General features: G+C 71.0%; 41 protein-coding genes and 2 pseudogenes (1 of these 43 only partly in view). 15 read left to right on the forward strand and 28 right to left on the reverse strand.

The window, feature by feature from the left end:
- A pseudogene (locus CED_RS25235) lies at positions 1-274 on the reverse strand (hypothetical protein); the annotation flags it as partial.
- A 515-nt stretch (positions 275-789) separates the two neighbouring features.
- Here CED_RS25235 and CED_RS09850 point away from each other — a divergent pair.
- Positions 790-1,341 carry a DUF3291 domain-containing protein gene (locus CED_RS09850; protein WP_011435632.1) on the forward strand — a complete coding sequence of 184 codons (552 nt, stop codon included), beginning with the start codon at positions 790-792 and terminating at the stop codon, positions 1,339-1,341.
- Between the two features lie 81 nt (positions 1,342-1,422).
- Here the strand turns inward: CED_RS09850 and CED_RS09855 are convergent, their stop codons facing one another.
- The 5 genes and pseudogenes from CED_RS09855 to CED_RS09875 form a co-directional block, all read right to left on the reverse strand.
- A complete protein-coding gene (locus tag CED_RS09855; protein ID WP_035910030.1) occupies positions 1,423-2,364 on the reverse strand; it encodes a dihydroorotate oxidase in 942 nt (313 codons plus the stop codon).
- Positions 2,365-2,432: 68 nt separating this feature from the next.
- On the reverse strand, positions 2,433-3,671 hold the full coding sequence (locus tag CED_RS09860; protein ID WP_011435630.1) for a glycosyltransferase family 4 protein: 1,239 nt from the start codon (positions 3,669-3,671) through the stop codon (positions 2,433-2,435).
- Positions 3,672-3,876: 205 nt separating this feature from the next.
- Positions 3,877-6,552 (reverse strand): annotated as a pseudogene (locus CED_RS09865) (ATP-binding cassette domain-containing protein).
- Between the two features lie 191 nt (positions 6,553-6,743).
- Positions 6,744-6,959: a hypothetical protein gene (locus tag CED_RS24265; protein ID WP_011435628.1), complete on the reverse strand. Its 216-nt coding sequence runs from the start codon at positions 6,957-6,959 to the stop codon at positions 6,744-6,746.
- A gap of 60 nt (positions 6,960-7,019) precedes the next feature.
- A complete protein-coding gene (locus CED_RS09875; RefSeq protein ID WP_235187007.1) occupies positions 7,020-7,757 on the reverse strand; it encodes a dihydrofolate reductase family protein in 738 nt (245 codons plus the stop codon).
- A gap of 182 nt (positions 7,758-7,939) precedes the next feature.
- On the opposite strand from CED_RS09875, the gene CED_RS09880 reads away from it, so the two are divergent.
- Positions 7,940-8,833 carry an exodeoxyribonuclease III gene (locus CED_RS09880; RefSeq protein ID WP_035910035.1) on the forward strand — a complete coding sequence of 298 codons (894 nt, stop codon included), beginning with the start codon at positions 7,940-7,942 and terminating at the stop codon, positions 8,831-8,833.
- A gap of 108 nt (positions 8,834-8,941) precedes the next feature.
- Here the strand turns inward: CED_RS09880 and CED_RS09885 are convergent, their stop codons facing one another.
- Positions 8,942-9,529 (reverse strand): Hsp20/alpha crystallin family protein, encoded by a 588-nt coding sequence (locus CED_RS09885; RefSeq protein ID WP_051868745.1) that lies wholly within the window; start codon positions 9,527-9,529, stop codon positions 8,942-8,944.
- Positions 9,530-10,374: 845 nt separating this feature from the next.
- Here CED_RS09885 and CED_RS09890 point away from each other — a divergent pair.
- Positions 10,375-13,245, forward strand: coding sequence for a non-ribosomal peptide synthetase (locus tag CED_RS09890; protein ID WP_235187000.1), 2,871 nt, complete (start codon positions 10,375-10,377; stop codon positions 13,243-13,245).
- 13 nt (positions 13,246-13,258) lie between these two features.
- Here CED_RS09890 and CED_RS09895 read toward each other — a convergent pair whose 3' ends face one another.
- Both CED_RS09895 and CED_RS09900 read right to left on the reverse strand, forming a co-directional pair.
- The gene (locus tag CED_RS09895; RefSeq protein WP_035910039.1) at positions 13,259-13,975 is read right to left on the reverse strand and encodes a DUF4230 domain-containing protein; all 717 of its coding nucleotides are present in this window, start codon (positions 13,973-13,975) and stop codon (positions 13,259-13,261) included.
- Positions 13,976-14,021: 46 nt separating this feature from the next.
- On the reverse strand, positions 14,022-15,950 hold the full coding sequence (locus tag CED_RS09900) for a PP2C family protein-serine/threonine phosphatase (protein WP_035910041.1): 1,929 nt from the start codon (positions 15,948-15,950) through the stop codon (positions 14,022-14,024).
- 607 nt (positions 15,951-16,557) lie between these two features.
- On the opposite strand from CED_RS09900, the gene CED_RS09905 reads away from it, so the two are divergent.
- Positions 16,558-17,727 (forward strand): ABC transporter ATP-binding protein, encoded by a 1,170-nt coding sequence (locus CED_RS09905; protein ID WP_051868747.1) that lies wholly within the window; start codon positions 16,558-16,560, stop codon positions 17,725-17,727.
- Complete coding sequence (locus CED_RS09910; protein WP_035910044.1) at positions 17,724-18,509, forward strand: ABC transporter permease subunit; 786 nt, start codon at positions 17,724-17,726, stop codon at positions 18,507-18,509. The genes CED_RS09905 and CED_RS09910 overlap by 4 nt, the downstream gene beginning before the upstream one ends.
- 38 nt (positions 18,510-18,547) lie before the next feature.
- On the opposite strand, the gene mdoC is transcribed toward CED_RS09910, so the two are convergent.
- On the reverse strand, positions 18,548-19,813 hold the full coding sequence (gene mdoC, locus CED_RS09915; protein WP_035910047.1) for a glucans biosynthesis protein MdoC: 1,266 nt from the start codon (positions 19,811-19,813) through the stop codon (positions 18,548-18,550).
- 149 nt (positions 19,814-19,962) lie between these two features.
- The gene (locus tag CED_RS09920; protein WP_051868750.1) at positions 19,963-20,760 is read right to left on the reverse strand and encodes an aldo/keto reductase; all 798 of its coding nucleotides are present in this window, start codon (positions 20,758-20,760) and stop codon (positions 19,963-19,965) included.
- A gap of 228 nt (positions 20,761-20,988) precedes the next feature.
- Here CED_RS09920 and CED_RS09925 point away from each other — a divergent pair, with 228 nt between their 5' ends.
- Both CED_RS09925 and CED_RS09930 read left to right on the forward strand, forming a co-directional pair.
- A complete protein-coding gene (locus CED_RS09925) occupies positions 20,989-21,267 on the forward strand; it encodes a DUF1778 domain-containing protein (protein ID WP_011435617.1) in 279 nt (92 codons plus the stop codon).
- A gap of 100 nt (positions 21,268-21,367) precedes the next feature.
- A complete protein-coding gene (locus CED_RS09930) occupies positions 21,368-21,859 on the forward strand; it encodes a GNAT family N-acetyltransferase (RefSeq protein ID WP_035910052.1) in 492 nt (163 codons plus the stop codon).
- Between the two features lie 70 nt (positions 21,860-21,929).
- Here the strand turns inward: CED_RS09930 and CED_RS09935 are convergent, their stop codons facing one another.
- Positions 21,930-23,717 (reverse strand): hypothetical protein, encoded by a 1,788-nt coding sequence (locus CED_RS09935; RefSeq protein WP_235187001.1) that lies wholly within the window; start codon positions 23,715-23,717, stop codon positions 21,930-21,932.
- A gap of 55 nt (positions 23,718-23,772) precedes the next feature.
- The gene (locus CED_RS09940; protein ID WP_035910059.1) at positions 23,773-25,221 is read right to left on the reverse strand and encodes a polysaccharide biosynthesis protein; all 1,449 of its coding nucleotides are present in this window, start codon (positions 25,219-25,221) and stop codon (positions 23,773-23,775) included.
- 180 nt (positions 25,222-25,401) lie between these two features.
- On the opposite strand from CED_RS09940, the gene CED_RS09945 reads away from it, so the two are divergent.
- Positions 25,402-27,219, forward strand: a complete 1,818-nt coding sequence (locus CED_RS09945) for a glycosyltransferase family 4 protein (protein ID WP_035910118.1) — start codon at positions 25,402-25,404, stop codon at positions 27,217-27,219.
- Between the two features lie 123 nt (positions 27,220-27,342).
- On the opposite strand, the gene CED_RS09950 is transcribed toward CED_RS09945, so the two are convergent.
- The 3 genes from CED_RS09950 to CED_RS09960 form a co-directional block, all read right to left on the reverse strand.
- Positions 27,343-27,942, reverse strand: coding sequence for a RyR domain-containing protein (locus tag CED_RS09950; protein WP_235187002.1), 600 nt, complete (start codon positions 27,940-27,942; stop codon positions 27,343-27,345).
- Between the two features lie 100 nt (positions 27,943-28,042).
- Entirely contained in the window at positions 28,043-32,011 is a 3,969-nt protein-coding gene (locus CED_RS09955; protein WP_035910065.1) for a DUF3367 domain-containing protein, read from the reverse strand.
- A 185-nt stretch (positions 32,012-32,196) separates the two neighbouring features.
- Positions 32,197-33,150: a dolichyl-phosphate beta-glucosyltransferase gene (locus CED_RS09960; protein WP_235187008.1), complete on the reverse strand. Its 954-nt coding sequence runs from the start codon at positions 33,148-33,150 to the stop codon at positions 32,197-32,199.
- Positions 33,151-33,876: 726 nt separating this feature from the next.
- Here CED_RS09960 and CED_RS09965 point away from each other — a divergent pair.
- Positions 33,877-34,362 carry a hypothetical protein gene (locus CED_RS09965; protein WP_023840457.1) on the forward strand — a complete coding sequence of 162 codons (486 nt, stop codon included), beginning with the start codon at positions 33,877-33,879 and terminating at the stop codon, positions 34,360-34,362.
- Here the strand turns inward: CED_RS09965 and CED_RS09970 are convergent.
- Genes CED_RS09970 through CED_RS09980 form a run of 3 tightly spaced genes read right to left on the reverse strand, consistent with a single transcriptional unit; the run spans position 34,305 to position 36,311 of the window.
- A complete protein-coding gene (locus CED_RS09970; protein ID WP_011435608.1) occupies positions 34,305-34,793 on the reverse strand; it encodes a ribose-5-phosphate isomerase in 489 nt (162 codons plus the stop codon). The two genes, CED_RS09965 and CED_RS09970, sit on opposite strands and share 58 nt — an antisense overlap.
- Positions 34,794-34,812: 19 nt before the next feature.
- On the reverse strand, positions 34,813-35,007 hold the full coding sequence (locus CED_RS25240; RefSeq protein ID WP_035910073.1) for a hypothetical protein: 195 nt from the start codon (positions 35,005-35,007) through the stop codon (positions 34,813-34,815).
- Positions 35,008-35,063: 56 nt separating this feature from the next.
- Positions 35,064-36,311, reverse strand: coding sequence for an AI-2E family transporter (locus tag CED_RS09980; protein WP_035910121.1), 1,248 nt, complete (start codon positions 36,309-36,311; stop codon positions 35,064-35,066).
- Positions 36,312-36,624: 313 nt separating this feature from the next.
- Here CED_RS09980 and pepN point away from each other — a divergent pair, with 313 nt between their 5' ends.
- Complete coding sequence (pepN, locus tag CED_RS09985) at positions 36,625-39,174, forward strand: aminopeptidase N (RefSeq protein ID WP_035910124.1); 2,550 nt, start codon at positions 36,625-36,627, stop codon at positions 39,172-39,174.
- Between the two features lie 77 nt (positions 39,175-39,251).
- On the opposite strand, the gene CED_RS09990 is transcribed toward pepN, so the two are convergent.
- The 6 genes from CED_RS09990 to CED_RS10015 all read right to left on the reverse strand — a co-directional run bounded on the left by CED_RS09990 (position 39,252) and on the right by CED_RS10015 (position 46,365).
- On the reverse strand, positions 39,252-39,689 hold the full coding sequence (locus CED_RS09990) for a DUF5130 family protein (protein WP_011435605.1): 438 nt from the start codon (positions 39,687-39,689) through the stop codon (positions 39,252-39,254).
- Positions 39,676-40,116: a hypothetical protein gene (locus tag CED_RS09995; RefSeq protein WP_232234886.1), complete on the reverse strand. Its 441-nt coding sequence runs from the start codon at positions 40,114-40,116 to the stop codon at positions 39,676-39,678. Before CED_RS09995 ends, CED_RS09990 begins: the two co-directional genes overlap by 14 nt.
- Positions 40,117-40,126: 10 nt before the next feature.
- Positions 40,127-42,400, reverse strand: coding sequence for a 4-alpha-glucanotransferase (gene malQ, locus CED_RS10000; protein ID WP_011435603.1), 2,274 nt, complete (start codon positions 42,398-42,400; stop codon positions 40,127-40,129).
- Positions 42,401-42,501: 101 nt separating this feature from the next.
- Complete coding sequence (locus tag CED_RS10005) at positions 42,502-44,184, reverse strand: HAMP domain-containing sensor histidine kinase (protein ID WP_023840452.1); 1,683 nt, start codon at positions 44,182-44,184, stop codon at positions 42,502-42,504.
- Positions 44,181-44,900 carry a response regulator transcription factor gene (locus tag CED_RS10010; RefSeq protein ID WP_035730008.1) on the reverse strand — a complete coding sequence of 240 codons (720 nt, stop codon included), beginning with the start codon at positions 44,898-44,900 and terminating at the stop codon, positions 44,181-44,183. Before CED_RS10010 ends, CED_RS10005 begins: the two co-directional genes overlap by 4 nt.
- Positions 44,901-45,036: 136 nt before the next feature.
- Positions 45,037-46,365 (reverse strand): mechanosensitive ion channel family protein, encoded by a 1,329-nt coding sequence (locus CED_RS10015; RefSeq protein WP_011435600.1) that lies wholly within the window; start codon positions 46,363-46,365, stop codon positions 45,037-45,039.
- 418 nt (positions 46,366-46,783) lie between these two features.
- Between CED_RS10015 and CED_RS10020 the strand changes: the two genes are divergently transcribed.
- Entirely contained in the window at positions 46,784-47,299 is a 516-nt protein-coding gene (locus CED_RS10020) for an HNH endonuclease (RefSeq protein ID WP_035910077.1), read from the forward strand.
- A 129-nt stretch (positions 47,300-47,428) separates the two neighbouring features.
- Positions 47,429-48,961, forward strand: a complete 1,533-nt coding sequence (locus tag CED_RS10025; RefSeq protein ID WP_011435598.1) for an SDR family oxidoreductase — start codon at positions 47,429-47,431, stop codon at positions 48,959-48,961.
- 62 nt (positions 48,962-49,023) lie between these two features.
- Here the strand turns inward: CED_RS10025 and CED_RS10030 are convergent, their stop codons facing one another.
- Positions 49,024-51,183, reverse strand: coding sequence for a SpoIIE family protein phosphatase (locus tag CED_RS10030; protein WP_035910081.1), 2,160 nt, complete (start codon positions 51,181-51,183; stop codon positions 49,024-49,026).
- Between the two features lie 397 nt (positions 51,184-51,580).
- Here CED_RS10030 and CED_RS10035 point away from each other — a divergent pair, with 397 nt between their 5' ends.
- Together CED_RS10035 and CED_RS10040 are read left to right on the forward strand one after the other, a co-directional pair.
- Positions 51,581-53,485, forward strand: a complete 1,905-nt coding sequence (locus tag CED_RS10035; RefSeq protein WP_011435596.1) for a glycoside hydrolase family 13 protein — start codon at positions 51,581-51,583, stop codon at positions 53,483-53,485.
- A gap of 33 nt (positions 53,486-53,518) precedes the next feature.
- Complete coding sequence (locus CED_RS10040) at positions 53,519-53,941, forward strand: globin (protein WP_011435595.1); 423 nt, start codon at positions 53,519-53,521, stop codon at positions 53,939-53,941.
- Positions 53,942-53,982: 41 nt separating this feature from the next.
- Here the strand turns inward: CED_RS10040 and ettA are convergent, their stop codons facing one another.
- Positions 53,983-55,665: an energy-dependent translational throttle protein EttA gene (ettA, locus tag CED_RS10045; protein ID WP_011435594.1), complete on the reverse strand. Its 1,683-nt coding sequence runs from the start codon at positions 55,663-55,665 to the stop codon at positions 53,983-53,985.
- Between the two features lie 258 nt (positions 55,666-55,923).
- On the opposite strand from ettA, the gene CED_RS10050 reads away from it, so the two are divergent.
- Positions 55,924-57,363 (forward strand): DUF1254 domain-containing protein, encoded by a 1,440-nt coding sequence (locus tag CED_RS10050; protein WP_011435593.1) that lies wholly within the window; start codon positions 55,924-55,926, stop codon positions 57,361-57,363.
- On the opposite strand, the gene CED_RS10055 is transcribed toward CED_RS10050, so the two are convergent.
- Positions 57,341-57,671, reverse strand: partial view of a glycosyltransferase family 39 protein gene (locus tag CED_RS10055; protein ID WP_035910128.1) — the 3' portion only. The gene runs 2,090 nt beyond the window's last position; only the last 331 of its 2,421 coding nucleotides appear in the window; its start codon lies off the right edge, out of view; the stop codon is at positions 57,341-57,343. The genes CED_RS10050 and CED_RS10055 overlap by 23 nt on opposite strands.

A 57,671-nucleotide genomic window follows, 5' to 3' on the forward strand; every position in this document is an offset into this window, starting at 1 on the left:
CCTTCTTGTCCTTACCGTCCCAGTCCTTCTTGTCCTTGTCGTCCCGGCCCTTCTTGTCCTTGGCCTCCCAGACCTTCTTGTCCCAGCTCTCCTTCTCCCAGCGAATCTTGGTCCAGTGCTCCTTGACGACGTGCTTGGTGACGTGCTTGTCCTTCGGGCCGTCGTGACCATCGAAGGCCAACGCGCTCGTGGCCGCGGGCCCCGCGGCGACGACCAGAGCCGCCGTCGTGGACAGAGCGACAACTGCGGCTTTTCTCCTTGCGGAACTTCCCATGATTCCCCCATGGCTAATAGAAAATGACCAAATACTGCCGGCGGTGGAGGCCATTTCGGCCAGCGAGAACCGAAATTGGATCACCGGCCGAGCTCGAGCGATCCGCACTCAGGCTGATTTCCGCGGAGAAACGCGCTTCCACGTAAGTGACACAGCCCGCCCCGGGATCCTGGGATCTTCCCCTCCCGGCACCTCCGACTACGGAGAGTAGCGTCGCCGTTGCCAATAGGTGGGAGGCGCGCATGATCGACTCGGGTGAGTCCATCCGGGTGGCTCCAGCGGAGTCCTCGACGGCGACACCACCTGACGGATCATCTGACAGCCCCACGATGGGGCGCCGATCGGGAGGCATCGGCATCAGCCGGCCCGTTCGTGGCGGGGNTACTGTTNGCTGGCTGTTNCGATCGGCATCGAAAAANTGGTAGAAATTGCACCCGCCGACTCGCCGATCATGATCGACCGGTAATTGACCGATATTCCTGGCGGCGGCGCGACAACCTCCCTAGGCTGCCTTCATGACGGGTTACCATCTGGCCCAGGTGAACATCGCCCGACTGCTCGCGCCGCCCGGCTCCTCCGCGCTGACCGACTTCGTCGCCGGTCTCACCCCCACCAACACGCTCGGCGACCGGCAGTCTGGTGTCGTCTGGCGCCCGCGGCCCGAGGATGGCGACACCGCCGTGCGCACGTTCGTGTGGGAGGGCGACGGCGACCATGCGATCATCGTGAACCTGACCGTGTGGGAGTCGGTGGAGGCACTGGCCAACTTCGTCTTCCATAGCGGCCACGGGGCGTTCCTACACCGTCGGCGCGAGTGGTTTCATCCCATCCAGCGGACGACCAACGCCCTGTGGTGGGTACCCGCCGGGCATCGGCCGGGGACGGACGAGGCCGAGGACCGGGTTCGTCACCTGCGGGCCCACGGCCCGACCGCCACCGCCTTCACGTTCCGGCTGACGTTTCCACCGCCGGACCGGCGGATCTCCCTGGTCCCGGGAAACGGCCCGGAGAACACCGCCGAGCAGCCGGGCCGAGCGGCACCGAGAAACGCGGCAGCCGGAGGCTGATCCGGCGCGACAGGCTCCCGTGCCGAGGACGTGAAAAAAATATGTCGGGAAGATATACGGAAAACACGCATGAAACCCTTTTCAGGGGACGGCCGGGTCGGTGTGGTCGATCCAGTCGGACAGAATGGCACCGAAGACGGCCGGATCCTCCGCACGGTTCCAGAACGCGGTGGCGGCCTGGACCGCGGTGGCCCCGGCCAGCAGGTAGTCGGCGACGTCACGACCGCCGGTCACACCCCCAACCCCGATGATGTCCACACTCTCCGGGAGCAGGCGGCGTAGCTGGCGCACCTGACCGAGCCCGACGGGCTTGAGCGCCGGCCCGCTCATACCGGCGAGCTCGACGTCGACGACTGGTCGGTGCGCATCGTCAACGGCGAAGGCGTTGGGGAAGGTGTTCACCGCCGTGACAAACCGCGGGCCACCGGGACGCGCGGCAACCTCATCGATCACCGTTGCGAGCTCCACCAGGGCCGACGGATCGGAGAACGGCGAGATCTTGACTCCGTAGGGGACGCGTNGGGCCGGATCGGCACCAGCCTGCGCCACCAGCGTGTCGCCCACCGCCGTGCAGATCGTCGCGGTGTGCCCGGGATCGAAGCAGGCGATGCGTTTCTGCGTTCCGCCGTCCCAGACGTTCGGGCAGGCCAGGTTCAGTTCGATCAGGTCGACCCCGGTCCGCGCCACGACCGCGGAGATCTCGCGGTACTCGTCAACACCGAACCCGGCGACGCTGACGGTCAACGGCTTGCCCGCCCGGTGAGCGCGCCGCACCATACCGGGCAGATGCGCGGCATAGTAGTCCAGCCCGCGGTTGGGAAGCCCGAGCGCGTTCAACGAGTAGACCCGGCCGGGCCAGTAGACGTTGCCGGAGTTACCTGACCGCGGTTCCCGGGTAATCGAACCAACGACGATCATCGAGACCGCCGACCGGGCGAACGTCTCGACATCCTCGGCGGTCTTGCAGGTGCCAGCCGCGTTCATGATCGGATGTTCCAGGGAGACACCGCACAGACCGCTCATGACCCTACCCTAGGGTTTTCGCCTGGATCAGGTTCGTGACCGGCAATCGATGATCCGGGTCGCTACCCTCATGCCACGGCGGAGGTTTTTCCGTGGCGCGCCCGCAAACGGTCGATGGCCTTCTGGTAGACCTTCTCCCGCAGGGCGGCGATACGCAGCGGCTCGAGCTCGGCGGTGCCGACCCGACCGCGGGCACCCACCGTCTCCGCGAGCTCCGGGTCGGTGAGGAAAGGTTCCAGGGCGTCGGCGAGTGCGGGGGCGTCCTCCGGCGGAACGACCGTGCCGCCCTTCCATTTCGCCACCCAGGTGGCCACCCCGGTCGTCGCGGTCGCGACGACCGGGCGTCCCGAGGCCATTCCTTCGAGACCCGCGATGGAGAAGCTCTCGAACCGGCTCGGCACGACGACCACCCGTGCCTCCTCATAGGCCTTGACCAGCTCGGGACGGGTCAGGTGGCCGGCGAAACGGCAGGTGACGCCGAGTTTGACCGCCTGCTGCTCCAGCCAGGTCCCGGTCGCCACGCCCTCGATCGTGCCCGAGGACTGACCGGCGAAGACCACCGTTACCTCGACACCCCGTTTCTTCAGCAGCGCGGCCGCCTCGATCAGGACGTCCAGCCCCTTGCGCCATTCGAGCCGTCCGACGACGAGCAACGTCGGGTCGGTGTGCCGGGGCGAAGCCACCTCCATGTACGGGGACCGGTCGAACGGGTAAGGAATGACGTCCGCGTCGGTGTCCTTATCCAGCCAGCCGAAACCGCGCAGCGTGGTGACGATCAGCTCGGAGGGAGCGGTGCGCGCGTCGGCGCGCAGCGCGGAGAACCGGTCGATCCGGTCGGCCACCGCGCCCCTGCCGTGCAGCCGGCCGTCCCGCAGACGCACGTCCATCATCGTCGGGGTGTGCAGGTGGATCACGAGGGGAATATCGCGGCGCAGGGCGGTACGCAGGCCCCGGGTCTCGCCGTCCTGAGTCTCGATCACGTCGGGACGCAGACCGAGACGACGCAGCCAAAAAGCATAGGAGACCGCGAGAACGAACCGCAGGGAGAGCGAATCGCGAGGATGGTTCTCCCCCTGAAACGACCGGCCGAGCGGACCGAGAAACCTGGTGACGGGCAACCGCAGGAGCGGCCGCCGGTGCACCATCACTCCGTCATGATCTTCGTCCGTGCGGTAGCGCCCCTGGGCGCAAAGGATATGAACCCGATGACCGAGCGCGACCAGGGCGTGAGCGATGTCGTGTGTGTAGACTCCCGCCCCGTCCCAGATGATCGGCGGATACTGCTCGCACAAGAAGACGATCTCCATACCCAATCCCCCACCGCGAGCGAACTTCGGTCGGCTCACCTTATCGCTACGATAACCGGTCGCTGCGGGGGGTTTTGGATTTGCGGCCACTCGCGCCACGTCGACCCACATATAGGGGCATAGCGGTCCCCCTCACGGCCCGGCTCGCGAGGGAGATCGCCGGGATACCTGCNCCGGGGCGTGGGCTACGGGGAGGACTGACCGCTCAGCCGCGCAGCGGCATGGACCGACCGGTCCTGGAACCGTGCGCCGGGGGAACCCCGGTGCCATACAGCCGCGGACCCGACAACCCTCCCGAACCCGAACCCGGACCAGTGGCCGGCCCTGGCCCGGCACCCGTCGGCCGGGTGACCTTCGGTTCGATCCGGNGCAGCATGACGGCAGTGAGGATCAGTGCCACGACACCGATCAGCACGCAGATCACGATGTCGAGGACCCAGATCGTCACGCTGTGCTTCCACAGCCCGTCGGTCGGGTCGGTCCGCAGGGTCTCGTTACCGAACTTGCTGACGTCGTTGAGATCGTCCGTGGACGCCAGGGCCGCGAACCCCCAGCGAGCCGGGACGAGCAGGCTGATCTGCGCCAGCACGGGACGCCCGACCAGCGAGGTCAGTCCCCCGGAGAACACCAGCTGACCCATCGTGACCAGGACCAGGATCGGCATGGTCTTGTCCGCGTTGTCGATCAGCGTCGAGACCAGCAGACCGATCATCATCGAGGCGAGCGCCGCGACCCCCACCGCGATCAGACACTCCAGCACCGGCGAGCCGAGCACGACCGCCCTCGGCGGGGTCCGGCCCACCAGCCCGATCAGGGTGAAGACAAGACACTGGGCGGTGGTGATCCCGGTCAGCAGAATGATCTTCGATCCAAGGTAGGCGGTGCGGGACAGCCCGATCGTGCNTTCCCGCCGGTAGATCGGCCGCTCCTTGACGATCTCCCGGACCGAGTTGGCCATGCCCATGAAACAGGCACACAGCACCAGAACGAGGAGGACCTTCGTCGCGTCGGTGTTCGGTGCCTGGGGTAACGCACGCAGCCCGTCCGGGGCGCGGATCACCTGCGGGACGACGCCGAGCAGGAACGGGAAGGCGATGATCAGCCGTAAGTACGACCGGTCGGCGAGCACGACCCGCCAGTACCGTCGAGTCAGCGTCGCGAGCTGGGCCCGGACCGGCTGCTGGCGCACGCTGGGCAGCTCCGGCGGTGCCTTGCGCACCGCGGGCGCCACGATCGCGGAGGGTACGAAGAACTCCGAGTCCCGGAACCGCTCCGCCATCTCCTCGCCCGGAGTGGCCTCGAGCTCGCGGAACACCGCCGCGAACTCGCGGAAGTCCTCCTTGCCGAAGAAGCGCAGCGCCCCATCCGCCGGCCCGAAGTAGGCCACGTGCCCGCCGGGCGCGAGCACGAGGATGAAGTCGCACAGGTCCAGGAACAGCACACTGTGGGTGACGACGATGACGGTCCGGCCGGTCTCGTCGCCGGAGCCGGCGCCGCCGCCCTTCGCCAGGCCCCGCAGGGTTTCCATCACGGACTGGTCATTGGCCGGGTCCAGACCGGAGGTCGGCTCGTCCAGGAACAGCAAAGAGGGCCGGGTGAGCAGCTCCAGCGCGACGCTGGTGCGCTTCTTCTGGCCGCCGGAGAGCCGGGAGACCGGTGTGTCGGCGTGCGCGGTCAGTCCAAGCNGGCCGATGNCCNCCNCCNCCCGGGCCCGCCGCTCCTTGGCGGTGGTGTCGGCGGGGAAANGCAGTTCCGAGCCGTATACCAGAGCCTCACGCACGGTCAGCTGGTCATGCAGCGGGTCGGCCTGCGGCACGTACCCGATCCGGCGTCGCAACTCGTCGTACTCGGCGTAGAGGTCACGTCCCGCGTAGATCACCGATCCCTGGTCCGCCGGTCGGAAGCCGGTGAGAGCGTTGAGCAGCGTGGACTTGCCGGCCCCGCTCGGTCCGACGACACCGAGCAGGGAACGGCCCGGCAGCCGGAAGGTCATGTCGTGCATGAGCTGCTTGGTGCCGGCCCACACCGACAGCGCCTGCGCCTCGAAGGCCACGTCACCGGAGTCGACGTATTCGACGAGCGAGTTTCCCTCGAGCTGGAACAGATGATGGCCGATGGCGATGATGTCGCGTTGTATCACCCGTGCCCGGGTGACCCGGTGGCCGTTGACGAAGGTGCCGTTGGCGGAGGCGAGGTCGATGAGCTCGACGCCGGCCACCGAGATATGCAGCTCGGCGTGATGGCGGGAGGCAAGCAGGTCGCCCACGTTGATGTCGTTGTCGCGGGAGCGGCCCATCCGCACCCGTCCGATCGTCAGCGGATACACGCGCCGCCGGTCGTGCACCATCGTCGCCTGCCCCACGGCCGGGTCGGGCCCGCCCGACTGCGCGGGCGCCGACGGGACGGGCGCCGACGCAGCGCCCGGCGCCGGTTCGGACCACCATTCCATGCCCGGCACCGCCGCGCCCGGCGGCGATGGCAGCGACGGCGACGGCCAAGACGAGGGCGACGGGCCGGCAAGGGGGATGGGCGCCCCGCCCGGGCTGTGGGTCGGCGCGGTCGGCGGGATCATCGGCGGGGCCGGNCGCGGNACGAGCACCACCTCGGGTCCGTCCACCGCGCCGAGCCGGAGCCGAAGCTCCCCGGAGACGGCGAGACCGCCCACACGGCAGCCATCCCGCCACAGACCGTTGGCGCTGATGTCCTCGATCCGCCATCCGCCGACGTCGGGATGCAGCACCAGATGCCGGCGCGACACCCGGCCATCGTTGATCACAATGTCGGCCGCACGGGCCCGCCCCACCACGACCGGCTTGTCTCCGGTGAGCGTCACCTCCCCCGCGGGGGTGGTGACATGAAGCGGGGTCGGAACCACCAGCACTCTCCCTCGCTCCTTCGATCGCCAGACGCACCATAGTGTGCCTGTACAGAGGGAATTTTCCTGCCCCTTCCGCAACATGTCCGAAAGCTGACGGCCATGAGACGGGCCACGACGGGTTGGAGCGTGCTGGACCCGGACACCGACCGGTCCGGGGAACGAGGAAATGTGGTGGGCGGGTGGTGGAAATCGAATCAGTTCCAGCGGGCCGCACGGGTGCCGCCGTCGGGCAGGCGGGCGGAACCGACGGCCTGACCGCGGTTGTTGACCGCCGTCGCCAGGCTGCCGCGGCCGCCCAGCGTCCCAAGATCGATGATCCTCCGACCCCGCCAGACGACCGCGTGCATCGTCCGATCGGCGGCCTGGGCCCAGCCGACGACGTCNCCGCGATGGGGGCGAAAGCCTGCCACCTGGCCGGCGTTGCTGATCCGCGCCGGCCCGGAAGCGATCGAGCCGCCGGACCACGGCGCTTAGTGAGACGTCGGTGCCAGATACCGAAGAAAAACCACATCGTCGAGTTGTCGGACCTCGGCAAGGCGAAGGGGCGAGTGGACGTCGTTGGGGAAGACCCCCGGTCCCACGAAGGTCGGCGCATCGCGCTCGCCGACGAAGAACGGGGCGACGGTGAGATGCAGCTCGTCGACCAGGCCGGCGGTGAGGAAGGCCGTATGCAGCGAGGTACCACCCTCCACCAGCAGCCGACGGACGCCACGCCGGGCGAGATCGGTCAGGATGGCGGCGACCTCGACCCGGGGCCGACCGGGGAGTTCGACCAGGATGACGCGCGCGGCGCGGGTAGCGGGCGCGGTGCGGATCGCAGCCGGCGCCGATTGCGGCGTCGACGGCTCGGGAGACGAGGTCGGCTCGGGAGACGAGGTCGGCTCGGCGATCGCCAACGATGATCCAGCCCGACGGTAGATGATCGTCTCGACCGGGTCGGCGGTGAACAGCCGAGCGCTCGGATCGAGGTCTCCCCCGCCGGACAGCACGACCTTGATCGGCGTGGGCGGGCGTCCGGCCGCCTCTCGCGCCACCCGACGGTGCTGCGCGCGCACGGCGAGACGGGGATTGTCCCGCCGGACAGTGGCCGCGCCGACGAGGATCGCGTCACAGCCGGCACGCACCTCGTCCACCCGGTCGAGATCGGCGGCACTGGAGAGGATCATCCGCTCAGCCGAGCTGTCGTCGATGTGCCCATCCAACGACATCGCGCAGCTGCAGATGACGTACGGCCGGCCAGCAACAGCGCCTTGGCCCACAGTGTCATTGTCGACGATGACACTGTCGACAGTGTCATCGTCGACACGCCGGCTCATTCCCATGACGACCATCATCCCAGACCCGACATGCCCGGCAGACCTGTCGGACCGTGGGACTACCGTCAACAGATGTGCGGATCGCAACGTGGAACATCAACTCTGCGAAGGCTCGGCAGGCCCGCCTGATCGAATGGCTCGACCGGGCCGAGCCGGATGTGGTGTGCCTGCAGGAGACGAAGCTGGCGGACGACGCCTTCCTGGAGCTGTTCGACGAGGATCTGTTTCGCCGGGGCTACCGGGTCGCCCATCACGGCGACGGCCGGTGGAACGGCGTGGCGATTCTGTCGCGGGATACCCTCGACGACGTCGCGCGGGGTCTTCCGGGCGATCCGGGCTTTCCCGGTCCCGAGCCTCGCGCCATCGCCGCGACCTGCGGCGGCATCCGGATCTGGTCGCTGTACGTGCCCAACGGCCGGACCATCGACGACCCTCATTACGCCTACAAGCTGGCCTGGCTCGCCGCGCTGCGCGAGGTGGTGGCCGAGGCCACGACCCAGGGCGCGGTGATGACGTTGGGTGATTTCAACATCGCGCCAACGGACGTTGACGTCTGGGACATCACCCAGTTCGAGGGCGCCACCCACGTCACCCCGGCGGAACGCGCGGCACTCGCGGAACTCGTCGACGCCGGGCTCATCGATGTGCTGCGGGCCCGCTGGCCCGACGACGTCGTCTACACCTACTGGGACTACCGCCAGCTGTGTTTCCCGAAGAACCTCGGGATGCGCATCGACCTGGCTCTGGCGACCGCCGACGTGGCGGGCCGCGTGCGCGCGGTCTGGGTGGACCGGGCGGCCCGCAAAGGNGTCGGGNCGAGCGACCACGCTCCCGTCATCGTCGATCTGGACACCGCGCCGGACGGCGACATCGGGCCGATGGTGCCGCCTCCGTCGAGTGGCAGCTCGGCCGGACAGTCCGCCCCGGGACGGACCTCCTCCACCGGCACCGGACCGCGCCGCCGCTGAGCCGGGCGGTCCCGGCAGGATCGACCGGTCCAGCGGGGTAGGCCGCCCGGCGCGAGGGAACCGCTGCCCGGCGTGCGGACGTCGGCGTCCGCACGCCGGGTGCGGTCCTCAGGCGGTGGAACCGGCTGCGGCCGGCGTGGCCGGCTCGGCGGACCGCGGCNTCGCGGACTCCGCTGATTCCGCCGGCAGCCCCGGGGAGCCCCCCTCGACGACCTCGGCCGGCCGGGCGTCGCCGACGACTGGGGTGATCTCGATCCGGGTCGCCTTGGGCTCCGCCGCCGCGCCGACGAGACGGACCGTCAGGATGCCCCGGTCGTAAGTGGCCGAGATCCGCTGCGCCTCCACGCCCTCGGGAAGCCTGAACTCCCGGCGGAAGGAACCGTGCCAGCGCTCGCGGTGTACGCGACCGGCGTGCTCACTCTCGCTGCCGGCCGCACGCTTCCCGCGGACGACCAGGCGGCCCCGGTCGATCTCGACCGCGACGTCCCGCTCGACATCGACCCCGGGCAGCTCGAGGTTGATCAGTACATCCGCTCCCTCAGTAACCACATCAGCCGACGGGACGGCGAACTCGGTGACCGACGACCGTCCGGTAAGCACCGGACGCCGCGGGCCCCAGACACGCCNAACGATCTCGTCGAACTCCCGGTCCATACGCCCCAGCGAGGCAAACGGGTCCCACAGGTAGGTGCTCACGATGCTCCCCCTCCAAAAGATTGATCTTTCTAGGGCCGATCTCTGTACATCGATGCCGATCGGGACGCTCCCGCGCCTCAGGCGCTCCCTGGGTGGATCACCTTCGGTTCGATTGCCTCCCGCTCTCACAGTTCATGAGTCTAAGGCGCTCAACCTTGCTGTTGCAAGCGGGGGTAAGGAATTTGTTGGATGTGAGACAGAACACCGAAACGGCGAACGGTCGCAGCGGCCGACCCCGGGCGGCCGGGCGGCGGGGCCCCGGCTCCGGCCCGCCGCGGGCTCCGGGCCGCCGTGACGCCGCGGGCGCCGGGCCGCCGCGGGCTCCGGGCCGCCGTGACACCGTGACACCGCGGAATGGCGGCACCGGATCCGGGCACCATCAGCCGAACCGCCGACCCGGGATCAAATTAGTCCGGGATCACGGCAAATCGTTTGCGCCGTACATACCCGAAGCCCGATTACCACCGACAAACTACCCCTTGAGTGAGGGTTACCGGGAGTGACCACAAGATAGCCACAGCACCGTGGNATAAAGTCGCACGCGCCATACCGGACTGCGTGTTGGGGAGGCTGTTCGTGTACCACGAGCGAACGGTTGCAGCACCGTACGAGGCAGCACCGTACGAGATTGTTGGACGGAGTTACCACAAACGGCCCGTCCCATCGCGCAGCCACCCGGCACCGGCCCCGGCCCCGGCGCATCCGTGACCATACGGGATTCGAGGTCCGCCCCCCGATCAGGGGTAACCAGCCGCATCCGGTTGACGAGATGAGGACCGGCGAGGATACAAGATCATCGTCATCCGCTGTGAGCCGATGACGCCGAGAGAGGACAGGACGAGGGAGTGGCTTTGAACGAAAGCGGTCGGCGCGCGTCCCTTGCGGTCGCGACGCCTGAAGGTGGCGCGTTCTTCCCGGCGTTGCACTTCGACGACCTGCCGGCCTCGGTGGTCAGCCGGTTCCGGGAGGTCGCCACGCACCTGCCCGATACACCCGCGCTGGTCTCGCCCGGCGTCGTCATGACCTTCGCCGAGGCTGATCGCCGGACCGATGACATCGCGATGGCGGTCCTCGGCCGCCTCGACGCGAACGAGGACGGTCCGGTCGCGACCCTGCTGCCGCACAGCGTGGCCGGCCTGCTGGGCGTACTGGGCGTACTGAAAACCGGACGCCCGGTCGTCCCGCTGGATCCGATGGTGCCCGCCGAGCGGATGGCGCAGATCGTTCGGCAGGCCGGCTGCGTGGCCCTGCTGACCGACCTGGGCGACAGTTCCGTGGCCCGCTCGACGGTGGGCCTGCGGCCGGTGGGGACCAACGGTTCGAACGCCACGGCCGAATCCAGCGTGAANCCGGNCGCCCTGCNCGCCGCGCNGGCNGGGGGCGNCCCCCGCCACGTCCTGGACCTCGCCGCGGCGGCCGCGGACGGCGCCCGGTGGATCGCGGCAAACGGCGCGGACGCGGTCTGGTGGCCGCAGCCGCTGGTCGACGATCCGGCCTGCATCGTGTTCACCTCCGGTTCGACCGGCGCGCCTAAGGGCGTGGTGTGGACAAACGGCACGTTCCTGTGCGACGCCTACGCCGGCGCCGAACGTCTCGGTTTCGCGCCGGGCGACCGGCTGGCCCTCGTGCTGCCGTACTCGTNCGCCGCCGGCATCACCGTGGTGGTGTTCGGTCTACNCAACGGGGCCGGGGTGTATGCCTATGATCCACGGGCGGCGGGCCTGAGCGGCCTCGCCGACTGGATCTCCTCGCAGCACCTGACCGCGCTGCAGACCACTCCGTCTCTGCTGCGCTCCCTCGTCGGCTCGCTCGAACCGGACCAGGTCCTCGCCGACCTGCGGATCGTGACCACGTGCGGGGAGGCCGTCTACGGACGCGACATCACGGCGCTGCGGCCGCACGTGCCACCGGCGTGTACCTACGTGAACTGGTCCGGTGCCTCCGAGATCGCATCCCTCGGCTTCTTCGAGGTCCCGCCGGGCACGCAGCCGCCCGCGGGCACGGTACCCGCCGGCCTGCCGGCGACCGGCAAGGAGGTGGTACTGCGTCGCGAGGACGGCACGCCCGCCGATCCCGGCGAGGTAGGCGACGTGGAGGTCACCTCGGCCTACCTGTCGGCCGGGTACTGGGGGAACGCGGAGATGACGACGTCCCGCTTCACCCCGCTCACCGATGGCCGGACCACCTGCCGGACCGGCGACGTCGGCCGGTTCGAACCCAACGGCACGCTGATCCTGCTCGGCCGCCGGGACGCGGCGGTGAAGATCCGCGGCTATCTCGTCGAACCGAGCGAGGTGGAGGCGGCGCTGCTGAGCTCCGCGGAGATCGCCGAGGCGGTCGTCACCGCCGTCGCGCATCCTTCGGCGCGGAACCGGCTGGTCGCCTATGTCGTGCCGGCGGTACACGGCAACACCCTGTCCCCGGTCCGAATCCGGCGGAGGCTACGCGAGAAGCTGCCGGTCTGGATGGTCCCGACGACGATCATCCCCCTGGCGGAACTGCCCCGCAACGAACGCGGCAAGGTGGACCGGGGCGCGCTGCCGCCCCCGCCGGAGGCCCCGGCCGTCTCCGCCCGGCCGAGAACGCAGTGGGAGATCGTCGTCGCCGACATCTGGACGCGGGTCCTCGATCTCGAGGAGGTCGGCATCGGGGACGACTTCATGGAGCTCGGCGGCGACTCCCTGGCCGCGAACGAGCTGCTCACCCTGGTCGCGGAGAAGCTCGGGATCACCATGCCGTCATCGGCGCTGGTCGACGCGCCGACGCTGGGCGAGTTCGCCCGCGCGCTGTCACTCGCGCAGCAGTCGGGTCCGCGACACCCCACCGTCGTCCCCCTGCGCACCACCGGCTCGCGGCCGCCGCTGTTCTGCTTCGCCGGGGCCGGCGCGCTCGCCCTCGGCTTCCACTCACTGGCCCGCCGCCTCGGCGACGACCAGCCGGTCTACGCCTTCCAGGCGCATGGGCTGGAGCGGCGGGGCGNCCCGGACTGGAGCGTCGCGCGGACCGCCCGCCGCCACCTGGAGATCATCCGCGTCCTGGCTCCCCGGGGTCCCTACCTGCTCGCCGGGCACTCGCTGGGTGGCCTGATCGCCATGGAGATCGCCCAGCAGCTCGCCGCCGCGGGAGAGGAGGTCGGTTTCCTGTCCATCATGGACACCTACCTGCCGGCCTCGCTGCGGATCGAGTCGGCCGGGTCGGGTAGCGCCGCCGGGTCGGGCGGCGCCGCCGGGTCGGGCGGCGCCGCCGGGTCGTCGAAGGCAGCCGAGGACCACGCGCGCGGTTACCGCGGCCGGCTGGCGCGGTTCACCCAGAAGCTGCTACCGGAACAGCGGGCGAACTTCACCAGCAAGGCGACCCTCAAGAAAATGGTGCAGATTCCGCTCACCGGGGTCGTACAGTTCGGCGGGCTCGAGCAGTTCGACGTCTTCTTCAACCACGGGCGGCTTCTCGAACGTTTCTACCGACCGCGGCCATGGCCCGGCCGGACCCTCGTGTACCGATCGGCGGAGAATCCGGACCCGGAGGACGCATGGTCGGCATTCCTCACCGGGAGCCATGACACCCATTTCGTTCCGTGTGAGCATTTCTACCTGCTCCGCGAACCGCACATCATCAAGATCTCGGAGCATTTCCGGGCCGAGATCGACCGGGTGGTCGCCGGGCTGACGAAGACAGGTCGCCGGGCTGACGAAGGCAGGCTGACCGCGACGGACTGAGCACTCCGTTCGCCTAGCGGCGGTCGGCTGCGTAGGTCACCCTGACGTCGGTAAANCCCAGCGCGCCGAGTAGACCGCGCAGCATGGCGGNGGNGTTNTTNCTGCCCNGCTCGAGCACCTGACCGTCCGTCTTCGCCGCGTCGGTCATCCGCGCCGACGCGGTCCGGTAGAGCTCCTGGTCGGTGCCGACCCCACCGAACAACCCGCCGACGCGGTTCAGCGCGCCGCGCTGGCGGGCCACCACGTAGCTGTGGTCGAGATCCAGCTCGGGCCTGGACAGCGTCGGGTTCGGCAACTCGATGGTGACCGCACGACGGTCCGGGGAGACGGTGACCGCGTCCTTGCCGAGCGCACCAAAATTGATCACCGAGTCGACGGTACCGACCCCGACGAACAGGGTGCGCTCGCCGCGCAGCGCATCAGGGATCCACTTGCTGTCCTTCTCGAGGTCGACCACCACCTCGAAGTGGGCGCTGGCGGCGTGATAGTCGCTCAGCTCTTCCAGGGAACGCAGCACCGCCGGGGAACTGCGGTCGACCGTCCTCTCCTCGAACAGGTTCGGCAGGCTCGGCCGCCATCCCGCCACCAGGGCGATGCCGGCGAGGACGAGCACGACGACGGCGACGACGGCGATCAACCGCAGTGGGCTGAGCCGGGACGACGGAGACCGCAAAGATCGCGGAGACCGGGTCGAGCGGGTGGGCCGGTCCAGGCCGGACTCGTCGTTCATGGGCGTCTTCTACCCGAAATGGCCGGCAACCACGCCGATGTCGCCGCTATGACTCTCCGGGCGCGATCGTGGAGCCACGCTGGGCGGTACGGGCGAGGATGATCGCCGTACGGTCGTCGCCCTGCCGTCCGGGCGCGTACCGGCGAACCGCGTCGAAGGCGTCGTCGAGCAGCGCCACCGGCGTGCGCGTGGGATCGCGCNGGATCTCGGCGATCAGCCGGTGCAGCCCGAACTGCCGCCCGGCCTCGTCACGTGCCTCCACCAGTCCGTCGGTGTAGGCGAAGAGCACGTCGCCCGGTTCGAGCCGCAGCGTCTGGATTCCCCACGCCCCGGGCTCCGCGAGCAGGCTCGACATCAACGGGCCCGTCGGAGGCAGCCGAACGACCTGCGCCGTTCCCAGCCGGGAACCGACGATGGAACCGGCTCCCGGCACCCGACCGGACCCGGGGCCGGCACCGTTCGCCCCATCCCCCGGCCCGCAGGCCGATCCGACGGCCTGCGCGGATCCGACGGCCTGCGCGGATCCAACAGCAGCCGCCATGACGGATCCGCCCGCCCCGTCACCGGGGCCGCATCCCGGCCGGGCGGGATCGCGGGGTCCGACCAGGTGAGCGGTCGGAGCGGGTACCTGGGGTGAGGATGCCTCGTCGGGAAGCACCGCGTCCGCAGGTACCTTGCCTGTGGGCAGCTCACCCACCCACACCTCGCCCACGGGCGACTCGCCCGCCGACGCCATGTTCCCGGGGTTCCCGGGCACCGCCCGGCGCAGCAGGAGCGCGTCGGGATGACCGGCGTTGACGTAGTACAGGTCCCCGGTCCGCGGGTCGACGACGGCAATGATCGCGGTCGCGAACATCTCCTCGATCTCGCCGAGNTTGTCCACCGTCCACTCCAGGGCCCGACCGGGATCGATCTCCGTCGACAGAGCCGCGTCGAGCAGTTGCTTGAGCCGCAACGCGAAGACCCCGGCCGCGGCTCCATGACCGGAGACGTCNCCGACCACGACGGCGACCCGCCCGTCGGGCAGCTCGAAGGCGTCGTACCAGTCCCCGGCAAGTTCGCCCTCGGCCGGATCGACCCGGCCGTGCAGGACCAGGCCGCGGGCCCGCAGGAGCGAGGGCGTGAGCGCGTCCCGCAGTGCGATCACGGCGGGTCCCNGCTGGGNCAGGGCCNCCCNCNACCGCTCGTTCTGGCGGACGAGCCGCACCAGCTGGGCGCGCATCGTCTCGACGTCGGCGGCCAGCTCCACGATCTCCTTGGGGCCGACGGAGGGGATCCGGGTGTCGTAGCGACCGGCGGCCACCGCGTTGACGGATCGCTGCAACGCTCCGATCGGGCGGAGCAGCCATCGCCGCGAGATGATCATAATGGTCAGCAGGAAGCCGAGGATGACAAACATCGCGCTGGCCAGCGAGCTCAGCAGCAGCACGGAGGCACTCTCCACCCGCCCGGACGCCTCGACCTGCTCACGGTCGATCGCCGCGGCGAGCTCCGCGACCTCGCGGCGCAGCAGGTCGAAGTCCTGGCGCGCTTTGGTGCGCACGATATCCTGGGCGGTGGCGGTGTCTCCTCTCGCCATCGCGACCAGTTCCGGCCGGACAACCTCGCGACGCCAGTCCCGGTACGCCTGGCCGACTTCCCCGTGCTGTGCGCGCAGCGCAGGGAAGTCGGCCAGCAATGCGTCCAGCCGTGCCGTCAGGACCGGGATGGACCTGGCGGACTCGTTGTAGGGGACCAGGAAACCCCGGTCCCGGGTGATGATGTAGCCACGCAGAGCATTCTCCTGGTCGACAAAGTCGGCCAGGAGCATCGCGGTGGTGGTCGCAGCCGGGTCCAGATGCCTGCTCCGCTCCGTCGCGGCATGACGTGACCGCAGGGCGGAGACCACGGCCAACACCAGCATCACGATGATCGAGATGCTGGCGAGCAGCGTCAGCACCCGGATGCCACGCCGAAGGCCAGCCGTCTCACCCATGTGAAGATTGTCGTCCAGCCGTCGGGCGCCGGTTGTGTCGGGTGACGTGTGGGGTCCCCCGGGGGGCTCGTACGACAGCTACCCCATCTCGCGGCTGGAACGATGAGCGCCGCACTGACTGTGCCGCGCCGGATGATCGCAAACCTCGGCGACGACGCGGACCTGCCCTGGCCCCGGACTTTCGCCAATGATCGTTTGATGACATGTCGGAAATGAGCGAAAATGACGATACGTCGTCACTCTTTCGGACGAGGCGGAAACCTCCGGGTTCCCACGGCACCGAGCGCTCCGGAGTGCCGGGAGCTGGAACGGTGCCCGTGGTCCGCTCGTTAGGCCTGCTGAGCTCGGCGGATCCCGAGCCGGGGACTGGCCCGGCCGCTGCGGTGCCCGGTGCCGACGGCGCCCAGTGCGTACCGCCGGTCGGCGCGGGAGTTCGGTCAGCCTCCGTGCTGGTGCCGACCCCGCCAGCGGCCGCGCATGTGGTCGACCACGACGGCCTCCGCGGGCACGACTCCCATAGAGCACGGTGGATGACGGAGTCACGGTGGAGGGTAACGGATCGACCGATCTCGGGAGTTGAACGCATGATCTGGGAGGCTGTCAGACGATGACTTCGGGTTCGGTCACCGAACCGACGCACGCATCGAACGTGGNTGGTCGCCCCCGCGGCGCGGCGCGGCCCCCGCGGCTGGCCGGGCGATCGCCCGAGGGCCCGACCGAGGCGGCAATCTGGACCCACGGGCTCGGCAAGCGGTACGGCGACCGGGTGGCGGTGGACCATCTCGACCTCCAGGTGCCGCGCGGGACGCTGTCCGGTTTCGTCGGCCCGAACGGGGCCGGGAAGTCCAGCACGCTGCGCATGCTGCTGGGGTTGATCCGCCCCACGGCGGGCCAGGGGTACGTGCTGGGCGCGTCGATCTCCCATCCGGCCCGCTACCTGGGCCGGGTCGGGGCGATGATCGAGGGCCCGACGTTCCATCCCGGGCTGTCCGGCCGGCGCAATCTGGACCAGCTCGCCCTGCTGCGTGGGATCGGCGGGCGGCGCCGCGCCGATCGCGCGCGGCGGGNCGGGGNAGNCCTCGCACAGGNGGGCCTGACCGAGCGAGCCGACGACCGGTTCACCGCCTACTCCCTCGGGATGAAGCAGCGCCTGGGCATCGCCGCCGCTCTGCTGCCCGATCCCAGCCTGCTCATCCTGGACGAGCCGACGAACGGCCTCGACCCGGCGGGCATCCGGGAGATCCGCGCGCTGCTGGGTCAGCTGGCCAGCAGCGGCATGACGGTCTTCATGTCGAGCCATCTACTGACCGAGGTCGAGCAGATCTGCGATCATCTGGTGATGATCAATGGCGGGCGGATGCTGTTCCAGGGGCACGTCACCGACCTGCTCTCCGCCGAGGATCCCCGGATCCTCATGGTGCCCGAGCGGGACGACGACGCCCGCCGCCTGGCCGGGCTCCTCGGTGAGACCGGCCTTCGGGTCGAGATCGACCTCTGCCCCGGGCCGTCGTGCGACGCGGGAGTCGGCGAACGCCATCCGGTGGTGACCGCCCACGCCCGCGAGGGAGTGGCCGCGGACCTCAACCGACTGGCGATGCGCGCCGGCATCACCCTGCGCTCGCTGCGCACCCATCGGCCGAACCTGGAGGAGACCTTCCTGCGCGTCACCGGCGAAATCGACGGCGACCTCGTCCGTTTCGGTCGCNCCCCGGACGGCAGTGTGCCCGCCGTGGGAGCCGGGCTCGACCCGGCCCAGAGCCGTGGAGGTGCCACATGATCACGGCTTTCCGCGCCGAATGGGTGCCGCTGTTGCGGACCCGGTTCCTGCTCGGGACGCTGGGGGCGGTCANCGCCTCGGCCCTGCTCGGCACCGTTCTGACCTTCGTCTCGGTGGGGCACAACGACTTCGATGGCGACCCCGTCACGGCCAGCGGGCTGTCCGCCGCGAACGGCGTCGCGCAGGGGGTGCAGGCGGTCAGCATCCTGCTCGGCGTGGTGGCCCTGTCCGTCGTCGCCGCGTCGCTCGCAGGCGACCATGCGCACGGGGCCCTGCGCAACCAGCTCGTCGCCCAGCCGCACCGGCTCCGGCTTCTCGCCGGCAAACTGCTGGCTCTGGCGGCGTTCGTGGTCCTCGTCATCGCCGTGGCGACCGTGGTTTCGGTCGCCCTGTCCTTCGCGCTCGCGCCGCTGAAGGGGGTGTCGACGGCCGCCTGGAGCAGCGCGGCGGGGCTGGCCGAACTGAGCAAGAGCTTTGTCAACCTGTGCGCCGGATCGCTCGGCTACGCCGCGCTCGGCGCCCTGGCCGCGATCGTCTTCCGCGCGCCTGCCGCGGCGATCGCGGTCGCGGTCGCCTACGCGCTGCCGGTGGAGATGCTGGTCACGCGCATCTACGGTCCCGCCCGGGCCTGGCTGCCGGTGCAGCTGATGGAGGCGATCGCCACCGGTGGCTTCGCCGTCGCCACGCCCTACGCCGACGCGCTGCTGCGCGGGCTGGTCTACTGCACCGCGATGGTGCTGGTCGCCGTCGTCCTCTTCTGGCGCCGGGACATGACCTCATAAGGAANCGTTATAAGGGAGCGTTATAAAGGAAGGTTGCGTCAGGGAGCCCAGCGCAGGTGCTGGGTCCGTTCCGGGTCGAGCTGTTCGGCCCGGGGAAGCCAGCGCAGCGGCTGGGTCAGCTCGGAGTCCGCCGTGCCGGCCGCTGTGGTCAGGGGCCCGGCCGCGGGCCGGCCGGTGCCGCGGCGGCCGTCGACCGGGAATTTCCCGTTGAAGATCTTGCGGAGGAAGGGTGACCGCAAGATGACGAAATGGTGGATGGCCAGGGTCACGCCGAAGGTGAGGGCGGTGACCAGGAGCATCTGCGGCCAGCGGAGGCTCGGGTCCAGCGAGAGCAGCGTCGCGATGGCGTAGATCCAGAAATAGTGGAAGAGGTAGACCGTGTAGGAGGCGTCGGAGAGGTAGCGGACGGCGGGCCGCGGACCGGGGACGAGCCGGCTGGCAAGGGCGAAGAGCGTGGCGGTGATCGCGATGGNGAAGAGGGTCCTGCTGAGCACCAGACCGGTGGATGAGGTCAGCACTCCACCCCAGTCCTGATTGGCCGCCAGCAGCAGGACGCCGGCCACGGCGAGCAGGATCGGCGCGGGCCGCTGAAAGGACGGCAGGATTCGCCGCCGATCCAGGTAGAGGAGCACGCCGAGGAGGAAGAACGGCAGGAAGTCCAGCGTCTCCTCGACCGGGAGGTCGAGGGGATCGGAACCGATGACGGGAGTCNCCGCGGCCCGGTACCCGCCGCGGATGAGGATGGTGGTCACGATGACGAGTGAGATGATCGTGGCCATGACGCGCAGCCGACCGGTGGTGGCCCGCCGGTAGAGGGAGCTGGCCACAAGGCGGGATATGACGCTCACGGCCGCCGGGGTGCACAGCGCGTAGGCGAGCAGCACCATGAGGAACCACAGCTGCAGAGGCCAGCGCAGCTCGCCCACCGGCTCGGGGACGATGTTTCCACGCAGGAAGTCCAGGAACGAGACGTCCGGGTTGTGGAAGTTGTAGCTCAACCAGAGCGCGGTGGGATTGAACAGGACCAGGGTGCACAGGAATGGGATTCCCACGCTGGCGAGCCTGCGATGCACGGTGCGCGACGGCCCATACTTCCCGACGAGCATCGCGGAGAGGAACCCGGAGATCAGGAAGAAGTCCGCCATCCGGAAGAGGCCGGAGGCGTAGGCGATCCCGTGGAAGAACGGGTCGTCACCGAGCGTCGAGGCATGCACGAAGACGCCGCCCAGCATGAAGACGGCGCGCAACGCGTCCAGGTGGTGGTAGTGCCCGCCCGGAGCGGACGGCGCCGCCTTTCGCCCCACGATTCCTCCACCAAGGCTGCCGGACCGCTCCGAGCCCCTACGGGCGACGCCCTCCGGTGAAGACGTGGCAGGCTTACATCGTACGTATCATGAATGATACGAAACGAGAGGATTGCCCCGAGCTCCCAGGGACCCCGAACTCCCGGAGCTCAGTGCCCGAACACGTCGGAGTCGAGGGCGTCCGCCTCCCCCGCGGCGCCCCGGTCCAGTCCGGAGATCGCGGCAATCTCCTCAGCGGAAAGCGTGAAGTCGAAGACGTCGATGTTCTCTGCCATGCGCCTGGGGCTGGCCGACTTCGGCACCACCACGATGCCCAGCTCGATGTGCCAGCGCAGGGCGACCTGCGCGGGGGTGCGCTCGTGCGCGGCGGCGATCCGCGTGATCACGGGTTCGTCGAGCAGCCCGGTGCCGGCGCCCAGCGGGCTCCACGCCTCCGTCACGATCCCCTGCTCCGCGTGGTAGGCGCGGATCGCGGACCGGCCGAGTCGGGGATCGAGCTGGATCTGGTTCACGTCCGGCGCGACACCGGTCTGGGCCAGCAACCGGTCGAGGTGGGTCGTCTTGAAGTTCGACCCCCCGATCGCGCGCACCTGGCCGTCCTTCAACAGCTCGACGAGCCCCTTCCAGGCCTCGACGTACCGATCCCGCCACGGGTTCGGCCAGTGGATGAGGAGCAGATCGAGGTAGTCCAGCCCCATCCGGCGGGTACTCTCCACGGCGGCCCTGCGCACGCCGCGGACGCTGTGCGAGCGTTTGTTGAACTTCGTGGTGACGAACAGCNCCTCGCGGGGCACGCCGGCGGCGCGTAGTCCGGCGCCCACTCCCTTCTCGTTGCCGTAGTTGTGCGCGGTGTCAATCAATCGGTAGCCCAGCCCGAGCGCCTGTTCCACCACCCCCTGGACCTCCCGGTCGTTCAGCGGNCAGGTTCCGAGCCCGAGCCTGGGCATCCGGGCACCGTGCGCGAGCGGGACGGTGGGGACAGGCGAAAGCACCACGGGCGTAGGACCTCTCTGGTACGAAGATCTGGTACGAAGAGATGCCGGGCACCCGACCGGATCCGCGCTCCGGCCGGCCTTCGAGTATCCGGGCGACACGGCCGCGATGGATGTGGTACCCACGTCGGCGAGCGAGACCCGGGGNAACGGGTCCGAAGACCCGGAGGGCAGACTGCCAGCATGAGCACCGCCAGGGACGACAGACTCGCGGTACGGCTACCCGAGGATGAAGCCGAGATCATCCGCTCGGCCGCGGAGGGTGAGGGCCTGTCCCTTGAGGACTTCGCCGCCGAGGCCATGAAGCGATACGCGCGAGAGGTTCTCGCCGACCGCCGCCTGTTCCGCGTCCCGGATGCCGACTGGAGCAAGCTCGAGGCGCTGCTCGACGCGCCGCCGCCGGACTCCCCCCGGCTGCGCCGGCTCCTCGACGAGGAACCGGGCTCGGAGCAGCAGGAGTAGCCGGAGTACCCCGCCACCTCTGCCCGCCTCCCGATCGGCCGACCAGTCGACCGGCGATCCCGACGCGGTCCGACGCGGCCCCAAGAAAGGATCCTACGCAGTGCCCCTCGCCAAGCCCGCGGCCCTGTCCGAGGGCCCGGACCGGCTCACCTTCAACAGCGGTGACGACCTGCTCGACGGCTGGCTGCGCCACCACGCCCTCGAACACCAGCAGGACCGGACGACAAACACGTTCGTGATCGTCGACGCTACCCGGATCGCCGGCTACTACTGCCTGGCCACCGCGGCCCTGGAACGGATCCCCGGTTCACGCCGGTGGTCGCGCCGGTCCACCGAACCCGTTCCGGCGATGTTCGTGGGGCGGCTCGCGGTCGATGTCCGGTACCAGGGCCGCGGGCTCGGCGCCCAACTCGTGCGGGACGCCGTGATGCGGTCGCTGACCGTCCATCGCATGGTCGGAGTGCCGCTCCTGCTCGCCCACGCGATACGGCAACCCGGCCGGGCGTTCTACCGCCATCTCGGCTTCCTCGGCACCCACGTCGNCCCCTNCCTGCTCGCGCTGCCGCTACACGCCGCCGCCGGCGGGGGCTAAGCATCGCCGGCCGCCGCAGGCCCCGCCGAACGCCGCTGGCCCCCGCTGGCCCCCGCTGGCCGCCCGTCACCTACCCGTCACCGAGCAGCACATCCAGGTTGACGCGCAGCAACCACTGATCGAGCTTGAACGGGGGGTACGGCCAGGGCAGGCCGTCGAGCAGCAGCTGGTTCACCGGGAGCCACAGGCTGCGACGGCGGGCGTCGACCGCGCCGCGGCGCACCCCGACATACCGGGTCGCGGGGCCCCGCAGCCTGCTCAGCCCCACGTCGATCGGCCGGTCGGTGCGGAAGGTCATCCGCGTGCCGCGCCCCGCCGGCCGCACGACCTGCACCAGGCCGTCGAGCCCGGCGAGCAGCACCGCGCCGGTGGCCGGATCGAGGGTGATGCTGCGCACCAGCCCACCCCGGTCGGTGCCCGCGACCAGGTAGTCGGGGCGGTTGGCGATGCCCCAGGTGTCGACCGGCCAGTTGCCCGTGGCGGGGGNCCGGGNCACCAGGCCGCGCTCCCCATCGATCTTCGGGTAGACGGCGAGGGTCTCCGCCCGCAGCCCGTCGGCCTTGGTGCGGGCCACATACAGGGTGCCGTCCGCGCCGAACACGGCCGACTCCATCCGGGAGCCGTCCTGAACGGCGCGCACCGCCGTGCTCCTCGGGCTGATGGTGCCCCGCGACGCCGAGTAGGAGAACTCCTGCACGGGNAAGGGCTGGGCCCGGAAGTCCAGCCCGCGCACGTCGCTGATCAGCACGAACCGTTCGTCATCGGGTTCGCTGGTGGGATCGGCGACGACCTCCCGCGGGTTCACGACCAGTTCGAGGCCCAGCGGGCGGACCTGCGGGTACTGCCAGTGCGCCCGCACCCGGCCGGCAAGGTCGACGACGAGCAGGGCGCCGTTGTCGGTGCCGCCGACCCCGGTCCCCAGGTACTGGGCGATGACCAGGTGCCCGCTGCGGGGCAGCCGGGCGATCGAGGACGGCCCGCGCGGTGAGCGCGGCTCCAGCGGCGCGAGCACCGGGAAGGCCAGCGCCGCCACGTGCGGCGGGGCGGTCCCGGCGAGCTGGGCCGCCGTCCTGGACGCCGTCCGGTCGTAGGCCCACCGTCCGCCCGGGGAATCCCGCCGGAGCTGACCGATGCTCGGCAACTCGCCATCGATGGAGGNGTTCCAGCCGAAGAAGGGCATCAGCGAGACGAAGACCACCCGCTCGGTGCCGTCCGGACCGGGCACGACGATCACGTCCGAGATGTCCCCGCCGCCCACACCNTGGTAGTTCGGGTCGGCCCGGGGCAGGCTTGTCCGGCCCTTCGTTGAGGGGATCACCAGGCGGGTGAACCGTTCGGCGGCCGGCTCGAAGATCTCTATCTCCATGCCCGTGCCGGTCAGTTTCGCCTGGTCGTCGGTGAACGGAGTCGTCGCGAGGAAGACGGTGCCGTCCGCGGCGACCGCGGACAGAAAGGCGGCCTGACCGGGGCCGAAGCCCCAGCCCGGCACCCCGGCAATCTCGATGGCCGACCGGTCGTCGAGGTTTCCGAAGGTGCCGGGTGCGCCGTAAATGGTCAGCAGATTCCCGGGCAGGCCCGCCACCGCCCCGGCCGGCATCGACGGCCCCACGGTGACCCCGCCGACTGGTGCCGAGGGTCGGCTCAGCGGCAGGTCACCGGAGGATGTCGGACCCGAGGACGAGGAGAGCAGGCGCGCGGCGACGAGGGCACCGGCGGATGTCGCGCCGAGGCCCACGGCCGTCGCAAGCAGGCGGCGGCGAGTGACGGCGAGCGGCGAACGCACCGACCCCGACGACCCGGGAGAAACGGGAGAACCGGGCTCACCGCCGTCCGCGTTCGGACGGGTCTGGGCTGGCATCAGCGGTGGCCTCTCCGCGCGGGGTGGGCTGGGACTCGTCGGGCAGAGGAGCTCCTCACACCCGGGCCGGGACCCCCTCGCCGGGTTGGGGGTTGGGTAGCCCCATATCCCCCGCCGGCCGCCGGTGCGTCTCGGCGACCCGCGCCACCCGGCGGTCGGCGTGATGCAGCTGGACCACGAGCAGGCCGACCGCGAGTGCGGTCACCGACTCGGCGGCGAGCGCGGCGGTGGCCGTGGCCATCGATCCGCCGCCGGCCGAGACAAGCGCCCCAGCCGTCGCCACCGTGGCGACGGCGAGCACGCCGACGACCCGGCGCACCCCGGCGCCGAGCAGGTACGTGGTGAACATCAGGGTGACGGCCAGCAGGGTCATGCTCAGCGCGAGCACCGACAGCGCGGAGGCGGCGGCGGTGAGATGCGCCCCGAAGACGAGTCCGATCAACCACTTCGCCGCGAACAGACCGAGCCCGGCAAGGAAGAGCCCGGGAGCGACGACGAAGACCAGCGCCACGACCAACGTGCCCCCGGCGGGGCGTCCCTCCTTGCGCCGTCGTGCCGCCTCGGGCAGCAGGAAGTTCGCGACCGCCAGCCCGATGAAGACCGGTACCTTGCAGGCCGTCGAGATCGCCGCGTAGCCGCCGACCCCGGAGGAGCCCAGCCAGCCGACGATGACGACGTCCATGTTCTGCAGCAGGGCGAGGGGGATCAGCGCGCCGAGGGCGACGGTGGTGTCGGCAATGACGCTCTGCCGGGCGCTGGCGCGTGGCGCCGGGATCGGCAGCGGAATCGGCCCGGTGGCCGGCGGTGTGCCGTCGTCAGGCAGCACGGGCGCCCCGCGCTGGGACACGGGCGCCCCGCGCTGGGACGCGGGCGGGCGCGGCAGCCGCGGGGTGCGCGTGACGGCCCACCGGGCGTGCTCGGCGCCGACGACGACGCCGAGCACGATGCCCAGGCCCGCGCCGTTCACCCCGAGCCCGCCCAGCACGAGCACGATCACCAGGCCGATCCGGACGAAGCCCTCGACCACGAAGTTGACGGCGAGACGCGGATAGGCCCCCCTGGCCTGCAGCAGGCCGCGTTCGACGCACAGCAGCGTCCACAGCGCGGCACCGATGGTCGCCTCGGCGATCGCGAGCGGATGCGGATAGGACATCAGCGCGGCCACCGGCCGGCACAGCACCACCGCGACGATCGCGGAGATCGCGATGCCGACGCCGCAGACGCCCCGCAGCCGCCGGATCCAGGACCACTGCTCGCGCCGGGTGCCCCCCGGGCCGGACGTCTCGTGCTGCACCACGGCGATCAGCAGCGCGTTACCCGCGACCGAGAGGATCAGGAAGATGCTGACCTGCACCGACACGGCGCCGTAGGAGTCCGGGTCCAGCGACCGGGCGACGATCAGGTTCATCAGCAGGTTGCACCCGTTGACGAGCATGCCGGCGACGGCCAGTGCTGCCGGACCGGCCAGCAGGCCCGTCACAGCCTCACGCGAGGGCTTCGCCATCAGTCTCCCCACCGGGAACGGGACACGTCGAAATCACCCACAGCGGAACACCGGCCATGGTAGGTGGTCGACGATTTTCCGACATCGGTAGGTTGCAGGCGAACCTTGCAGACGAACATGGTAAGCCCTGGCGAGCGGAACGAAATGGAAGGAATGCCACCGGTGACGGGAAGTCCCAGCGTGACGCCCCCGGGAGGATCGACACACCTCGGAGGGTCCCGGGAGCGCCGGTACCTGCCCACCCTCGCCGGCCGGCACGTGGTGTTCCTCAACTGGCGGGACCGGGAGCATCCGCAGGCCGGCGGGGCGGAGNTGTTCTGCCAGTCGATCGCCGAGCGGTTCGCCGCGGCCGGTGCCCGGGTCACCCTGCTGACCTCGCGGGCCACGGAAGGTGAACGCCCTGGTCCGCCCGTCGCCGAGTCCGTTGGCGGCGTCGAGGTGCGCCGCGGGGGCGGTACCTTCGGCGTCTATCCATCGGTGCTCGCCCGGCTGGCCAGCCTGGGCCGGGCCGGGCACCGCGTCGACGCCGTCGTCGACTGCCAGAACGGGATCCCGTTCTTCAGCCCCCTGGTGCTGCCGGCGAGCACCCCCGTCGTGCAGGTGCTCCACCACGTTCATCAGAAACAGTTTCCGTTGTACTTCCCCGGGCCGGTCGCCCGGGTGGGGCAACTGCTGGAGGCGCCGGGCAGCCGGTGGGTCTACCGGCGCCGGCCGGTGGTGGTCGTCTCCCCCTCGACCCGCGCCGAGGCCCGTGACATCCTCGGCCTGCCCGGCCCGCGCTTCCTGGTCCCCAACGGGGTGACCACCTCGGCCGCCGGGGCCGCCGGGGCCGCCGGGGCCACTACGTTCACGGGCCCGGCTGGCGGTGGGCCCGCAGGCTCGGATGGCGGCCCCGCGACGGCACCCACCATCGTGTGCGTCGGCCGGCTCGTGCCGCACAAGCGGCTCCACCTGCTCCTCGACGCGCTGCCCGCGCTGGTCGGGGCGCATCCCGGGCTCACCGTCCACATCGTCGGCGACGGCCCGGACCGCGAACGGCTGACCGCCCGCGCGGTCGCCCTCGGGCTGACCACTACCGGTGCGGTGACCACTACCGACCCGGGGGCGGCTCCGGGCTCGGGAGGCACGACCGACCGGGACGGTGACGCCGTGCGCTGGCNCGGCTACACCGATGCCGCCACCCGCGACCGGCTGCTTTCCTCGGCCTGGCTGACAGTCAACCCCTCGCATGGTGAGGGCTGGGGGCTGTCGGTCCTGGAGGCCGCTGCCCTCGGGGTGCCCGCGGTGGCGTTCCGGGTCCCGGGGCTGCGCGACGCGGTCCGGGACGGGACTACGGGATGGCTGGTCGACGAGGGCGAGCCGCTGGAGAAGACCCTCGACGCGGCGCTAAGGCTACTGGCCGAGCCGCCCGCGGCGGCCGAGCTGCGCGCGGCGGCCCGCGCCTGGGCGGCCGGGTTCACCTGGGACGCCAGCGCCGAACTGCTGGCCCGGGTGGTCACCGCCGAGATCGACCGACTGGCCGACCCGGCGGCGAAGCGGGCCGAAGCAGGAGAACAAGGCCGCGCGCCGCAGCGGGGTCGGGGACCGGATCGGGGCCTGGAGCGCCGGCGCCGGGACGATGACCTCACGCACGCCCGTTTCACCCTGCCGGTCGGCACCTCCCGCCCGGCGTTGCGCCGCACGGACCTGGTGTACCGGCCGGATCCGACCGGCCCGGAGATGATCGCGCTCCTCTACGGCGCCGGCCCCGCCGCCGCACGCACCGCCCTGACCCGGGCCGGAGTCGGGGTCGGCGCGCTCGCCGACCTGCGGCTACGCCCGGCGACCGGCGAGGACCTGCTGTTCGCGGCCAGCCGTGACCTGGCGGCATCTCCCCCGGATCCGGGTCCCGGTCCGATCCCGACCGACAACCGGGGCGATCAGGCGAAGGCCGGAGCGCGACGAGCAGCCTCGAACATGCTTTCCACGGAGCTAGCGGGAAAACCAGGTGACCGTTGATCGGGACGGTACCCAGGGGGCTGACACGAAAATAAGGTGACCGGTGCGCTCAGGCTGCGGAGGTCTTCGGGGTCATCGGCGGACAGCGGCAATGCGCCGACGATCGTCGCGGCCGTCAGCCGCTCACCGGATAGCCGCCTCGGCCGCGGGTCGCCGGGTGATGCACAGATCGGCCCGGGCCAGAACGGCCGGCATGTTCCGGATCGCGTCGCGGTCCCGATCACGGTCCTCTTCGGTCAGCTCCTCCCAGTCCACCATCGACGGGTGACGCTTGTCCGGGCCGAGGTCCTCGCGCACCGGACCGTAGGAGTAACCCTGCCGCTCCTTGTGCTGCCGCCACCGGTCGTGCTCGGCCCGGGCGAGCTCCTCGACCTCGGCGGCGGACAGCGAAAACGGATCGACAGCCGGATCGACGTCCTGCTCGGCCGGTGTGCACACCCAGCCACGGTTACGCAGCACCGTCTCGTAATGAACCGCCTGATCACGGTTGGCTTCCNGCAGCGCCTCGGAGAGCTCCGCCCAGGGCCGCAGTCCGGGCCTCNATCCGGCCGCGTGCCGTTTACCGAGCTCATGCTCCAGATAGCGGTCGTGGATCGCCCGCGCCAGCTGCTCCACCAACTCCCCGTCGCCCAGGACCGACGGCGTGCCGCCGACGCCGCCATCCCCGCCCACCGCATCGGCCCAGGCCGGGCGCGAGGCCCCGATCGGCCGTAGAGCATCCACGCGGACTCCACGCACGGCACGCCTGGCTGTGATCATGACCGGATGTCTCCCTCAGGAACAGACGGTGGACGACGTCCGAACAATCGGCGCCACGAAAACGCTAACCGAGTCCCTTGCTGTCGGTATAGGGATTGCGAGTCCTATGCCCGACATCGGACCCGGCTCGGGCGCCGAAGTGGGCGCCGGCGCCCGAGCCGGCGGGACGGTCCCAGGCCCGCCCGGCCAACGCGGCCAGCACCGCCGCCAAGGCCAAGGCGCCGAACACCTGGACCAGCGGCCCGAACGCCCCCTGCCCGGATCCGGGCTGGCTGCCGGGCTGCGCCGCCNCCCCGATTCCCGCGCCAATCATGGCGACCGCGGCGCAGCGNCCCCCCGCCGCGGGCCAGCGCCGACCGACCAGGACGAACACCGGTACGGCCAGCGCCACCGGGCCCGCCACCAGCGCCACCGCCAGCATGGCGAGCACCGTCCACCCCACACCGGCCACCGGCGGGGACACCGTCGCCCNGCCCAGCCGGCCCAGCCGGCGCGGCCTCAGCAGCGCCGGATAGCCGTTCTCGTCGGATCGTGGCCGTAGCCGGAACCGGGCGGGCAGCACGGCGAGCACGACCAGCACCACGACCAGCAACAGCCCCACCACGAGGTTGCGGCGGTATTCCGCACCGGGCGCGTTGTCGATGACGATCGTGCCGCCGGTGCCGGCCGGGACGATCCAGCCCTGCTGCCAGCCGTCGAGGCGCAGCGGGGTCAACGCCACGCCGTTCAGCTTCGCCGTCCACGAGGAGTTGGCGTTCTCCCGGACGGCGAGGAAGGCGCGGTCACCGGCGCCGATCTGGACCGTCCGGTGCTCCGCTGTCCACTCGTGCACCGTCGTCGCCCGCGGCGTGGCCGCGCTCACCTGGGCGCCCGATCCGACCAGCGCGATCGCGTCGACGAGGATGGAGGTCGCTCCCTGGTCGACGCCGAGCAGGTGCGGCCCCGCCGAGAGCCGCAGCGTGCCGCCGTCGGTGCACAGCGACACCCGCACCGGCCGCACCGAGGTGACGTCGCTGTCCCGGCCGGAGATCCGCAGGGGGTAACGGGTCCCGTCGACGACCAGGGTGGGGCCCTGGCCGCAGTCGACCAGCAACGGAGTGTCACCCGCTGGGGGTGTCCCCCGCGGCGGGGGGATGAAGCTCGCCGAGCCGCTCATCGTGAAGGTCATGTCCCGGGGCACCTCGAAGCGCCGGGACAGCGCCAGCTCCTCCGAGCCGCCGAACGGCTGTGCCGGGTCGACCCGCTCCCGGGCCATCGAGAAGGCGACCAGCCCCCCGTCCGGCGCGGCGAAGCGCCGGGCCACGTCGGTGGGGAGCTGCGCGTAGTGGCGGAAGGTGACCCCGGGGATGGTGATCTCCCGAATACCGGCGCCGAGGGTGTCGTCGGTCTCCTGGCCGACCCGCGCGAACGTGATGCGGTACCAGCGGCTCGGCCCCGCTGGGACGGCGAGGCGCTGGATGTCCTCCNCCGGACNNNCCTCGGTGNCCNCCGAGCCCGCCTCGCTGGACACCCGCAGCGCCTCGACGGCCGGCCGCCACGAACCCTCGGACAGCAGCCGCACGTCGAGGTAGGGCACGGTCATCCGCCGGCCGGCATCGAGCTGGATCCACTGCCCGGCCGACGTCGTGCCCTTCGTGCGCTGTGCCGTCCACGCGGTCGCGGCGAAGCCGTCGACGGCCGCCGGTGGCGCGAGGTCCGGCGCGGCGAGTAGGTCGTAGCCGTAGGAGGACGCGGTGACGGACATGCCGCCGACGTAGCCCGCGACCGTCTGGTGGCCGGCGACGTCGGCCTCGGCCCACTGGTGGGGCTCCCCCGTCTTGCCGACCGCGGTGCCGGTGGGCCCGAGGAGGTACGAAGCGGCGTCGTGGACGAGTCCGAAGGTGCTGTCGCGCCGGGTCAGGGTGTCCGTGTCGACCCAGGCGGTCGTCGGGCCGATCACCTCCCCCGGCGCAACCTTGATCGCCGCCGGGCTCGTCGAAGACGCCACGGCGGCGGACGGATCGGTGCGATCCGCGGCGAGGTCCGCGGCGAGCACGGCGGCCCGGTCGCTGCTCAGCAGGCCCTGCCCNGCGAGCTGCACCGTCGCCTCGGGGCCGCCGGAGACGACGACGGCGGTGTCCGCCGGGTAGGAGCCGACAAGCTTCGCGCCGCCCGGGACGGTCCAGACCTCCAGCGCGGGTACCCGCGCGGTCGGGTTACGCAGCTCCGGGACGAGCCTCTCCTTCGCCGAGGCGCGCGCCGGCACCTGCGGGCCGAACGCGGCGGTCAGGGTGAGACCGGAGGAACGCAACGCCCGGTGGAGCTCGTCGGTGGACGGGGGGACGTCCCAGTTCTTCTGTTCCAGGTCGTTGCGGAGCAGGATCTGGCCGATCCCGGCCCGGGCCAGCGCCGGGGCGAGGCCCGCGGCGGACCCGGTGGCGAGCTGGTGCTCGATGCCGTCCATCAGCCGGGTCACGCCCGTGCCACCGAGCGGGATCAGGCCGCGGACCCCCCACGGCGTGCGGGCCAGCCACTGCAGCGGCTCGTCGAGCGGCCGGCCCCACTCGTACTCGGCGAACGGCGAGCCGGGCAGCACCAGTGCCCGGCCGTCCTGGGGATGGGCGGCCAGCCAGTCCGCGGCGGCCACCCAGTAGTCGGGCACCCGGGCGAACGGCCGGGGCTGCAGCGCCCTGCCGGCGAGCGCTGGCGTCATGCCGCAGACCAGCGCGGCCACGGTCAGCACGACGGGGACGTTCACCGCGACGGTCACGATCATGTCCGCGGTCCTGCCGTGCCGGCGGGAAGCCCCGCGGGTCGTCCATCTCCGCACACGGGCGGTGAGACTGACAGGTCGGACCGTCAGGGCGTGCGCGATCCCCAGGGCTATCGGCAGGCGCACCACCGGCTGGAACTTGTAGACGTTGCGCAGAAAGCCCAGCTGGTCACCGAGCAGGTCCCGCACCACGCCCGCCAGCGGGCTGCCCGGATGCCCCGGATAGGCCGCAGCCACCGAGACCGTGCCGGCGGCCAACGTCACCAGCAGGAACCGGCGGGCGGGCAGATCGGCCCGGGNCAGCCCCCACAGCCCGATCGCCGCCACGGCTGCCGATCCGATGATAGGCACCGGCCGGGACACGTACTCGGTGGCGGCCGGCAGCCAGGGCCTGGGTAACTGGACATACGCCAGCCAGTCCGTCGCGCCGCGCAGGGCTTCCGCCACCGACGTCGTCGCCGTGGTCGTCTGGGCGGTCTCGGTGAACGCGAGGAAGTTCAGCCCGTAGCGGCCCTGCACCATCAGCGCCAGCAGCCACCAGGCCGAGGCGAGGATGACGGCGACGACCCACCAGGCCCGCAGCGCCCAGGCCCGGCGGGTGCCGCCGGCGAACACAAGGACCGCCGCCGGACAGAGCAGGACGCACAGCGTGACCGTCGCGTTGATTCCGCCGGTGCCCAGGATGGCGAGTCCGGACAGGGCAGCCGCCCGTCGCGGGGACAGCCGCCGGCCCGGGTCCAGGGCGGGATCGTCAGCGGCATCGACATCATCGACGGCCGTGGTACTGGTGGTGGCGGCCGTACCGGTGTCGGCGCCGAAGGCGCCGTCCGGACGCAGCGCGAGGATGAGCGGCAGGGTGATCCACGGGAGCATGGCGGCGCCCGCGAGCGCCACGGAAGTCGCCCCGATCTTGCCGAGGAACATCGGGGACAGGGTGTAGGCGAGTCCGGCCAGCACCCGGGTGCGCGGTACGCCGAGCCGCAGGGCCTCGGCCAGCCGCACGACCCCCCAGGCGGAGACGGTGAGGAGCAGCGCGATCCACAGCCGCTGGGTGACCCAGGCGGGTATCCCGAGCAGGTCACCGGCACCGAAGAACGGTCCCATCGGGAACAGGTAGCCGACGTACTGGTTGGGCAGGTAGCCGAACTCGGCGAGGGAGTTCCACAGGTGGGTGGCCCGCCCCATGAAGCCCCACGGGTCAAGGGGGACGTCCAGCTTGGTGTCGGCGGTCAGGTTGCCGGGGGCCTGGAGCAGAAAGAGCACCATAAAGCCGGCGGCCATGCCGAACAGGGGCCGCCGTGACGTCCGCGTGTCGCGGCGACGCGGCGACGCGGCGACGGCCGGGGCTGCGACGGCCGGGGCGGGTGACGGCGCGCCGAGGCCCTGCGCCGTCGTGGGGGNGCCGGCGGCGGGGGAAGGGATCGCTTACTCCAAAGGATAAGGATGGGGTCCGGTTCGCCGGACCTTCATACAGCCTTCCGAGGCAGCGGAGTCACACCACCCAGGTCCGCGGGCAGGCGCAGGGGCTTCTCGACGCCCCCCACGGCCGCCGTGAGGACGGCGGGCGGCGGCCCGGCGGTCACCGGTTCCGCGGGGGCCGGGACGCTCACGGCAGAAGGCGGGACTCGGACCTGCGCGGCGGGGGACGCCCCGTCGCCCGGACGAACCGGCGCTGCCGCGGCGGCGGGCGACTGCACCGTGGGACGCGTCACTACGAGGCCGGGAGCGGAGCGGTTCAGGTACCGCCGGGCGCGCATCACGTCGACGAGCATCGCGGGGGTGTGCCGGGTCACCCGGAACGTGCCACCGGGTATCTCCGCCCATCGGACCGGGACCTCGGCGATCCGGTAGCCGATCGACCGGGCGATCGAGAGCACCTCCACGTCGAAGCCAAATCCGGAGGAGCGCGCAAGGCTGAACAGCAGCTTGGCCTCGGGGCCGCGGAAAGCCTTGAACCCGCATTGGGTGTCGGCGACGTCCAGGCTGGTCAGGGACNGGGTGATCTGGTTGAAGNCCCAGCTNCCGNCCCGCCGGCCACTGCTGCGGACCGCACCCGCCCCAACCCGGCGCGATCCGAGCGCCACTTCGGCGTGCTCCAGCGCGGCGAGGAGCAGAGGAAGATCATTGACGTCGGAGGCGCCGTCGGCGTCCAGGAAGGCGATCGACTCACCGTGCGCGGCCGACACCCCCATGCGGACCGCGGCGCCCTTGCCCGAGTTCCACGGCAGCCGCAGGACCCGACCACCGGGCAGATCCGCGAGCAACTCCTCGGCGATCGCAGCGGTGCCGTCCGTACTGCCGTCGTCAACCACAATCACCTCGGCACCGGGGATCCTGTGCATGACCGAGATCAGCGGGGGTAGCGAGCCGGGCAGGCGCATCGCCTCGTTGTAGGCGGGGATGACAACGCTCACAGGCACGCGGNCCAAGACTCACTCCTAGGCCGCGACGACGGAGCCGATGACTGAAGCCACCGAGGCGCAGCGGTTGGTGACGGCCGATCGAGATCAGCAAACAGTTTTAGGCGTTCTACNGAAACGCGGCAAAGTATGCATGCTAGAGTTTCCTTTTGTTTCATTTACTGGCAATGTGACACAATGGGCATCTCTTGAGTACAGGTGGACATCTATTGAGCGTACGTTGGACTATCAGACGTTCATCTGGCGATGTGTAGCATACGGATGAGGCAGAACAGCTCGGACAGGGGGTGGCCGATCCCCCGGAGCGCCTCGGATCATCCTGGATCGGACGGTCGGCCAGGTCGCGGTGCGGCGACCCGGCGCCCGCGGGCGTGCACGCTGCGGAGCAGAAAAACGCGGCAGGCGGGCCGGCGGGGGACCAACCGCCGACACCGGGTACGGATTTGCGAACCGTGGATCGGCGACGCCACGACGATTCCGGGGCCCGGCGTCGACCGGACCGGACCGGAAACGGTNGGGCTGTCGCTGTNGGGCGACCCGCCGGTAGCACCCGGGACGGTGAACTTCCGGAGACCTTCGGAAATGGAAGGATGGAGATCAACCTGTCGCGGGGGATAACCGCGCACCGGCGGATTTCCGACGTCCACCCGCGTCACGAGGCCTCCCCGAGCGGCCCGCTTCTGGGATGATCCACCAAGGGTTCCGGCCAGGGCGGATGGAGGAGCCATGCCACGACCCGAGCGCGCAGGTCGGGCCCGGTCGCATGCGGCCGGGGCGGGCGAGGCGGACGCGCAGCTGCGCGGTCTCATCGATGCGGGTCGCAGCAAGCTGCCCCCGAGAACGGCGATGCGGGCCCGCGACGCCGCCCGGCCCACCGACGCCGACCTCGCCGAGGCCGAGCGATCGGTGGTACTGCATCGCGGATCACGCCCCGCACCGGCGACCCCGTCGACCAGCCCCACCGACCCGGTCCGCCGCGGCGGCCCCAGCAGCGCCGGAGCCGGTCGTGCCGAAGCCAGCAGCGCCGGAGCCGAGAGCGCCACGACCGACCGCCGCGGCCGGGGTGCCCGCAGGACCCGCCGACGCTCCGACCGCGGATCCGCCGGACCGCATGAGAGCGGCCCTGCCGAGACCGGGTCCTCGAAGAACAGGTCTCAGGAAGCCGACGAGGCCGACCCGGGCACCGACGGTACGTCCCCGGTCCGCTCGTAGGCCGAGAGCATCCGAAGCCGCCGCACGTGTCGTTGCTCCCCGCTGAACGGCGTGGTGAGGAAGACCTCGGCGAACGTCAGGGCCGCCGTGACGGTGTACATGCGCGCGCCGAGGCTCAGCACGTTGGCATCGTTGTGCTGGCGGGCCAGCGTCGCCGTCTGCTCGCTCCATGCCAGGGCCGCGCGCACCCCGGCGACCTTGTTCGCCGCGATGGCCTCCCCGTTGCCCGATCCCCCGATGACGATGCCCATGCTGCCCGGTTCGACAGCGGTGGCGGCGGCGGCGGCGAGGACGAACGGAGGGTAGTCATCGTCGGGGTCGTACTCGACAGGACCATGGTCGACGGGCGCGTGGCCCAGCTCCACCAGACGCTCGGCGAGCGCCTCCTTCAGGTGGAAGCCCGCATGGTCAGATCCCAGATGGACACGCATGATGTGTCATCATGCCCGATCACGTGAGGATCGGGTCCTGGTCCCAGGTCCGTTTGAGCTCGTGGAAGCCGGGGGTAGCAGCGACGAGCAGAACTCCGTCCCAGAAGACCGCTTCGGTCGCGTCCGCGGGCAAGGGTACGGACGTGGGTGTGGGTGTGGGTGTGGGTGTGGGTACGAACGTGGCCGCGGGGGTGTCGAGAGTTTCGGCGCTCATGTGGTCTCCTCGGTCGACGGCACCGTTCGACCGGGATCAACCCGTCGGGGTGGTGGTCACTTCCCGCTCACGGCGAGATAACCGGCGACCCTGTTCACCATGGCAGCGAACGGAACGGCGGCGATGGCACCGGGGATGCCGGCCAACACGCCACCGGCCGACAGCGCGATGACAATCGCGAGCGGATGCAACCGCACCGCCCGCCGCATGACCAGCGGCTGCAACAGGTGCCCCTCGACCTGCTGCACGGCCAACACGACACCCAGAATGATCAACGCATCCGGCACGCCATTCGAGACCAGGGTCACCAGTACCGCCGCGGCGCCGGCCACCGTCGCCCCGACAATCGGGACGAACCCGCCGAAGAACGTCAGCAGGGCCAGCGGCGCGACGAGCGGGACACCCACGCCGACCAGGCCGATGGTGATACCGATCGCGTCGACCGCCGCGACAAAGACCGTCCCACGAATGTAGCCGGTCAACGTGTTCCACGCCTCCCGACCGGCGCCACGCACCCGCTCCTCCGCTCCGTCCGGGAAGCGGGTGACGATCCAGTTCCAGATACGATCCCCGTCGTACAGGAAGAAGAAGGTCGAGAACAGGGTGACGAGCAGGCCGGTGAGCACCTCGGCGGCCACCGAGGCGCCGGAGATCACCCCGGAGACCAGGCGCCCCCGGTTGTTCGCCAGGCTCTTGCGGATGTCGTCGACCAGATTGTCGANCTGGCTCTGTGACAGGTGGAGCGGACCGTTTCTCAGATAGCCGCGGATCTGCTCGACGCCCTCGCTGACCTGATCGCTGACCGTGGGGATCTCGTTCGCTGCGTTGAAGCCCACCGCCACCCCGGCACCCACGAACACCGCGAAGAACACGAACAACGCGGTGAAGGCAGCGCCCAGCCGGTTCATACCGAGCCGCTGCAGCCGGTGCGCGAGCGGATGGATGAGAGCGGCGATGAGCAGCCCGGCGATGAGCGGAATCACCACGATCCGGACCCGTCCCACGACCATCAGCAGGATGTAGATGGCCGCGCCCGTGACGATCAGACGCCACGACCAGCCCGCCGAGACCCGCAGCGCGACCGGGATGTGATAGTCGGCCCGCCGAGCCGGGGACTCCCCCCCGCCGGCGGCCCGCGGCCCGCCTGGTGGCTCGGATGCCGCCGCCTCGGGCATCGGCGCGGTGGGCATCGGCGCGGTGGGCATCGGCGCGGTGGACGACCCACCGCCGGCCGGAACGGCTGAGGCCCGGCGAGCCCGGTGAGGGCGCCCGGGGACGCGACCGAGCCCCGCCACCCGTCTCACCGGCGGCTCCCTTCCTGTCCTGCCCTCTTCCTGCCTTCCCGCGACCGCGCGGACATCCCGATCCTCCCGCAGGCTGGTNACGCGGAAGATGTCGCCATCGTGCCGCATCGGCGACCAGCGAGAGCGGGCACCCCGCGCCAATCACCACAATCCACCATCTCCGGCACCGGTACCACGGCCGACGGCCCGACCACCACGTCCCCGACCACCACGTCCCCCGGCGGCGACCGTTCCCCTCATCGGCGTGGGAGACTGGGAACACGGTGATGACCGTGTGCAGTCCTGCAAGTCCGTGCCGTCCGAAAGGAACCGGGTGCCCAACAACCTCNCCCGCGACGAGGCGCGCGAGCGCGCCCGCCTGCTCAACGTTGCCTCCTATGACGTCGAACTCGACCTGACGACCGGCCACGAGACCTTCCGCACGTCAACCGCGGTCATCTTCACCTGCGTCGAGCCTGGGGCGTCGACGTTCATCGAGCTCGCCGCCGCGAAGGTCGACGAGGTCGTTCTCAACGGAGCGCCGCTCGACCCCGCCGCGGTGTTCGACGGCGAGCGGATCCGGCTCGATAACCTCGCGGAGTCGAACCGGCTCACGGTGGTGGCGGACGGCGTCTACTCCCGCACCGGTGAGGGCCTGCACCGCTTCGTCGACCCGGTGGACGAGGCCGTTTACCTCTACACCCAGTTCGAGACGTACGACGCGCACCGGATGTACGCCTGCTTCGACCAGCCCGACCTCAAGGCGACGTTCACCCTCACGGTCACCGTCCCGGCGGACTGGAAGGCGATCTCCAACAGCGCGGTCGCCGCGGTGGCGGAGGCCGCGATCGGGGTGCGCACCATCCGCTTCCTGACCACCCCGGTGATGTCGACGTACATCACCGCGCTCGTCGCCGGCCCGTACCACGAGGTCCGCGACCACCACGACGGCATCGACCTGGGCCTCTACTGCCGCCGATCGCTGGCCGAGTTCCTCGACCCCGCCGAGCTCTTCGAGATCACCAAAGCCGGGTTCGACTTCTACCACCGGGTGTTCGACTACCGGTACCCGTTCGGCAAGTACGACCAGTTGTTCGTGCCCGAGTTCAACGCCGGGGCGATGGAGAACGCCGGCTGCGTGACCTTCCTGGAGGAGTATGTCTTCCGGGCGAAGGTGACCGAGGCCCGCCGCGAGCGGCGCGCCGAGACGATCCTGCACGAGATGGCGCACATGTGGTTCGGTGACCTGGTCACCATGCGCTGGTGGGACGACCTGTGGCTGAACGAGTCGTTCGCCACCTACATGTCGGTCCTCGCCCAGGTGAACGCGACCCGCTTCACCAACGGCTGGACGACCTTCGCCAACGCGGAGAAGGGCTGGGCCTACCGCCAGGACCAGCTCTCCTCCACGCACCCGATCGTCGCCGACGCCCCGGACATGGACGCGGTACGGACGAACTTCGACGGCATCACCTACGCCAAGGGCGCCTCGNTGCTCAAGCAGCTCGTGGCCTGGGTCGGCCAAGAGGAGTTCCTCGCCGGGCTGCGGGCGTACTTCCGCCGCTACGAGTACGCGAACACGTCGCTGCGCGACCTGCTCGACGAGTTGGAGAACGCCAGCGGGCGGAACCTTACCGCCTGGTCCGCGGACTGGCTGGAGACCACCGGCGCGAACACCCTGCGGCCGCGCTTCTTCACCGACTCCTCGGGCCTGTTCACCTCGTTCGACGTGGTGCAGGAGCCGGCGTCGGCGCCGCCGACCGCCTCGCGCACGCTGCGCCCGCACCGGCTCGCGATCGGCCTTTACGATCGGGACGCCACCGGCGCGCTGGTCCGGCGGGAACGGGTCGAGCTCGACGTGACGGGCAAGCTCACCGAGGTCGCCAAGCTCGTCGGTGCCCGCCAGCCGGATCTGATCCTGCTCAACGACGACGACCTCACGTACGCGAAGGTGCGCCTCGACGAGCGGTCGCTGGCCACGCTCGTCGAGGCGATCGGCGCCATCTCCCAGTCACTGCCCCGGACGCTGTGCTGGGCGGCGGCCTGGGACATGACCCGCGACGCCGAACTCGCCGCCCGGGACTACGTCCGGCTCGTGCTGTCCGGGGTGACCGCTGAGGACGACATCGGCGTGGTGCAGTCGCTGCTGGCCAAGGCGGACCTGACGATCGACACCTACGGCGACCCGGCAAACCGGAAGCCCGCGCTGCGCGCGCTGACGGAACGCGCCGAGGAGCTGGCGCGCGCCGCGGCCCCCGGCAGCGACCTGCAGCTCGTCTACACCACCTCCTTCGCCCAGGCCGAGGAGGCCGACCAGGTGGCGCGGATCCGGGCGCTGTTCGAGGGCACCGACGTCATCGAGGGGCTCGTGCTCGACACCGAGCTGCGCTGGACCCTGCTGACCCAACTCGTCGCCCGGGGCGTGTACGCCGACGCCGAGATCGACACGGAGCTCGCCCGCGACCGCACCGCCACCGGCGAGAAGCGAGCTGCGACCGCGCGGGCGGCACGGCCGACCGCGGCGGCGAAGGCCGCAGCCTGGTCGGCGGTCATGGACTCGGACACCCTGTCGAACCACTTGGCCGCCGCGACGATGGGCGGTTTCTGGATCTCCGACCAGCTCGAGCTGACCCGGCCCTACGTGGACCGTTTCTTCGACGAGATCGCTGGGATCTGGGAGACCCGCAGCTTCGACATGGCCTCCACCATCACCCAGATGCTGTTCCCGGCGTCGGTGATCGAACCGGAGACGGTGGCGAAGGTCGACGCCTACCTGGCCGAGCACAACCCGGTCCCGCCCCTGCGGCGGGCCCTGCTGGAAGGCCGCGACGGGCTCGTCCGGGCGCTGGCCGCACGCAAGAAGGACATCGAGGCGGCGGCGTAGCGTACCCGCATCAGGCCGGTCGGAGCCGGCCGGGCCGGGAGGAGCCGGCCGGGCCGGCTCCTCCGGGATCAGCGGGGTCAGGGCGTCGGGCTGACCGCCAACGAAGGCTGCGTCGGGGGGAGGGTCCCGGCGGCTGCGCCGCCCGCGCCACCTGCCGCGTCCGCGAGCTGGCGGATGCCGGTGATCAGGCCGCCGACCAGATCGCCCAGCGCGAAGCTGGAGGCCATCGTCAACGCGGCGAGCCCGGTGGCCGAGTCGCTGATCCGCTTCCTGGCGGCCGGGGTCGTGGCGATCCGTACGAACCGCTGCCCGGGCGAGACGAGGATCAGCACGGCGGCATCCCGCCCCGCGTCGTTGACGAGGTTCGCGAGGATCCGCTCGGCGGCGAGCCGGACGTCGCCGCGCACCGCGCCGATCCGGATGCTGACGTGGATGCCGGTACGCGTCTCGGCAAGCTCCCGGGCCCGGTTCAGCCGGTCGAGCTGCTCGTGGGTGAACGGCTCACCAGTTGCCACTGGCACCACCCGCGCCGGGAAGGGCGGTCTTCGTCTGCTCGCCCTCGATCTCCTCCGGCTTGGAGCCGATCCAGATCTCGTCGTGCTCCCAGGGCTGCCCCGGGCGGTAGCGCACCGGCCCGCTCTTGCGGCTCGACCACGCGGCCAGCAGGATCGCGATGACGAACCCACCGACGATGGTGCCGCCGTAGATCGCCCATGACTGCACGGCCGTGAGCGGATCGGGGTTGTAGGGGGTTCCGATCTCCCCGGCCGAGGCGCTCACCGCGAACACCGGCACCGCGAACAGCGCGAGGCCGACAACGGTGAGAACCCGGCGCGGCGCGATCCTGGATCGCGACCCCGGCGCGGGGTGTGCCCCCGGCCACGGGCGGGAGGTGCCGGCGAACGGCAGCCATCGGGTCTGGCGCGGTCGACGTCGAGTCACGCAGCGAAGATTACCGGGAAATGGGGTTACGGTCCTCGTCTGGGGATGCCGCACCGGTGGACGACACGCCCCGGACCTGGGCAACCCGGACCTGGGCGAGGAACTCGCCAAGCCGGCGCACGTCCGGATCGGTCAGCAGACGTTCCACCGTAACCGGCCGACCGGCGGAGTCGGTCACCGGGAGCCGCCAGTTCGGATAGGCGTCGGTCGTGCCCGGCAGGTTCGGCTGATGCCGGTCGCCCAGCGCGTCACCCGGCGACCCGAGCACGATGCGGCACGAAGACCGCACCAGCAGCCGGTGCAGCGCGAAAACGATCTCCTGCCGAACGGCGGGGTCGAACTCCGGCCGGCCGCGCCCGCCGGGGTTCCCCCGTCCGCCGAGGCCCGCCGCCGCGCCCGCCGGATCCACCAGCCCCTCGGATCGCACCAGCTCGACCAACGCGTCCCGCTCGGCTCGCCAGCCGGCCGCCTCGGCCTCCTCCGAACGCCCGAGCAGCCCCAACCGGGCGCGGGTGCGCACGTGCTCGCCCTCGAGGTAGCCGGCGGCGGTGGGCAGGTCGTGCGTGGTGAGGCTGGCCATCGTCGCCGCCCGGTACGCCGTCGGCGGCAACGGGCGGCCCTCGGCGTCCTGCTCGAACCACAGCACCGTCGAACCCAGCACGTTCATGCGGGCGAGCGTCGTCGCCACCGATGCCTCGACGGTACCCAGATCCTCCCCGACGACGACGGCGCCGGCACGGGCGGCCTCCAACGCGAGCAGGCCGAGCATCGCCTCGGCGTCGTAACGCACGTATGTCCCGTGAGCGGCGCCCGCCCCAGCCGGAATCCACCACAGCCGGAACAGGCCGAGGATGTGGTCGACCCGCAGCCCGCCGCCGCGGCGCAGCACCGAGGCGACCATCTGACGCAACGGCGCGTACCCGGCCTCGGCCAGGGCGTCCGGCCGCCACGGCGGCAGCCCCCAGTCCTGGCCCTGCTGGTTGAAGGTGTCCGGTGGGGCCCCCACGCTCGCGCCGACGGCGAGAACGTCCTGCAGCGCCCAGGCGTCCGCACCGCCCGGATCGACGCCGACGGCCAGGTCGTGCACGATCCCGGCGGCCATCCCGGCGGCCCGGGCGGCGGCCTGCGCCGCGGCGAGCTGCTGGTCGCAGCGCTGCTGGAGCCACACGTGGAAGGCGACACGGTCGGCCAGCTGCGCCCTCGCCTCGGCGACGGCGGGCGCGCCCGGATGAGCGAGACGCGCCGGCCAGGTCCGCCAGTCCGGGCCGTACCGCTCGGCGAGCGCGCTCCAGGTCGCGAAATCGATCAGGTCGGACCCGGCCGGCTCGGCGGCGGGCTCGGAAGCGGCGGACCCGGCGGATGCCACCTGCTCGCCGCCACGCCGGAAGACCTCGAAGAGCAGTTCCAGCGCGGCCAGCTTCGCCCGCCACACCGCGTCCCGATCGAGCAGACCGTCCCGCCGCCCGTCGCGACGGGCGCCGCGGGCGAGCTTGTCAACGGCAGCCCGGGTGGCGGGATCGGCCCGGGCGTACTCGGGCGTCCGCTCCGGTCGCAGGTAGAGCGGGGAGACGAAACGGCGGCTTGCGGGCGAGTAGGGGGACGCCGCGACGGGCAGGGTCGGCGCACCCGCATGCAGCGGATTCACCAGCAGCACGTCGGCACCCGCCCGGCCCGACCAGTCGGCGAGCGTCGCGAGATCGCCATAGTCCCCCATCCCCCAGGACGACGTCGAGGTGAGCGCGTAGAGCTGGATCATCCAGCCCCAGGCGCGGGCCGGCGGGGCGAGGGCGGCGGGGCCGGGCACCGCGGCCGGCACGGCAACGACCTGGCAGCGATGCCGCTCGGTTCCGGCGTCGATGTGCAGCACGTGGTCCCCCAAGGGCAGACCCGCCGGGAGCCCTATCGGCCGGGCGACCCAGGGCACGCCGTCGAGCACCCGCTCGGCCAGGGGGGCGCCAGGGGGATCGAGGACGATTCGGCCGCCGGTGCCGAGCTCCAGCTCAGCGTGTGGAATGATCTCCACGGGCGTGTGAACGACCACCGGGCGCGGTGCTGCGGCGACGACGACGGCGCAGGCCGGCACCCGGCGTCGCCAAGGCCGCTCCAGCGCCGCCGCGAGCGCTGCGGCGGGATCCGTCGGATCGACCCCCGCCAGCCGCAGGACGGCCCGGACGGTGTCCGGCGCGACCTGTACCGGGACACCGTCGGCCCCGAGGTAGGACGTCGCCACGCCGGACACTGCGGCGAGTTCGGCGAGGACCGGGTCGATGGTGGGGTCCACCACCGGCGTCCCAGCGGGCTGCGGTCCCGCCGGGGCGGTGGGACCGGCGGGGGACGCGGAGGACGCAGACGCGGATGCGGTGGGCACGGCGGGGCAGTCGGAAGTCACGGCCTGGGATTCTCGCCCGCGCGGTCCGGAGGCGAAGCAGCGCCGTCCGGCGGGTTCGGCGCCGGACCCGGTGTGGTGGCCGGGCCCAGCGGACCGGGGTCGTCAACGACCGGCAGCCGCATCCGCAGCAACGCCCCGCCACTCGGGGAACTCTCCGCGGTGACGGTACCCCGGTGGGTGTGCACGGCATCCGCGACGATCGCGAGGCCGAGCCCGGATCCGGGCAGGCCCCGCGCGGAGGTGGCCCGGTAGAAGCGGTCGAACACCTGCACGCGGTCCTCCGGCGCGATGCCCGGTCCGTCATCCGCGACGGTTACCTCGCCGTCCCGGGAGCCGACCCGGACGACGGAGGCGGGCGGCGAGAACTTCACGGCGTTGTCGAGCAGGTTGGTGATCGCCCGTTCGAGCATGTTCGCCCGCCCGTCGACCGTCGAGGGAGTCGCGTCGAGCTCGATGCTGATGCTCTTGCCGGTGGCGCGGCGCCGGGCCCGTTCGGCCGCGGCTCGCACGATCTCCGCGAGATCGAGCCGTTCCACCTCCTCGGTGGGCGCCTCGTCCCGGGCGAGCTCAACCAGTTCGCTGACGAGGCCGGACAGTTCGCGCATCTGCGCGTCCACGTCGCGTAGCAGTGCCTCATGGTCGGCCGCGGGCAGCGCGCGATGCGGGTTCGCCTCGGCGCGCAGCAACAGTTCGATGTTCGTACGCAGGCTCGTCAACGGGGTGCGCAGCTCGTGGCTGGCATCGTCGACGAGCTGGCGCTGGCGGGCCCGAGATGCCTCCAGCGCGCGCAGCATGCTGTTGAGGCTCTCCGCCAGCCGGGTGATCTCGTCGGATCCGGTCACCGGGATGAGCGCCGACAAATTCTGGGTACGAGCGACCTCCTCGGCGGCCGCGGCCGCGGCGTCAACGGGTTTGAGCGCGGCACGTGCCACGATCTGTCCGGCGAGCACCGAGCCGACCACCCCGACGATCCCGACGACAAGCAGCACCAGCGCGAGGTCGCGCAGGGTCCGGTCGACGTCGGTGGTCGGCCGGGCGAGCTGCAATGCACCGCCGGACGCGGGACGTTGCAGCGGAACCGTGACAAGCCGGTAGGACTGCCCGTCAACGGCGATCGTGCGCAGGTTCTGGGCCCGCTCCCGCCGGGCCACCTCGGCGTCGGCGGAGTCGACCGGGATCCGCACGCTGTTCCAGGACGAGACGGCGTTCTCCAGCGGATTGCCGGCGGCGTCGAGGAACTGGCCCTCCAGCCCGAAGCTGAACGCCTGCAGTTCCAGCCCCAGCGGGCTGGTCTGGATGGTGCGCGCCGACGCCTCAGCCTGCTCTACGAGCTGGTCGTCGATGGCCTGGTTCAGCACGATGCTGGTCGCCCCCAGCGACACCCCGGCGACGACCGTCACGGCGGCAGCCACCGCCATCCCGACGAGCAGGGCGAGCCGGGCCCGCAACGTCAGCTGACCGAGCGGGGAGGAAAACCGGATCCTGGGGTGACGTCCCGGGTGGACCCGCCGCGCGAACCCGTCCAACCGGCCGGCGCGCCCGTTCACCGCCGCATGCCCCGCTACCGGCTGCCCCACCGCCGGACGACCCGCTACCGGCTGCCCCACCGCCGCATGCCCCGCTGCCGGCTGCGGCCACCACGGCGAGGGCGCGGCCCCCTGGTCGGGGGCACTGCTCACGCCCGGTCCCCCGACGGCTCACGCAGCACGTAGCCAACTCCGCGCACGGTGTGCAACAGCCTGGGCTCGCCGTTCGCCTCGAGCTTGCGGCGCAGGTAGCTCACGAAGACCTCCAGCGAGTTCGACGTCGGGCCGAAGTCATACCCCCAAACCCGCTCCATGATCATGGAGCGGGAGAGCACCTGACGCGGATGAGCGAGAAACAACTCCAGCAGCTCGAACTCGGTCTTGGTCAGAATCAGCNCCCGATCNCCGCGGGTCNCCTGGCGGCTGACCTGATCCAGACAGNCCCCGCCGTAGCGAAGCGTCGAGTCGGGGATCCCTCTGGACCCGGCCGCCCGCACCCGCGCGGCCAACGCCGCCCGGCGGATCAGTGCCCGCAACCGGGCGAACAGCTCCTCCAGGGCGAACGGTTTGACCAGGTAGTCGTCGGCACCGACGTCCAAGCCGCTGACCCGGTCGGCCAAGCCGTCCCGAGCGGTCAGCATGAGCACCGGGACGTCGTCGCCCTGGGCCCGCAGCCGACGGCAGGTCTCCAGCCCGTCCACCCGGGGCATCATCACGTCCAGCACGACGATGTCCGGCCGCTCGCGGCCGATGACATCGAGCGCGTCCGCCCCGTCCACCGCCGTGGCCACCTCGTACCCCTCGAACCGCAGTGAGCGTTCCAGGGACTCCCGGACAGCCGCGTCGTCGTCCACCACCAGTACCCGCACGCCCCCAGTCTGCCTTCACCCGACGCGGTGATGGTGCTGCGCGGGGCCGGTCTCAGGAAGACGTACCGCGATCCTCAGGACGGTTTCAGCCACCGCAAGCCCGGACAGACCGACCGGCACGCCCAAGCCGACCAGATCAACCCCTCAGGTGCGACGGGCCGGGGGCGGGCGGGTCGATCCGTGCCCGCGGCAGATCCGTCCCCTGAGCGTCCGCGTCNCCCCCGCCGACCCCGGCATCCGGATCCGCGTCGTCCTCCTCACGGCTCCCGGCGGTCTCCTCGTCGTCGTCGACCATGGTCACCTCACTGCGTTGCACGGAACCGAGCTCGATGCCAGCCGCGCCAAGCGAGGTCCGGACCCGCTCACGCAGCTCACGCGCGACCTCCCACTGCTTGAGCGGCTGGGTCTTGATGGCGACACGCAGGGTGTAACCGTCCGAGGTCATGGTCTCCATGCCCCAGACCTCGGGCTCGGCGAGGATGAGGCTGCTCCACTTCGCGTCCGCCCAGAGCTCGTTCGCCGTCCGGGCCAGCACCCGTTTGGCGGTGGCGACCTCGGTGTCGTAGTCGAGCGGAACGTCGAGCACGGTCCGTGCCCATTGCTGGCTCTTGTTACCGACCCTGGTGATCTCGCCGTTCCGGACGTACCAGACGGTGCCCTCGACGTCGCGCAGTCTGGTCGTCCGGAGACTGACCGCCTCCACGGCGCCGGAGACCGGACCGAGATCGATCACGTCTCCCACCCCGTACTGGTCCTCCAGCAGCATGAACATCCCCGACAGGAAGTCCCGGACGAGGTTCTGCGCACCGAAACCGACCGCGACTCCCAGCACACCGGCGCTGGCGACGATGGGGGCGAGATTGATGCCCAGCTCACCCAGGATGCTGAGGAATGCCAGGCCGAAGATGAAGATGGACGTCACGCTGCGCAGCAGCGAACCGACCGTCGCCGCACGCTGACGGCGCCTTTCCATCAGCACTGCCGGGTCGCCGAACGCGCCCAGCAGAGAGCCGGCCCGGGAACTCCGGAACAACCCGCCCCAACTGCCGGAACCAGTCCGTTCGGTGGCGTGTCCGATGTCGGTGGTGCGCCGGATGAAGCGGTGCAGCAGCGCCCGCACCACGAACGCGATCACTAAAATGAGCGCGATGCGGATCGGGGTACCGAGGAACACCTCAGCCCCGGAGGCGAGATAGTTACTGTGGGTCGTGTTGTAGACGGTGCGACACAGCAGCCCCGGATCGGTCCCGCAGGCGTCCCGCAGCGCGGTCGCGACGCCCTCCAGGGACACCAGCGGGTCGGAGGTCACCGACGGGCTCGGCGAGGGCAGCGGGGTGGGCGTCGTCAGCCCGGACGTCGGGCCCGGCGATCCGGTGGGTGACGGCGAGGCGGACAGCAGCATTCCCAGCGACGGGATGAGAGGCTGAGCCAGCAGGGACGGGGCGGGCGTCACGGCGTCGATCATCCTTCCGGTAGANTGCGATCATTCGGAGTTCCCCGAGCCGGCCGAGGTCACCGGCCCTCCCGCGCTCGCGGCGGCCGGGGCGGCGGCCGCAGGTCAGTCTCACCCATGCCGGTGGCCCGGCGGTGGGGGCCCCGATCCGGTCGACGGACGGCCACGCTCCGGCCCAACCACTCTCCAACCCAACCCGGCCAGGTCTCCCACTACACTCAAAAAAGCACTTTCCGTATTGATATGGTCACAGAATGGTCGCCCACATGTGACAAAGGCCACGAGATATGTGCAGCGCCACGGCACGAAAGGCGATGACCATGCAAACAGGCTCGCGTTCTGCCGCGGAAGAAGGTTGACTATCCATTGTCACCGGAGACGCTGGGCAGAACGGCCCGCAAAGGGCCCTCGGTGGGCAGGAGGTCGGCGCGTGGCAGAGGCGCTGGTTCTCAATGCCACGTACGAGCCTCTGTGCGTGGTGTCGCAAAGGCGCGCGCTGGTGCTGGTCCTGACCGACAAGGCCGTCATGGTCGAATCGGCCGGGCAGGTTCTTCGGTCCGCGACGGCATCCATCGATGTCCCGATCGTGGTCCGGTTAGCGCGTTTCGTCCGGGTGCCGTACCGCTCGCAGGTCCCGCTAACCCGTAAGGGTGTGCTGGCCCGCGACCATCATCGCTGCGTGTACTGCAATGCTCCGGCAACATCACTGGATCATGTCATTCCACGCTCCCGTGGGGGCCCGCATGCGTGGGAGAACGTCGTGGCGGCCTGTGGCCGCTGCAACCATCTGAAAGCCGACCGGGCCGTCGCTGATCTCGGCTGGCGGCNCCNCNCGGCGCCACGGGCGCCGAGCGGAGCCGCTTGGCGCATTCTGGGCTCCCGTCGGATGGATCCACGCTGGTCGGCCTACCTGAGTACCGACGTGACCGAGGCCGCCTCGGCCTGACGGCGCCCGCCCGGGGCGTCCCTGCCCGCCCGGGGCGTTCCCCGCCTGTTCGAGGCGTTCCCCGGCACGGCGACGGCGGATCGGCCGGGTGCCAGGGTACGGCGGGGNCTACCNGGGCAGGNAANCAGCGTGCGCATCCTCGTCACCGGGGCGACCGGGTACATCGGCGGCCGGCTGGCTCCCCGCCTGCTCGACCGTGGCCACCACGTCCGGGTCATGACCCGGGATCCCGTCCGGCTGCGGGACATCCCGTGGGCCGTCCGGGCGGAGGTCGTCCGCGCCGACGCCCGGGATCCGGAGTCGTTGCGGTCCGCACTCGACGGGATCGAGGTCGCCTACTACCTCATCCACTCGATCGACAGTGGTGGTGACTTCTCCGCGGTCGACCGGCGGGCGGCGAACGCCTTCGCCGCCGCGGCCCGGGCGGCCGATGTCCGCAGGATCGTCTACCTCGGCGGGCTGGGCCCGGCGACGACGGGTGGCACGTCCGCCCATCTGAGCTCCCGCCAGGAGGTCGGGAGGATCCTGCTCGGCTCGGGGGTTCCGACGATCGTGCTGCGTGCGGCGGTCGTCATCGGCAGCGGCAGCGCCTCGTTCGAGATGCTGCGCTACCTGACGGAGCGCCTGCCGGTGATGCTGACGCCGCGCTGGGTGCGGACCAGGATCCAGCCAATCGCCGTCCGGGACGTGCTGCACTATCTGATCGGCGCTCTGGACGTCCCCGACGACGTCGAGGGCACCTTCGACGTGGGCGGCCCGGACATCCTGACCTATGCGGAGATGATGCAGCGCTTCGCCGCCATCGAGGGGCTGCGGCGCCGGATCATCGTCCCGGTTCCGATCCTGTCCCCCGAACTGTCCTCGCTGTGGGTCGGGCTCGTCACCCCGGTGCCGGGCGGCATCGCGAGGCCGCTCATCCGTTCCTTGCGCAACGAGGTGGTGGTCCACGACCACCAGGTCGCCCGCTGGATCCCCGATCCTGCCGAGGGACTGCTGCCCTTCGACGCCGCGGTGGCCCTCGCGCTGGCCCGGGTGCGGGCGCGTTCGGTGAAGACCCGATGGTCGACGGCGGTGTGGCCGGGTTCGGGAGGCGCATCGGACGACGGGGACGGCGCNGGTGCCACGCACCCCCCGAACGAGCCCCTGCCGACCGACCCGCAGTGGGCCGGGGGATCCCTCTACGTCGACGAGCGCAGCATGGCCGTGGCGGCGCCGCCGGCCTGTCTGTGGCACGTCATCGAGGGCATCGGGGGCGACAACGGCTGGTACTCGTGGCCCCTGGCCTGGTCCGCCCGCGGCTGGCTGGACACCGCCCTCGGTGGCGTCGGTCTGCGCCGGGGTCGGCGTGATCCGCAGCGGGTGCACGTCGGGGAGGCGCTGGACTTCTGGCGGGTCGAGGAGATCGAACCGGGCCACCTGCTCCGGCTGCGTGCCGAGATGAAGCTGCCTGGCGAGGCATGGCTGGAACTACGCTCGATGGTGGACTCCGAGGGCACCACGACCTACTCGCAGCGCGCGAGTTTCCTGCCCCGCGGACTTCCCGGGCAGCTCTACTGGTGGTCGGTCAGCCCGTTCCACGCGGCCGTCTTCGGTGGAATGCTGCGCAACATCGTGCGCAAGGCCGAGGACGAATGGGCCGCCCGCGCCGTCGCCACCGCCTGATCACGCGGCCTTGGCCCGGCTCGTCAGGTGGCCCGGCCCGTCAGGTGGCCCGGCCCCGGATGCTATCCCCAGCACCGGCCCTGGATCGGCGGGNCGAGAGGAGGNTTCCGGGNCGGGNCCGCCGAGGGNGACGGATCGGGTCCAACGATCGGTCTCGTCGGGCCGGCAGCACCCGGCTCCTGGTCGGGTATCTCGATGTCGAACCAGACACGCTTGCCCCCGGGGGTCATCTCCACGCCCCAGGCCAGCGCCAGCGCCTCGACCAGCAGCAGGCCCCACCCCGACTCGGGCTCGGGTTTGTTCTCCGCGGCCGCGCCGGGCCGGGGCAGACGCGCGCCTTCCCGGTCCTCGACACTGATCCGCAGCCGACCGGGTTCCATCGACGCCCGCAGTACCAGATCACTGCGGGCGTGCAGCACCGCGTTCGTCACCACCTCGCTGACCAGCAGCGTCGCGTCCTCGACGGAGGTGATCCCGCATTCGGCGAGGACCGAACGCATCGCTGTCCGGGCCTCGCCTGCCGACGCGGCCACCGCGGGCAACGCGAGTTCGAGCAATGGCGGGTTCACGGCCTGCGTGGTGAGCACCACCATGGCGNNGTCGTCGTCGGTCCGGGCCGGGAGATCGGCGGCGATCAGGCACCGTTCGAGCAGCGTGCGGGCGGTCTCCTCGACGGGGCCCTCGCCGGGGCCGTTGACGGTGTCCGGACCGAACCAGCTACGCGCCGCGAAGTTCACCCTGCGCGCCCGGCGCCGCCGGTCCGCCCAGGAGCGGCGTTCCGGCACCCCGGGGGGTGGGCCGAGCGACGGGCCGGGGGCCCGCCGATCCGTCCCCGCCTTCCCGGTCCGTTCCGCCTTCTCGGTCCGTTCCGCCTTCTCGGTCCGTTCCGCCTTCTCGGTCCGTTCCGCGCTCATGCCCTCGCCCTCGCCTCCGGCCGCCACGTCGGCACCCGCTGCGACTTCGACCGCCTCGAGGCCTACCGCGGCAGCCCGGGCCCGCTGTGTGGTAAGACCGCGTCGAAGATTGTCCAGGCCGTCCACGAGCGGTCGGCGTCGCGACTCCACCAGGCCGTCGGTGAACATCACCAACGCCGATCCGGGTGGAAGCGCGACGGTCGTCTCGCTGAACATCGCCCCCTCGCAGACTCCCAGCGGGAGCCCGGGGTCGAGCACCAGATAGTCGGGGTCCTCGTCGGGAAGGATCACCAACGGCGCGAGATGGCCGGCACTCGCGATCGTCGCCCGGCCGGTGTTCCGGTCATAGACGGCGTACATACAGGTCGCGAGCTGGAGACCGGGCAGCAGGCCGACGACCCGGTCGAGCCGGGTCAGCACCTCGACGGGGCTCCAATCCTCCAGGGCGTAGGCGCGCAGCGCCGCCCGCAGCTGGCCCATCACCGCCGCGGCATGCAGGCCGCGGCCCATCACGTCACCGATGGCCACCCCGACCCGTCCCCCGGCGAGCGGTATGACATCGTAGAGATCGCCTCCCACCTCCGTGCCTGCCGTCCCCGGCCGGTACTCCATCGCGATCTCGACCCCGTCGAGTGCGGGGGGATGCGCCGGCAGGAGCGACCGTTGCAGGGTCAGCGCGGACTCCTGTGCCTCGCGGAAGCGTTGTGCGTTCTCCAGCGCGACGGCCCCCCGCCGGGCGAAGTCCTCCAGCAGGTTCACCTCCGCTCCGGAGTAGAAGCCGGTGCTGCGCCCGACGGTGATCGCGCCGAGGATCCGGCCGTGCGCCGGCAACGGGACGGTGACGGTTGGACCGCTCTGGATCCGGCGGAACTGCTGGTAGGCGAGCTCGTACGGGAACAGCGGCACCGGGCGCAGCTCGTCGAAGTCCGGCAGACAGTACGTCTGGCCCTCACGCATGACGACGCCCGGCGGGAATTCGTCCGCGAGCTGGGGCGGCCGCGTGGCGACAATCGCCCGCATAATCTTGCCGACTTTCGGGTCGTGGAAGACCGAGGCACCGAGCCTGACCTGGTCACCCTCGCGCAGCCACACCAGGGCGCCCGTGCCGAGGCGGGGCACGGCGAGTCCGGCGATCAGATCGACGACCCGATCGGGGTCGAGGGAGGTGCCGAGGACGAGACCGGCATCGGCCAGGAAGGACGGATCGGAGCCGCCCGATCCGTCGTCATGGNCNCCCCGAGCACCGTGACACAGCGCGCGGACGGCCTCCCGCGCGGCCCGCAGACCTGCGGACGCCGACCGCCGCACCTGATCGGACCTCCGCGACTCACTGACGAACCCTGATATACCGGGCGNTTGGGGCGAACTCCCGGTGGATGGTTCCGACGTCACGGGCACACCATCACATCCCCGACCGAATCCGATTCCCGGTACCGCTCCGTAACAGCCAGTCACCCGGTCCATCTGCGGAAGTCTAGTTCGGATATCGGATATCACGCATCGGGGGAACGTCGACCCGAGCCGCAACCAGCACCCCATCGCCCTACCTTCGCCCCCACCGACCGAGTTTGATGCTGGACAGGCATCGCCCGACCGAGGAACACGCGCTCCGCCGCGCCGTCCCGACGCGGCGGAGCGGTCCCTGGATAGGCGCACAACAGGGAGCATCTGTCCTAAAAGGACCAGAAAAGCCAGAAGGAGCCAGATGAGGACACATCATTCTGTTGAGGGCCACTCCACAAAGGCACCCTCATCTACCAAGAGAGATAAAATATCTTATTTCTGCCCTCGATCTAGTGTCCAGCGCGGCCACCGAAGCGACGCGGGCGAGGGCAATGAGAACACCGAGGGGAACGAGGGCGCCGAGGCCAGCAAGGACAACAGCGCGGGAGCCGGCGACGCCGGGGAACTGGATCGCCCGAATGGCGCCGACGGCCGGGGGCGGTCGCCCGGCCAGGACGGGACGTGGTGGCGCCGGGCCGTCCTGTACGAGGTGTACCTTCGCAGTTTCGCCGATTCCGATGGCGACGGGATCGGCGATCTGGAGGGGCTACGGCGGCATCTGCCCGTGCTGGCGGAACTCGGCGTCGACGCGATCTGGATCACGCCCTTCTACTCGTCCCCCATGGCCGATCACGGGTACGACGTCGCCGACCATCGCGGCGTGGATCCGCTCTTCGGTGACCTCGCGGACCTCGACGCCGTGCTCGCCGACGCCGCCGAGACCGGGCTCGCCGTGCTGATCGATCTCGTGCCGAACCACTCGAGCTCGGCGCATCCGGCGTTCCAGGCGGCGCTCGCGTCCGCGCCGGGCAGTCCCGAGCGGGGGCTCTACATCTTCCGCGACGGCCGAGGCCCCGGCGGCGAGCAGCCTCCGAACAACTGGGAATCGGTGTTCGGTGGATCGGCCTGGACGCGGGTGGCGGACGGCCAGTGGTACCTGCACCTGTTCGACGCCGAGCAGCCCGACTGGAACTGGGATCATCCCGCCGTCCGCGCGGACCATGCCGCGACGCTGCGGTTCTGGCTCGATCGAGGGGTCGACGGGTTCCGGATCGACGTGACCCACGGGCTGGTGAAGGACACCGAGCTACGGGACAACCCGCCCGGCGCCCGGTTGGCTCCGGACAGCGGGTTCCGCGAGGAGCACGAGCCCCGGGTCTGGGACCAGGACGGGGTGCACGAGATCTACCGCGAGTGGCGCGCGATCACCGACGAGTACACCGCCCGCGACGGGCGTCCCAGGGTCCTGATCGGGGAGACCTGGGTGCGCGACCCGGCCCGGCTCGCCCGCTACGTGCGACCGGACGAGCTGCACCTGACGTTCTCGTTCTCCCTGCTGAGCATCCCCTGGTCGGCGGCGGCCTGGCGGGCCGCCATCGACGCCGAACGCGCCGCGCTGACGGCGGTCGGCGCGCCGGGCACCTGGGTGCTCGCCAACCACGACGTGGTGCGGCCGGCGACCCGTTACGGCGGCGGTCCCACGGGGACCCGCCGCGCGCGCGCCGCTCTGCTCACGCTGCTCGCGCTGCCCGGCACCGCGGTGCTGTACCAGGGCGACGAGCTGGCGCTGCCGCAGGCCGAGGTGCCGCCTGCCGCCCGTCGCGACCCGATCTGGACGCGGTCCGGGGGGACGTCGCCGGGCCGGGACGGCGCCCGGATCCCCCTGCCGTGGTCGGGGGACGCGCCCCCCTACGGATTCACCTCGGCCGGCGCCGACCCGTGGTTGCCGCAACCCGCCGACTGGGCGGACCTCGCGGTCCTCGCGCAGGCGGCCGACCCGATGTCGACCTGGCTGCTTGTGCGCAGCGCGCTCGCCCTGCGCCGCGCCCTCCCCCACCTGCGTGGCGACGACCTGCGCTGGCGGAACGACTCCCCGGCCGGATGCCTGGCCTTCGACCGCCCCGCGCCGGCAGGCTCGTCGGTGCCCCCGACCCCGCCCACCTCGGTGGGGTCGGCCAGTATGACATGCGTGACGACGACCGAGGGGGAGGCGACGATTCCGCTGCCCGGACGGCTGGTGCTCGCCAGCGGACCGGTGGGGTACGACGGCGCGACCCTGACGCTGCCCCCCGACACGACGGCGTGGATCGCACCCCGCGACGGCTGAGAACACCCGTCGCCCGGATCGGACCGCACCGTCGTGCCGCAGAATGGACGGGTGAACCAGTCTCCTCCGCGCACTCTCCCGATCAGCTCCTTCTACGACGCCGCCGGCGGCGAACCGACGTTCCGGAAGCTGGTCGCCCGGTTCTACCAGGGTGTGGCGAACGATCCGGTACTGCGCCCGCTCTACCCGGAAGAGGATCTGACCGGCGCTGAGGAGCGCCTGCGCATGTTCCTCATCCAGTACTGGGGTGGCCCGACCGACTACCAGGAGCAGCGCGGGCATCCTCGGCTACGGAGGCGGCACGCCCCGTTCGCGATCGGCCCGACGCAGCGGGACGCCTGGCTGAAGATCATGCGGGCCGCGGTCGACTCCCTGGACCTGCCGCCCGATCTCGACAGGCAGCTCTGGGACTATCTGTCGATGGCGGCGAATTCGCTGCAGAACCGACCCGACTGACCGCTCGGTGCCCGCGGGCACCGGCCGGCCCGGGTGCGCCCTCAGTCCCGGGTGAGCTTGCGGTGGGTGACGCGGTGCGGGCGGGCCGCCTCCTGCCCGAGACGGTCGATCTTGTTGGTCTCGTAGTCGGCGAAGTTCCCCTCGAACCAGAACCAGCGCGCCGGGTCCTCGTCGGTTCCTTCCCAGGCCAGGATGTGGGTGGCGACCCGGTCGAGGAACCAGCGGTCGTGGGAGATGACCACGGCGCAGCCGGCGAACTCCAGCAGCGCGTCCTCCAGGGAGCGCAGCGTCTCCACGTCGAGGTCGTTGGTGGGCTCGTCGAGAAGCAGGACGTTGCCGCCACGCTTGAGGGTGAGCGCGAGGTTCAGCCGGTTACGCTCCCCACCGGACAGCACACCGACGGGCTTCTGCTGGTCCGGCCCCTTGAACCCGAATGACGACACGTACGCCCGGCTCGGGAAGTCGACCTTGCCGACGACGATGTGGTCGAGGCCGTCGGAGACGACCTGCCAGACGTTCTTCTTCGGGTCCAGGCCCGAGCGGGTCTGGTCGACATAGGCGATGTCGACGGTGTCGCCGATGACGAGCTCTCCGGCGTCCGGCGCCTCCTGGCCGGTCAACATCTTGAACAGGGTCGTCTTACCGATGCCGTTGGGGCCGATCACGCCGATGATGCCGCCGCGCGGCAGGGTGAACGACAGGTTGTCGATGAGAAGNCGGTCATCGAAGCCCTTGGTGAGCCCCTTGGCCTCGATGACCTGGTTGCCGAGCCGGGGGCCGGGCGGGATCTGGATGTCCTCGAAGTCGCGCGGGCGCGCCCGGTCCGCCTCGGCGGCCAGCTCCTCGTAGCGGGCGAGACGCGACTTGCTCTTGGTCTGGCGGGCCTTCGGGTTGGACCGGACCCACTCGAGTTCCTGGGCGAGCACCCGGCGCCGCTTGGCGTCCTTCTGGCCTTCGACCTTCAGCCGGGCCGCCTTGTTCTCCAGGTAGGTGGTGTAGTTGCCCTCGTAGGGCAAGGCACGGCCCCGGTCGAGCTCGAGGATCCAGCCGGCGACGTTGTCCAGGAAGTACCGGTCGTGGGTGACGGCCAGCACGGCGCCCGCATAGCGGGCGAGGTGCTGCTCCAGCCAGGCGACGCTCTCGGCGTCGAGGTGGTTGGTCGGCTCGTCGAGCAGGAGTAGGTCGGGAGCCTCAAGCAGGAGCTTGCACAGCGCGACCCGGCGGCGCTCACCGCCGGAGAGCAGGGTGACGTCGGCATCGCCGGGCGGCAGCCGCAGCGCGTCCATGGCCTGGTCGAGCTGGCTGTCGAGCTCCCAGGCGTTCGCGGCCTCGATCTTGTCGATAAGCTCGGCCTGCTCGGCGAGGAGGGAGTCGAAGTCCGCGTCGGGCGCGGACATCTTCTCGTTGATCTCCTCGTAGCGGGCGAGCACCCGGCGGATCTCGCGCACGCCGTCCTCGACGTTGCCGCGGACGTCCTTGGTCTCGTCCAGCGGGGGTTCCTGGGCGAGCATGCCGACCGTGTAGCCGGGGCTCAGGGTCGCCTCGCCGTTACTCGGCTGATCGAGGCCGGCCATGATCTTGAGCAGGGACGACTTCCCCGCGCCGTTCGGGCCGACTACCCCGATCTTGGCTCCGGGGAGGAACGACAGGGTCACATCATCGAGGATGACCTTGTCGCCATGGGCCTTGCGCGCTTTGCGCATCTGGAAGACGTACTGCGCCATGCCATCAACCCTAGGGCATCGCGCCCGCGTTCCTCACAGCGGTGATCGGTGGCCCGTCGGCCGACGTCGGGGACCGGCGGATCATCGGATGCCGTCCGGCCCCCGGACGGCATCCGGTGGGTACCACACCACAAAGAAGGGCACGGACTGTGGAGGCGGCCACTGTGGGGGGCGACCACTGCGTGGGGGGCGACCACTGAAACGTGGGGGCGTGGAGGCGACCACTGAAACGGAGATGACGAGCACGGGGAGGACGGCATGCTCGCGAGTGACCATCGGCTCGGGCTGGCGGCCGAGGCGTTCATCTTCGGATATCCCCTGGTCAGCAACGTCCGGCTGAGCGTACGGACGGCGGCTGAGGGAATCGGGCCAATCCGGCCCGCCGGGTACAACGCCTTCGCTCACGAGACGGAACCGCCCGCGCCACTGTCCTGCTTCGTCAGCGTCGACAACGACGCCCTGTGCTCGGTGGCCGAGGTCGACCTCACGCCGGGTCCGCTGGTCCTGCGGATCCCCGACACGCCGGATCGTTACAGCGTTATGATCTTCATGGACGCCTGGCGGAACAACTTCGCCTACGTGGGACGGCGAACCACCGGCGGACGAGGTGGGCGCTATCTGCTCGTCCCGCCGGGCTGGACGGGCAGCGCGCCCGCGTCGCTGGCCCGCATCGAGGCACCGACCCGGCTGCTGACGCTGATCAACCGGTTCGGCTTCGACGGCCCGGCGGACATCGCGGCGGTGTCCCGGCTGCAGGAGGAACTGGACCTGAGCCCGCTGGATTCCGAGGCCCGCCGCGCGGAGGGACCGCCGGAACACTCGAAGAGGGTCTGTGACGACCTCCGGTTCTGGGAGGAGCTGCGCATCTGGCTGCGCGCCTATCCTCCGTCGCGGGCCGAGGCCGAGTACGCCCGCCACTTCACCTCGCTCGGGATCCTCGACGATCCTTCGCCGTACGTCGACCCCAACCCGGGCCTCGCCTGGTCCCTGCGCACCGGGCTGCGCGCCGGCCGCGACAAGCTCGAACGGGTGGCGCACGCCGGCCGGGCGCTGACGAACGGCTGGGTGAGCACCCCGCATGCCCTCGACTTCAACCTGGACCGACTCGGACCGGGCACGATCGACGATCCGGCCTGGCGGATAAGCGATCGGGCACAGGCCCGTCTCGCCCGGGCGATGGCCGCCCGACTGCCGCGGGGTGCGACACACGGCTATGAGGAGATCCAGGCGAGCCGTGCCATCGACACGGACGGCCGCCAGCTGAGCGGGGCCCACCGGTACCTGCTGGAGCTGGTGCCGCCGCCGCAGGCCGCGTTCTGGTCGCTGACGATGTACGACGCGCCCGAGTACTACCTCGTCGAGAATCCCCTGCACCGGTATTCCCTGCGGAGCGGCGACCGCGATCTGCGCCGCGGTCCGGACGGCTCGGTGCGCATCCTGCTCCAGAGTGATCCCCCGGAGGACGGCGGGCCGCTTGACAACTGGCTGCCCGCGGCGGTCGGCGATTTCCGGCCCGTCCTACGGATCTACGAGCCGGGGGCCGACGTCCTCGACGGAACGTACGTGCTCCCTCCCATCCGCCGCATCGACCGATCACCGGGCCAGCCGATCATCAGGACGACCGTTCACCGGGGCGTCGGGGCGCCGGGGCAGGCAGGTCACCCGGGCGGGCAGGTCAGCCTCGACGATCATCGATGATGATGCGCAGCGGCGGCCGACGTCCCTCGCCGACCTCATCGACCTCCCCGAGGGATCCGAGCACGGTGACCGGCGGGCCGGCAGCCGGCCGGGAACCGTCCGGCCGGGAACCGTCCCGTGCGGCCAGCCGCACGGGCAACACCTGCTGATCGAGGAAATGTTCCCGTCCGGAAGGGCTCGTCGCGTAGTAGGCCACGGTGATGGAGGTGCCCCGACCGTCCCGCACGGTGCTTGCCGACGGACGGCCGAGGGATCCGGAATGCACCCGGGACCGACCGGAGTCGTTGCGGTCAGTCACGATTCCGGTG

The sequence above is a fragment of the Frankia sp. CeD genome (assembly GCF_000732115.1).
Classification (GTDB): Bacteria; Actinomycetota; Actinomycetes; order Frankiales; family Frankiaceae; genus Frankia; species Frankia casuarinae.

Excerpts from the sequence above, each read along its gene's own strand:
- CED_RS09850 (WP_011435632.1), top strand. The coding sequence starts at position 790 with ATGACGGGTTACCATCTGGCCCAGGTGAACATCGCCCGACTGCTCGCG.
- CED_RS09860 (WP_011435630.1), bottom strand. The coding sequence starts at position 3,671 with ATGGAGATCGTCTTCTTGTGCGAGCAGTATCCGCCGATCATCTGGGAC.
- CED_RS25240 (WP_035910073.1), bottom strand. The coding sequence starts at position 35,007 with ATGAGCGCCGAAACTCTCGACACCCCCGCGGCCACGTTCGTACCCACA.
- CED_RS10050 (WP_011435593.1), top strand. The coding sequence starts at position 55,924 with ATGCTCGCGAGTGACCATCGGCTCGGGCTGGCGGCCGAGGCGTTCATC.
- CED_RS09875 (WP_235187007.1), bottom strand. The coding sequence starts at position 7,757 with ATGTCGTTGGATGGGCACATCGACGACAGCTCGGCTGAGCGGATGATC.
- CED_RS10035 (WP_011435596.1), top strand. The coding sequence starts at position 51,581 with ATGAGGACACATCATTCTGTTGAGGGCCACTCCACAAAGGCACCCTCA.
- CED_RS09940 (WP_035910059.1), bottom strand. The coding sequence starts at position 25,221 with ATGGCGAAGCCCTCGCGTGAGGCTGTGACGGGCCTGCTGGCCGGTCCG.
- CED_RS09965 (WP_023840457.1), top strand. The coding sequence starts at position 33,877 with ATGCCACGACCCGAGCGCGCAGGTCGGGCCCGGTCGCATGCGGCCGGG.
- CED_RS09925 (WP_011435617.1), top strand. The coding sequence starts at position 20,989 with ATGAGCACCGCCAGGGACGACAGACTCGCGGTACGGCTACCCGAGGAT.
- CED_RS09970 (WP_011435608.1), bottom strand. The coding sequence starts at position 34,793 with ATGCGTGTCCATCTGGGATCTGACCATGCGGGCTTCCACCTGAAGGAG.